The sequence below is a fragment of the Duganella qianjiadongensis genome, assembly GCF_009857915.1.
GTDB classification, from domain to species: Bacteria; Pseudomonadota; Gammaproteobacteria; order Burkholderiales; family Burkholderiaceae_D; genus Rugamonas; species Rugamonas qianjiadongensis.
Map to the genome: position 1 here is coordinate 225,549 of NZ_WWCM01000007.1, position 43,363 is coordinate 268,911.

The 43,363-nt window shown below is 48.8% G+C and carries 44 protein-coding genes and 1 tRNA gene (1 of these 45 running past the window's edge); 14 read left to right on the forward strand and 31 right to left on the reverse strand.

Annotation, left to right across the window (positions count from 1 at the left end; genetic code table 11):
• From GTP27_RS12415 to GTP27_RS12440, 6 genes are all read left to right on the forward strand, one after another.
• Window positions 1-212: the 3' portion of a bifunctional salicylyl-CoA 5-hydroxylase/oxidoreductase gene (locus GTP27_RS12415; RefSeq protein ID WP_161039487.1), read on the forward strand. 2,203 nt of this gene lie to the left of the window's left edge; only the last 212 of its 2,415 coding nucleotides appear in the window; its start codon lies off the left edge, out of view; the stop codon is at window positions 210-212.
• Window positions 213-234: 22 nt separating this feature from the next.
• A complete protein-coding gene (locus GTP27_RS12420) occupies window positions 235-753 on the forward strand; it encodes a MarR family winged helix-turn-helix transcriptional regulator (RefSeq protein WP_161039488.1) in 519 nt (172 codons plus the stop codon).
• A gap of 25 nt (window positions 754-778) precedes the next feature.
• Window positions 779-1,633, forward strand: coding sequence for an enoyl-CoA hydratase family protein (locus GTP27_RS12425; protein ID WP_161039489.1), 855 nt, complete (start codon window positions 779-781; stop codon window positions 1,631-1,633).
• Between the two features lie 12 nt (window positions 1,634-1,645).
• Window positions 1,646-2,821, forward strand: a complete 1,176-nt coding sequence (locus GTP27_RS12430; protein WP_161039490.1) for an acyl-CoA dehydrogenase family protein — start codon at window positions 1,646-1,648, stop codon at window positions 2,819-2,821.
• Complete coding sequence (locus GTP27_RS12435; RefSeq protein ID WP_161039491.1) at window positions 2,821-3,228, forward strand: RidA family protein; 408 nt, start codon at window positions 2,821-2,823, stop codon at window positions 3,226-3,228. Before GTP27_RS12430 ends, GTP27_RS12435 begins: the two co-directional genes overlap by 1 nt.
• A gap of 122 nt (window positions 3,229-3,350) precedes the next feature.
• The gene (locus GTP27_RS12440; protein ID WP_161039492.1) at window positions 3,351-4,238 is read left to right on the forward strand and encodes a class I SAM-dependent methyltransferase; all 888 of its coding nucleotides are present in this window, start codon (window positions 3,351-3,353) and stop codon (window positions 4,236-4,238) included.
• Between the two features lie 55 nt (window positions 4,239-4,293).
• Here the strand turns inward: GTP27_RS12440 and GTP27_RS12445 are convergent, their stop codons facing one another.
• Window positions 4,294-5,814 carry a glucosamine inositolphosphorylceramide transferase family protein gene (locus GTP27_RS12445; RefSeq protein WP_161039493.1) on the reverse strand — a complete coding sequence of 507 codons (1,521 nt, stop codon included), beginning with the start codon at window positions 5,812-5,814 and terminating at the stop codon, window positions 4,294-4,296.
• Between the two features lie 385 nt (window positions 5,815-6,199).
• Between GTP27_RS12445 and GTP27_RS12450 the strand changes: the two genes are divergently transcribed.
• Window positions 6,200-7,354 carry a site-specific integrase gene (locus GTP27_RS12450; protein WP_161039494.1) on the forward strand — a complete coding sequence of 385 codons (1,155 nt, stop codon included), beginning with the start codon at window positions 6,200-6,202 and terminating at the stop codon, window positions 7,352-7,354.
• A gap of 47 nt (window positions 7,355-7,401) precedes the next feature.
• Here GTP27_RS12450 and GTP27_RS12455 read toward each other — a convergent pair whose 3' ends face one another.
• The 11 genes from GTP27_RS12455 to GTP27_RS12505 all read right to left on the reverse strand — a co-directional run bounded on the left by GTP27_RS12455 (window position 7,402) and on the right by GTP27_RS12505 (window position 15,676).
• Complete coding sequence (locus tag GTP27_RS12455) at window positions 7,402-9,798, reverse strand: AAA family ATPase (protein ID WP_161039495.1); 2,397 nt, start codon at window positions 9,796-9,798, stop codon at window positions 7,402-7,404.
• Between the two features lie 351 nt (window positions 9,799-10,149).
• Complete coding sequence (locus GTP27_RS12460; RefSeq protein ID WP_161039496.1) at window positions 10,150-10,848, reverse strand: hypothetical protein; 699 nt, start codon at window positions 10,846-10,848, stop codon at window positions 10,150-10,152.
• Window positions 10,849-10,959: 111 nt separating this feature from the next.
• Complete coding sequence (locus tag GTP27_RS12465) at window positions 10,960-12,330, reverse strand: relaxase family protein (RefSeq protein WP_161039497.1); 1,371 nt, start codon at window positions 12,328-12,330, stop codon at window positions 10,960-10,962.
• Window positions 12,327-12,698, reverse strand: coding sequence for a hypothetical protein (locus tag GTP27_RS12470; protein ID WP_202416724.1), 372 nt, complete (start codon window positions 12,696-12,698; stop codon window positions 12,327-12,329). Before GTP27_RS12470 ends, GTP27_RS12465 begins: the two co-directional genes overlap by 4 nt.
• Window positions 12,695-13,132 carry a hypothetical protein gene (locus GTP27_RS12475; protein ID WP_202416726.1) on the reverse strand — a complete coding sequence of 146 codons (438 nt, stop codon included), beginning with the start codon at window positions 13,130-13,132 and terminating at the stop codon, window positions 12,695-12,697. Before GTP27_RS12475 ends, GTP27_RS12470 begins: the two co-directional genes overlap by 4 nt.
• Window positions 13,129-13,776 (reverse strand): hypothetical protein, encoded by a 648-nt coding sequence (locus tag GTP27_RS23615; RefSeq protein WP_202416728.1) that lies wholly within the window; start codon window positions 13,774-13,776, stop codon window positions 13,129-13,131. The genes GTP27_RS12475 and GTP27_RS23615 overlap by 4 nt, the downstream gene beginning before the upstream one ends.
• Window positions 13,773-14,222, reverse strand: coding sequence for a hypothetical protein (locus GTP27_RS23620; RefSeq protein ID WP_202416730.1), 450 nt, complete (start codon window positions 14,220-14,222; stop codon window positions 13,773-13,775). Before GTP27_RS23620 ends, GTP27_RS23615 begins: the two co-directional genes overlap by 4 nt.
• Window positions 14,219-14,545 (reverse strand): hypothetical protein, encoded by a 327-nt coding sequence (locus GTP27_RS12490; protein ID WP_202416732.1) that lies wholly within the window; start codon window positions 14,543-14,545, stop codon window positions 14,219-14,221. Before GTP27_RS12490 ends, GTP27_RS23620 begins: the two co-directional genes overlap by 4 nt.
• Window positions 14,546-14,589: 44 nt before the next feature.
• Window positions 14,590-14,964: a hypothetical protein gene (locus GTP27_RS12495; protein WP_161039498.1), complete on the reverse strand. Its 375-nt coding sequence runs from the start codon at window positions 14,962-14,964 to the stop codon at window positions 14,590-14,592.
• Window positions 14,961-15,263 (reverse strand): hypothetical protein, encoded by a 303-nt coding sequence (locus tag GTP27_RS12500; RefSeq protein ID WP_161039499.1) that lies wholly within the window; start codon window positions 15,261-15,263, stop codon window positions 14,961-14,963. Before GTP27_RS12500 ends, GTP27_RS12495 begins: the two co-directional genes overlap by 4 nt.
• Window positions 15,260-15,676: a plasmid mobilization protein gene (locus tag GTP27_RS12505; RefSeq protein ID WP_161039500.1), complete on the reverse strand. Its 417-nt coding sequence runs from the start codon at window positions 15,674-15,676 to the stop codon at window positions 15,260-15,262. Before GTP27_RS12505 ends, GTP27_RS12500 begins: the two co-directional genes overlap by 4 nt.
• 478 nt (window positions 15,677-16,154) lie before the next feature.
• On the opposite strand from GTP27_RS12505, the gene GTP27_RS12510 reads away from it, so the two are divergent.
• Both GTP27_RS12510 and GTP27_RS12515 read left to right on the forward strand, forming a co-directional pair.
• Window positions 16,155-16,469 (forward strand): hypothetical protein, encoded by a 315-nt coding sequence (locus GTP27_RS12510; RefSeq protein WP_161039501.1) that lies wholly within the window; start codon window positions 16,155-16,157, stop codon window positions 16,467-16,469.
• Window positions 16,469-16,660, forward strand: a complete 192-nt coding sequence (locus GTP27_RS12515) for a hypothetical protein (protein WP_161039502.1) — start codon at window positions 16,469-16,471, stop codon at window positions 16,658-16,660. The genes GTP27_RS12510 and GTP27_RS12515 overlap by 1 nt, the downstream gene beginning before the upstream one ends.
• 189 nt (window positions 16,661-16,849) lie before the next feature.
• On the opposite strand, the gene GTP27_RS12520 is transcribed toward GTP27_RS12515, so the two are convergent.
• Window positions 16,850-17,212: a helix-turn-helix domain-containing protein gene (locus tag GTP27_RS12520; protein WP_161039503.1), complete on the reverse strand. Its 363-nt coding sequence runs from the start codon at window positions 17,210-17,212 to the stop codon at window positions 16,850-16,852.
• 109 nt (window positions 17,213-17,321) lie between these two features.
• Here GTP27_RS12520 and GTP27_RS12525 point away from each other — a divergent pair, with 109 nt between their 5' ends.
• Window positions 17,322-17,564 (forward strand): hypothetical protein, encoded by a 243-nt coding sequence (locus tag GTP27_RS12525; protein WP_161039504.1) that lies wholly within the window; start codon window positions 17,322-17,324, stop codon window positions 17,562-17,564.
• Window positions 17,565-17,594: 30 nt separating this feature from the next.
• Here the strand turns inward: GTP27_RS12525 and GTP27_RS12530 are convergent, their stop codons facing one another.
• From GTP27_RS12530 to GTP27_RS12550, 5 genes are all read right to left on the reverse strand, one after another.
• Window positions 17,595-18,092, reverse strand: a complete 498-nt coding sequence (locus GTP27_RS12530; protein ID WP_161039505.1) for a Csu type fimbrial protein — start codon at window positions 18,090-18,092, stop codon at window positions 17,595-17,597.
• Window positions 18,093-18,162: 70 nt separating this feature from the next.
• Window positions 18,163-18,885 carry a hypothetical protein gene (locus GTP27_RS23625; RefSeq protein WP_202416734.1) on the reverse strand — a complete coding sequence of 241 codons (723 nt, stop codon included), beginning with the start codon at window positions 18,883-18,885 and terminating at the stop codon, window positions 18,163-18,165.
• A 255-nt stretch (window positions 18,886-19,140) separates the two neighbouring features.
• On the reverse strand, window positions 19,141-19,509 hold the full coding sequence (locus tag GTP27_RS12540; protein WP_229633762.1) for a hypothetical protein: 369 nt from the start codon (window positions 19,507-19,509) through the stop codon (window positions 19,141-19,143).
• Between the two features lie 12 nt (window positions 19,510-19,521).
• Entirely contained in the window at window positions 19,522-20,433 is a 912-nt protein-coding gene (locus tag GTP27_RS12545; protein WP_161039506.1) for a DNA-methyltransferase, read from the reverse strand.
• 256 nt (window positions 20,434-20,689) lie between these two features.
• Window positions 20,690-21,229 carry a hypothetical protein gene (locus GTP27_RS12550; RefSeq protein ID WP_161039507.1) on the reverse strand — a complete coding sequence of 180 codons (540 nt, stop codon included), beginning with the start codon at window positions 21,227-21,229 and terminating at the stop codon, window positions 20,690-20,692.
• A gap of 162 nt (window positions 21,230-21,391) precedes the next feature.
• Here GTP27_RS12550 and GTP27_RS12555 point away from each other — a divergent pair, with 162 nt between their 5' ends.
• Window positions 21,392-21,973 (forward strand): hypothetical protein, encoded by a 582-nt coding sequence (locus GTP27_RS12555; RefSeq protein ID WP_161039508.1) that lies wholly within the window; start codon window positions 21,392-21,394, stop codon window positions 21,971-21,973.
• Window positions 21,974-21,979: 6 nt separating this feature from the next.
• On the opposite strand, the gene GTP27_RS12560 is transcribed toward GTP27_RS12555, so the two are convergent.
• Window positions 21,980-22,336, reverse strand: a complete 357-nt coding sequence (locus GTP27_RS12560; RefSeq protein WP_161039509.1) for a helix-turn-helix domain-containing protein — start codon at window positions 22,334-22,336, stop codon at window positions 21,980-21,982.
• Window positions 22,337-22,585: 249 nt separating this feature from the next.
• On the opposite strand from GTP27_RS12560, the gene GTP27_RS12565 reads away from it, so the two are divergent.
• A complete protein-coding gene (locus tag GTP27_RS12565; RefSeq protein ID WP_161039510.1) occupies window positions 22,586-22,951 on the forward strand; it encodes a hypothetical protein in 366 nt (121 codons plus the stop codon).
• 241 nt (window positions 22,952-23,192) lie between these two features.
• On the opposite strand, the gene GTP27_RS12570 is transcribed toward GTP27_RS12565, so the two are convergent.
• The 6 genes from GTP27_RS12570 to GTP27_RS12595 all read right to left on the reverse strand — a co-directional run bounded on the left by GTP27_RS12570 (window position 23,193) and on the right by GTP27_RS12595 (window position 31,324).
• Window positions 23,193-24,173 (reverse strand): replication initiation protein, encoded by a 981-nt coding sequence (locus GTP27_RS12570; RefSeq protein WP_161039511.1) that lies wholly within the window; start codon window positions 24,171-24,173, stop codon window positions 23,193-23,195.
• A gap of 389 nt (window positions 24,174-24,562) precedes the next feature.
• The gene (locus GTP27_RS12575; protein WP_161039512.1) at window positions 24,563-25,732 is read right to left on the reverse strand and encodes a GIY-YIG nuclease family protein; all 1,170 of its coding nucleotides are present in this window, start codon (window positions 25,730-25,732) and stop codon (window positions 24,563-24,565) included.
• Between the two features lie 2 nt (window positions 25,733-25,734).
• Window positions 25,735-27,654 (reverse strand): DEAD/DEAH box helicase, encoded by a 1,920-nt coding sequence (locus tag GTP27_RS12580; RefSeq protein WP_161039513.1) that lies wholly within the window; start codon window positions 27,652-27,654, stop codon window positions 25,735-25,737.
• Window positions 27,647-30,310, reverse strand: coding sequence for a DNA methyltransferase (locus tag GTP27_RS12585; RefSeq protein ID WP_161039514.1), 2,664 nt, complete (start codon window positions 30,308-30,310; stop codon window positions 27,647-27,649). Before GTP27_RS12585 ends, GTP27_RS12580 begins: the two co-directional genes overlap by 8 nt.
• A gap of 74 nt (window positions 30,311-30,384) precedes the next feature.
• A complete protein-coding gene (locus GTP27_RS12590) occupies window positions 30,385-30,750 on the reverse strand; it encodes an H-NS histone family protein (RefSeq protein ID WP_161039515.1) in 366 nt (121 codons plus the stop codon).
• A gap of 94 nt (window positions 30,751-30,844) precedes the next feature.
• A complete protein-coding gene (locus GTP27_RS12595) occupies window positions 30,845-31,324 on the reverse strand; it encodes a hypothetical protein (protein WP_161039516.1) in 480 nt (159 codons plus the stop codon).
• A 60-nt stretch (window positions 31,325-31,384) separates the two neighbouring features.
• On the opposite strand from GTP27_RS12595, the gene GTP27_RS12600 reads away from it, so the two are divergent.
• A tRNA-Arg gene (locus GTP27_RS12600) sits at window positions 31,385-31,459 on the forward strand.
• 295 nt (window positions 31,460-31,754) lie between these two features.
• On the opposite strand, the gene GTP27_RS12605 is transcribed toward GTP27_RS12600, so the two are convergent.
• From GTP27_RS12605 to GTP27_RS12620, 4 genes are all read right to left on the reverse strand, one after another.
• Window positions 31,755-33,275 (reverse strand): glucosamine inositolphosphorylceramide transferase family protein, encoded by a 1,521-nt coding sequence (locus GTP27_RS12605; RefSeq protein ID WP_161039517.1) that lies wholly within the window; start codon window positions 33,273-33,275, stop codon window positions 31,755-31,757.
• 65 nt (window positions 33,276-33,340) lie between these two features.
• Complete coding sequence (locus tag GTP27_RS12610; RefSeq protein ID WP_161039518.1) at window positions 33,341-34,486, reverse strand: glycosyltransferase family 4 protein; 1,146 nt, start codon at window positions 34,484-34,486, stop codon at window positions 33,341-33,343.
• Window positions 34,483-35,691, reverse strand: coding sequence for a glycosyltransferase family 4 protein (locus GTP27_RS12615; RefSeq protein WP_161039519.1), 1,209 nt, complete (start codon window positions 35,689-35,691; stop codon window positions 34,483-34,485). The genes GTP27_RS12610 and GTP27_RS12615 overlap by 4 nt, the downstream gene beginning before the upstream one ends.
• A gap of 3 nt (window positions 35,692-35,694) precedes the next feature.
• On the reverse strand, window positions 35,695-37,143 hold the full coding sequence (locus tag GTP27_RS12620) for a lipopolysaccharide biosynthesis protein (RefSeq protein WP_161039520.1): 1,449 nt from the start codon (window positions 37,141-37,143) through the stop codon (window positions 35,695-35,697).
• A 418-nt stretch (window positions 37,144-37,561) separates the two neighbouring features.
• Here GTP27_RS12620 and GTP27_RS12625 point away from each other — a divergent pair, with 418 nt between their 5' ends.
• Entirely contained in the window at window positions 37,562-39,904 is a 2,343-nt protein-coding gene (locus GTP27_RS12625; RefSeq protein WP_161039521.1) for a heparinase II/III domain-containing protein, read from the forward strand.
• Between the two features lie 65 nt (window positions 39,905-39,969).
• Here GTP27_RS12625 and GTP27_RS12630 read toward each other — a convergent pair whose 3' ends face one another.
• Window positions 39,970-42,030, reverse strand: a complete 2,061-nt coding sequence (locus tag GTP27_RS12630; protein WP_161039522.1) for an acyltransferase family protein — start codon at window positions 42,028-42,030, stop codon at window positions 39,970-39,972.
• A 250-nt stretch (window positions 42,031-42,280) separates the two neighbouring features.
• On the reverse strand, window positions 42,281-43,177 hold the full coding sequence (locus GTP27_RS12635) for an acyltransferase family protein (RefSeq protein ID WP_161039523.1): 897 nt from the start codon (window positions 43,175-43,177) through the stop codon (window positions 42,281-42,283).
• Window positions 43,178-43,363: the final 186 nt, after the last annotated feature.

Consider the following 43,363-nt stretch of genomic DNA (forward strand, 5'->3'; position numbering starts at 1 on the left):
ACCTGTGTGCGGTGGGGCGCCCCCATCTGGCCAATCCTGCGTGGACGCTGACGGAAGCGGCAAAGATAGGCCATAGCGCGGTGCACTGGCCGCGCCAGTACCAACCGGGCAAGCAGCAGCTGGAGCGCAATCTGGAGCGCGAGCGGCAGCTGGCAGCCAGCAGCAGCGGCCTGTCGCCGCAGCAGCTAGCCGCCCGCCTGCTTGAGGGATGACTTGAATATGGAAGCAAAAGTGATGCAAATACCGTCTGAAAATACGCCGCAGGATGAAGAGTCGCCGGTGCTCGATCTGGCCAGCCGGCTGACGCAGGACCATCACCAGTCGCTCAAACTGTGGCTGCGCATGCTGTCGTGTACCACCAAGATCGAGAACGAAATCCGTAGCCGTTTGCGCGCGAACTTCGGCATTACGCTGCCGCGCTTCGACCTGATGGCCCAGCTGGAACGCTATCCGCAAGGCTTGCGCATGGGCGAACTCTCCAAGCGCATGATGGTCACGGGCGGGAATATCACCGGCATTACCGACCAGCTGGAGCAGGAGAAGCTGGTGGTGCGCGTGCCCGACCCGAAAGATGGCCGGGCCTACAGCGTGAAGCTGACGCCTGCCGGGCGCAAGGCCTTTGCCACCATGGCCGCAGTGCATGAAGACTGGGTAGCAGAGCTGCTGCAGGACATGTCGGCTGGAGACAAAGGACAATTGATCGAATTACTGTCGCAGATGAAGCAGCACCTGTATGCTGCCGGCGACCGATAATCCGCCCCGCGGAAGAAAGCTTAGTATGCGATATTTACCCGGCAAGGCGCAGCAGCTGCCCGGCAACCGTAGCCAGCTTGGCGGCTATCAGGCTAGCCATTTTCTGTTTGAAGTCAGCGGCCGTGTGGCGACGCTGACGCTGAACCGGCCCGAGCGCAAGAACCCGCTTACGTTCGAGTCCTACGCCGAACTGCGCGACCTGTTCCGCGCGCTGGCTTATGCCGAGGATATCAAGGCCATCGTCATTACGGGGGCGGGCGACAACTTCTGCTCCGGCGGCGATGTGCACGACATCATCGGGCCGCTGACGGAACTCGACATGCCGGGCCTGCTGGCATTTACCCGCATGACGGGTGATCTGGTCAAAGCCATGCGCGCCTGCCCGCAGCCTGTGATTGCGGCGGTGGACGGCGTGTGTGCCGGTGCCGGCGCCATTCTCTCGCTGGCGGCGGACCTGCGTTACGGTACAGCGCGTAGCAAGACGGCGTTTCTGTTCACCCGCGTGGGGCTGGCCGGCTGCGACATGGGCGCCTGTGCCTTGCTGCCGCGTGTGATCGGACAGGGCCGGGCGGCAGAACTGCTGTACACGGGCCGTTCGATGACGGGCACCGAGGCCGAGCGCTGGGGCTATTTCAATAGTCTGCACGAGCCGCAGGCATTGCTGGCTGCCGCGCAGGCGATGGCGCAGGGACTGGCGGACGGTCCCACTTTTGCCCATGGCATGACCAAGAAGATGCTGCAGCAGGAGTGGAATATGGGCGTGGACGAAGCGATCGAAGCGGAAGCACAGGCCCAGGCCATCTGCATGGCGACCAACGATTTTCACCGTGCCTACCACGCCTTTGTCGCCAAACAGCGGCCCGCGTTCGAAGGCGATTGATCCGGAATCTTTATGCGCGATAAAACCTATCTGGACTGGCCATTTTTCGATGCTCGCCATGCAGCGCTGGAGCAGGCGCTCGATAGCTGGGCACGCGAGCATATCAGCCAGCAGCATGACAAGGATGTGGATCAGGCTTGCCGCCAGCTGGTGCGCCAGTTGGGGGCTGCTGGCTGGCTGGCCCATGCCATTGCGGGCGGCGAGTATGGTGCGGCGGGCGAGGTTATTGATACGCGTGCCATCTGCCTGATCCGCGAGACGCTGGCGCGTCATAACGGGCTGGCCGATTTTGCCTTTGCCATGCAGGGGCTGGGTTCCGGTGCTATCTGTCTGTTTGGCAGTGCTGCCCAGCGCGCAGCCTATCTGCCGCGCGTGGCGCGTGGCGAGGCAATTGCGGCGTTTGCCTTGTCCGAACCGCAGGCGGGCTCCGATGTGGCAGCGATGCAGTGTGCAGCGCTGCGCGACGGCGATGACTATGTACTCGATGGCGAAAAGACGTGGATCTCGAATGGCGGCATCGCTGATTTCTATGTGGTGTTTGCCCGCACCGGCGAGCAGCCCGGCGCGCGCGGCATCAGCGCTTTCATAGTCGATGCCGCTGCGCCCGGACTGGAAATCGCCGAACGCATCGAGGTAATGGCGCCGCATCCGCTGGCGCGCTTGCGCTTCAAGGGCTGCCGGATACCGGCCAGCCAGCGTATCGGCGAGGGGGGGCAGGGCTTCAAGGTGGCGATGGCGACCCTCGACGTGTTTCGCACCTCGGTGGCCGCAGCAGCGCTGGGCTTTGCCCGCCGCGCGCTGGACGAAGCCATGCAGCGCGCAACGGGGCGGCAGATGTTCGGGCAGGTGCTGGCCGACTTTCAGCTAACCCAGTCCAAGCTGGCGCAAATGGCCACCGGCATCGATGCAGCGGCGCTGCTCACCTACCGCGCTGCATGGCAGCGTGATCAGGGGCGCACGGTAACCAAGGAAGCGGCAATGGCCAAACTGACGGCAACGGAAACGGCGCAGCAGGTGATCGACGCTGCGCTGCAGATGTTCGGTGGACTGGGCGTGGTGAGCGAGCAGCCGGTGGAGCGCTTGTATCGGGAGATTCGCGCGCTGCGCATTTATGAGGGTGCTACCGAGGTGCAGCAACTGATCATCGCGCGCGAACTGCTGCGCGAAGCAAAGAACAAGGATATGTGATGGAATTTCTTCAACCGCCGGGATGGGTGCGGCCGCGTGGCTATTCGAATGGCGTAGCGGCCAGCGGGCGCATGGTGTTCGTCAGCGGCACGATAGGCTGGGATGCGCAGGGGGTGTTTCATAGCGATGATTTTGCGGCGCAGGTGCGGCAGGCGTTGCTCAACGTGGTGGCGGTGCTGGCCGAGGCCGGCGCGCGCCCCGAGCATATCGTGCGCATGACGTGGTACGTGCTCGACAAGCACGAGTATGTGGCGGCGTACAAGGAAATCGGCGTGGCGTATCGGGACATCATCGGCAAGCATTTTCCGGCCATGACCGCGGTGCAGGTGGCGGGACTGGTGGAGGATAGGGCGCGGGTGGAGATTGAGGTGACGGCGGTGGTGCCGCAAGCCAATAAAGCTCTCTGATCAAACGGACGCGCGGGTTTTTAGTTCAGTAATACTATAGAAAGGAAGGTTCAACTAGGCGTCTATCGTAAGCTTTTCATTGCTGAAGCTCGCGCTGTTGTGCGGAGTCGGGGGGGGGGGATATGGAACTGTCAGGCTCGATACCAAAATTCCGTGAGTGCTCCGGGGACCGGAAATATCGTGATCTCAGGCAGGCCGATTTACAGACAGACGATAGCGCCAAACTGTTTCGCCACCTAGAAAATCTTGCGCAACGTTCTGGCCGGGAAATCACTAGCATGCGCGTGCTGGATTTCGGATGCGGGCGTGGCGAGTTTGTCGGTTATCTGCGCAGTAAGGGCATACACGCGTACGGTGTAGAGATCGATGAAAAATTTCTTGCTGCTGGGGCTGTGCTCGATAGCTTGTATCGTGATGAGCGGCCATTGCTGGCGCTAGTTGGCGTCGAAGGCAAGGTTGGTTTCCCGGATGGATATTTCGACCTGATCATTGCAAATCAGGTGTTCGAACATGTTGCGCAGCTGGATTTAGTTGCTGCTGAGCTATATCGATTGCTTGATAGTCGAGGATATCTGCTGACGCTATTTCCCGCGCGGTTTAAGGTGATCGAACCACATTACCATTTGACGATGGTTCATTGGCTGCCCAAAGGGCCGTTGCAGCAGGGTCTCATCCGCTTGCTGGTCAGCTTAGGTTTTGGCGTGGCACCACCGGAGGGCATGTCGCGGCAGATGATGGGCAAGGTTATCGCCGAATATGCGCAATCGGAAACGTTTTACCGTTCTAACAAACTGATAGCTGAAGTCTGTAACGCTAAGGGAATTGCACTGGATTTCAGATTAGTCCCGGAGCATATGCTAAAAATGAAGCTCGCGCGTTCGTCCGGTCTCCAGCATTTGGTTTATGTCTTCGTTGCCAGACTACTACCACTGGTCGCACTGCGGAATAGCTTTAAAACCTGTGCCGCAGTAGGCCGCAAGCACAGGTTGGAATATGAGTCTGGCGCATAGCCAGATACCACCAAGTTATACTAAGTCGTTCACGCAGGCCGTATGGCCTGCAGTGCTACTTGGCGAAATAGCGCGAATTGATCTGCAGACGGTCGATGACCTGCAAGCTGCCTAGCTGGTTGAAGGTATGCCAAGGTGTATCAGCGTCGTTATACGCAGCGCCCCAACCTTCAATAATTTCCTCCTGAAACTCGGATTCGCTCAGCTTGACGATTCTGGTGCAGACCGTTGCGCCACCATAGACTGTGGAGCAATCCTGTGTCACGCGATGCAAGTCGCCGTCACGCGAGATCCACATATTTCCTGCGGGCCGGGATGAACGTGCGTCGATTTTTACCGGATTTAAGCTGTGTGCTTTCCATGGGCCAGTAAGCTGGTCCGCCATGTAGATGTGAAGCGTATCGTCCATGCTCGCACCGCGGTCGCCATGGCTGGCAAACATCCATAGCTTACCCTGGTGGCGGATTAGCGTAGCGTCGGCAAGGCACTGGTCGCTGATCAGGGGGGGCAGTCTTTCCCAATGCAGTGGGTCATCGCCGCAACGGTAAAGGTAGAGCTGGCGGCTCATGGAGGCGTCCGGAATCATATAGGTCTGATCATTTTCCGTGTATAGGAACGGATAGGAGAGATGCCAGGGTTCGTCAAGTACCACTTGCGGTGGTGATTTGACCTTGCCATCTGCTGTCAGTTCCATAGCGCTGATATTTCCTTTGCCCGTAGAAAAGGGCAGCGCTTCGAAAACCAGCCACAGTCGATTTTTGATCGTGACCAGAAATGGATCGGCCCAGAAGTCGCTCGCTGGGGGGGCAATTATGTGGGAAAAGCGGGCTTGAGACGAGGCTGATTGATCGGGCGTAAAAATCTCTAAGCGCCATTGATCGCGCCAGAGCAGCTTTTTCATAATTGCTTTACATAAACGCAACAGCAGGTGCGTGGCCGCTCTGGCGTTTTGTGTTGGGCGTGCCTCAGGCAGACAACCGGTGGTTTGATGCGCTTGTCGGGCGAGGGCACCGCGTAATAGCGCAGGCAGCTTGGCGGCAACTAGTGTAATGCTCTTGCAGAGTGAGCGATGGTCCATGTCCAGCTCTGCATGGAAGAGCAGTTGTGCCTGCCCGCCGTCGGTGCACCAGACTTTGGCGGCAAGGGTAGCGCCCGGAACGGCAAGCCGTGTGCGGGCTGCCATGTCCAGATGTTGTAGCACTTCGGCTTCGTATTCGACGTAGAGAACAGTCTGCTTGCGTAGTATCGCTTGTTCCTGGGCTATGGCTGCGTTGTGGGCCAGCAGGGTAGTTTTAAGCTCCGCCTGATCGGCTGGAATTGCTGTTAGCACGGCTGTGGCGAGCGCGGCTCTGTCTTTGCGGCCATAAAGTGCCCGATCAAGCGTGCTGAACAGTATGTTTGTCCACCCAGTGAACTTAGAGGATGCTGCACTTGCCGGTGCGAAAGCTGGAGTCTGAATCAGGGTCCATTCCACGCCCAGTGCATTGGCCGCCACAATGAGTCCCTGTGACCATTGCTCAGGCGTAGGGAACCCGATGAGTTGCAGCAGCTTTGGGGTCCCAGTATTCACATCCATCAAGGCTTCTCCAATCGATTCAATAGGTGGGTAGGGGCTTACCTATGTGGCAATAGCGCACGGGAGAATAACATCTAACCCGAAACGTAGTAAATATGAAAATATTGGCGTGCTCGGCAGTGCGGAGTTGGGGAGAAAGGAATGGTCGTCAACTCGGGATATCGGGTTGCGTGGCAGCCAGTGGAAATGCTGTTGATATCACCGTGAGCGCCATTGGTCCCCCCGACTGGAATCGAACCAGTATCCCACGCTTAGGAGGGAACACCAACAAGTTGAAAAACTTATTGTACAGCATGTACTTACAGTGACTCAGTACGCTATCCTAATCAAAATGTTCCAAATTTGTTCCAAGTTCCAGCTTGGAGACTAGAAAGGAGTGGTGAGGATGGCAGGTAAGTTGATCACTGAACGGGTGGGTGTCAATGGCGATGTCTCGTTCTTGGTGCGAGTGCGCGAAGCTGGTGTTGCTGTCAGCAAGACCTTCAAGGCCAAGAAGGAGGCTGAGAAGTTCATTCGTGAGGTCAAGAGCAAGATTGATAAAGGTGAGTCAGTCGACATCACCAAGATCAAGAAGCTGACATTGGCGGCTATCTTTACTGAATACCTCAAGCACAACACCGTTGCTGATGGCAAACGGTATGACCTTGAACGACTGAAGACTGAGATTGGCAAGGCTCCCCTTGGAACTTTCAAAGCTGGTACTTTTGCGCTCTACCTGAAGGCCAAGTTGGAACAGAAAGTTCCAGATCAGGCCAAGAAGAAAAAAGCCCATCCTCTTTATGCGGGTCATAAAGTGTTGGATGAAAAAACGGGCGAATTGGTCAAGAAGACTTATAGCGAAAGCACTATTCGCAAGCTCTACTATGCGATCAAGACTTCCTTGATGTGGCATGCCAAACACCACAATTACACGTTTGACCGTAAGCCCTTTGATGACAATTCACCTCCAAAGGCATGGATTCCTCGTGATCGCATTCTTGAAGCTGGTGAGCTTGATAGTTTGCTTGAAGCAACAGACAAGATGTATGTGAAGCGAGAAGAATGGAGGTGCCTTATTTTGTGGCAATACTATTCTTGTATGCGTGCGGGTGAGAGTCTGCTTATTAAGTGGGATGAAATTCACTTGGATGAAAAAAATCCAAGCCATTCATACATTTTTGTTCCGAAGGAAAACACCAAGATAGCAGATAAAAAGAATGCTGAAGATCGGAAAGTTCCACTAAGACCAGAGTTCTATCACTTCATTAAAGATCGACTCATGAAGTTGAAGAAGGATGGTCAGTCCTTGGTGTTTGGTGATTATTGGCAAAACAGTTCTGTTCTTGCTGCTCGGTTCAAAGTGATCTGCAAGAATGCCAAAGTGGTGAATTTCAAAATTCACGACTTGAGGCATTGTGCTGTTAGTTGGTACTTCGTGAACACAAATTTGACTGACATTGAGATCAGCAAAATTTCAGGTCACATTGAGTTGAGCACATTGAAGCGATATGCAACATTGAGGCACAGTGACATTGGCGCAAAGCTCTGGGCCAATGTATGAATTGGAATAAGAATAGATGAAAAAGGGGCTTTAAGCCCCTGCTGTTTTCAATGGGTTCGTTCAGGTTCACCAATGCTCTTTAGGAGAGAGTTGTATTGGGCAGAATCTGTTGCATAGATTTTGTCTAATACATAGTTCGCCACCTTGGAAATTTCTGGGATCTCTACGGGTTTGAATCCACGGTCTGGGATCGACTCAAGGTGTGAGAACTCGTTATTGAGCCGATTCACAAGAGCGATTGCAGTCGGGTCCTCTTCACCAAAGAATTTCTTGATCCGTTCAAATGCATCATTCTTGTCGTCATGGTACGGGAACTTGAAGAACAAAAATGCTTCAAGGAACTTGCGAAGGTTGTTTCCGAAGCCATAGAACGGTTCATGAGATTCGTTTGCTCCACCTTGATTGCGACATTTGTAAATTTGGTGGAAGAGGTAGTTGAATTCGGTGATGTAGTCACGTAGATACGAAGGCATCAAAGAAATTTGACTTGACCCTCCATTTCTTTCCACGATGAAATGTTGACTTCCACCATGATTTTTTTCATTGGGAAGTGAGATCTTCTTTAAATACTTTAAGAAGTCCAGATTGTGGGTGGATATAAAAAGCTGCTTGTACCGATAGCTGTTTGATCCGTCTGTATTCTTGATGGGCTTTGCAATCAAACTCTCAATCAAGCTGAACATGAAGAAGATGTGATTCCCGTCCAGGCTGGAAATCGGGTCATCTATGTAGATAATCAAATCTTTGCCTTTGCTGTCTGGTTCTTCCAGCTTGGCTATGAAGTAGCAGAAGGCAATTAGACTGCATTCACCTTCGCTCAAGTTGTAGGCCGATTTCCCATCTCTAGTGACTTCAAACTTGACAGCAGTCTTTTCAGCATTGTCTTTGGCTTCAAGCTTGATTCCATCGTGACCAAAGAAATGATTGAGCAAGTCGTTCACTCGTTTCGCACCTTTGCGCTCATCCTTCTGTTGGCCCTGTAGACGGGTCACTTCGGCTTCCTGCTTGAGAATTTCAGCTTCTGCCTCGGTGTACGCTGTGTTGGCATTGTCAGAATCAGTTTTGAGGCCAGCGATACGGACCAACTCAGAGTCGTAGGTGATGTCACCGATAAAAGAGGCCACATCGGTAAGTCGCAGAGACTCGCGTGCAGCGGTTTTGTCCTTCTCCAACGAGCTTGTACGGCCATTGCTTTTGGCGATCAGAGCATTGATGTCGTCAGCACACCGTTGAATTGCTGTCGAATCGTGCCTGAAGACTGGCATGGCAACCGGCTGGAAAAGAGTGTTCTTTCTCCGATCCAATGCTGCCTTCAGTGCTTCGAGATCCTGTTTGTAGACCTTCAAGCAATCAGCAAGTGATTTCTTGCTGGTTTCAAAGGAGACCTTCTCTTCCGCATAGAACTTGTCGCCGTTCAAAGTCAAGAAGCCAGAAGTCGCTTGGATTTCGGTGGTGATAGAGGTCAAGCAAGAATCGATGGACGACTCCAGATCGGTGGACTCCTTGCTGAAATGGGAGTCCAAAACCTGCCAGATGTCATGAGGAAGGTCCTGACGGCAGAAGGCGCACGTGTCTCGCTTGTCCTTGTGTAGCGGTATGCCTTGCTTCACCCATGCCTGAAGGGCAGTCTCATTCAACAGCTCTTGAATCGCCTGTGTTGGCTTGATTGACCTTGAAAGCAGCTCTTCAGCCACCTTGTTTATTGATTCAATCTTGAGGTTGATCGATACGGTGTCGGTAATGTCGGGAAGGGCCTCTTGCTTCAAGAGGTTCACCTTGACAGCTTGCTCTTCGGTTGTCAGCGGCGTGAAGCTTGCCTTCTTCACTGAACCAATGTCTTTTTTAATGCTGTCAATGTTGTAGACAGCAGGGCCGTAGGTACGGTTTTGTTTTATCTTGTCATTGGCATGGGAACGAAGCTTGTCTTCTAGTGAGGTGGAGGCAGTTTTATGATTGCCTTTTGTCCGATCCCGTTCTTTCTTTTTGGCTTCAAGTTCATACCGAAGACCTGCCTTCGATTCGACGTTGCCTAACTTGACCTGGATCGCTGCAAGGGCATCTTCAATCTCTTTGTTCTTCTCACCGACGATGGCAAATGTCTTGATCTCGCCATTGGTTTGATTGACCAGAAAGCTCAGGTTCTCGTTCACGAAATCCCGGTTGTAGACCCGAACATCGTAACCATGACCGGCAAGGCCAGACTGTGTCACATCACCTTTGTCACCGTGGACAGTGAAGGTGGAGCCTACGTAGTTGAGCGGTATGCGCCCTGTTTCGAGAGCCCGAAAGATCCGCGAAAGAGTGGTCTTACCAGAGTAGTTGCGTCCGTAGAGGACGTTGAGTCGCTTGAAGTTCTGGACAGTGTTGCCCGCATCCTTAAGGCTCTTCTTCCAAGCGAGGTCCGTAAAGCTACCAAAGCTGCCAATGTCAACTTGACTGAACATGATCTCTCCCTTAGCGTTGGCTATTGGTTGCCGATTTGCAAATGAAACGAATTATTTAGTTAGTCTACCCTGAGCTTTGAAAAACAGCATCAGGGATGAGGTTCTATTTAGTCAAATTCATATGAATTTGACCAAAAAGGAAGAAGGCACCCAACTGGATGTCTCTTTTGTGTTGTTGCTGAAATCTGTATTTTTCACGCTCTAGCCTTTGAATGAATTTCTTGGATATGAAATTCAATTCTTCGACGACGTCAAGGTCCATGACCATGCCAATGTCACCTAATGCGCCATAGTTCTCATTTTGTCTTCAATTTCTTTAAGCGATCTAATTTGTTTCCCTTGATTATTGTTTTATATTTTTAAAGGCTTGCTATCAGCATGAGCTGTCTTTTGCATCAATTTTGTTTTAAGCCTCTGATTTGTTGATAGCTTCATGAGTTCGTGGTCAAGCTGCTTTTCATTCAGAATATTTATGATGTAAAGATCAATATACTGAAGAGCCTGTTCAACGTTCTTCATCATGAATCCGGGTGCTTGGCTGAAGTAGTCGTAATTGGTGATATCGCCAATCCAATGCTTCACTGAAATTTTCCCTAACAACTGATTTCTGATGGCTACCTCTTTGGGAGTCATGTCGGGAGTGATTGGGTTGGTGGCGATGAATCCTTCACGAACGAAATCTTTCAATGGCTGTTCTTGTGCAAAGTAGATGTTTGCCAAGTAGGCATAGTTATGACCGAAGTAAGGTTTGGTGAGATAGTTGGATTTGACGTACTCTTTCATGATGTGGAAGCTGAGGTCGTCAACATTGCTTTTCAGGTATGCGGACAGTTCTTTCTTGAAGTATTTATAGGCTGTGTTGTCGGCAAGCTTCCAATACCAGTAGCCATCTTTTGTTTTCTTTTGAATAAAAAGATTATCTGAGGCAATATTTTTAAGGAAGATTGAAATCAGACGACTTGGTGAAATCTCGGTGATCTGCTGGATGATGACTAGTTTACCGATATTCGCTTTTATCAGCCTGTAGGTGTTGTTTTTCTTCTTTATCAAATTAATTCTCCCGTTTCTGTACATCTAGCAGAAGAATTTTTATTGTCAATTTAAATTCATATGAATTTAACTGTAAAAATAAATGGCAATAAAAAAGCACCCAGCGGTGCTTTATGTGATTGTTGGCTTCAATGGATCTTTAGCTTGAATCTTCTTCTTCTCAACCTCAAGATTCAATGCAGTTAGTTTTTGCTCTAATGCCATAAGCTGGCTCTTGATCTGGGAAGCTCTTCTGCCTTTAGCACTGACCAGCATGAGCATGAGGCTGTGGTACTGCATGGACAGACTACCAATCTGTGCTTCCAGTCCTTCAACAGCCGCACCCATGACATTGGACAACTGCCCTTCACGATCCTGCTCATCTTGGCGGCGGGCCACTTGGTGTGGGAGGTTGGCAGTCGGTAGCTTGGCGGCTGGATTGGCCTGCTCCTTCAACTGGGTAAGCTGATCCTTGAGTGTGCTGCGAATCTCTTTGGTAGGCACAGACTTGACCTTGTGATCTTGTTCATCCTGGCAGCGTGCTAAACGGTGTGGAAGGTTGGCAGTCGGTAGCTTGCTGGCTCTGTGGCTGCGTTTCGCGCCAGGTTTTGGGGTAAGGTAGCGATGCTGATTGAAAGCAGTTCTAGCCTCGATGCCAGCAATGAGCTTGTCCTTCTGTACCTTGGCTTCTGCTGGCGTGAGGAACTTCGGGATCTTGGACTGGTGGTGCTCGGCTACGAGTGCCGCATAGTCGCTGTCCTTGGAAAACAAAGCCCCCTTCAAGCGGGTGTTCCTACTCGCACCAGGTAGGCGAACGGTGATGAACTCACTGCCCACAGCCTGCACATCCAGACCGTGGCGCTTCATGTAGCCAATCAACTGATTGCGATTGCCGATGGTGCCGTTGACGATCTCGCTATGAAGCACCTGAGCAAAGTCATTCTTCGCCTTCTTGTCCTTCTTCCCATTGGGTGACTTGGCTTCAAACGGCTTGAGTGCAATCTTGAGTGGATCGGGCACCACCTGCGCAAAGCCGAAGTTGTCATTGATCACGGCAGAAAACGCATTGAAGAATTGGATGTTCTTCTCACCGGGCGGATGAATATTTAGCTGAGGTTGGGACCCGCTGGACAACTCTGTATTGGCAACTAGAAAATGCAGTTCGACATTATTTTTATCACGATGAAGAACCCAGAAGTCAGCGAAATTCTCATCCACCTTCAGACCTGGTAGGAATGTTGCGCGGAATGTTTCAATCAGAGTGGTGATCTGCTCTGGTGTGACGGATTGGGATTCAAGACCATCACGAAAGGCAATGACACCAGAGGTGTATTTGTGTTGCCTTTTGGTGGCATTGGCGATCTCTGTAAAGATGGTAGGGTCGCCAAAGAGAATTTCAGGAAGGACTGATCGCTTCTTGCCTTCATGATCGGTATCACTGAGTAAGTATCTAACGGCTGATTCAGAACCTCCTTTGCCAGTTGGAAAGATGGTGACATTCATATCTTTGACCTCTTTTGTATATTTTTTGGTTTTAAGGTGGTTTGAAGGTTGTCATTTAGATTTTTCTTGTCTCGCCAATGTTGATGTTGCTCTTTTGTGCACTCGCTACCAAATAAAAACCAATACTTCCCTCCATCAGAAGATTCAATGGCAGGTCCATCTTCACGATGAATTTCACCGTTCGAATACCAGGTTTTTGTACCCTTGTTATATTCAACGGCTGGACCGTCTTCTCGGTGCAGTCGACCCCTTAGATACCATTCCTTTGTTCCATTTGCCCATTCAATAGCTGGACCATCTTCACGATGCAAAATATTGTCTTGGTACCATTTCGTAGACCCATTCTCTATCATCGGTCTTGCCTTCATATCTTGCCTCTTTTTGTCATTGGCTTGGGCGGTAAGATTGATTGAAGTTTTGCATTGAGAGTTTTTTTCATGAGCCACTGATTGAACTCTTCTTCGGTCTGCTGAATTCCATGTAAGAACCAAAGTTTTCTACCGTCGACATAATCGAAGGCAGGTCCATCTTCTCTATGTGAAAGTCCGTTTAAATACCATTGCTTGCTTCCATTTGCCCATTCAATGGCCGGACCATCTTCACGATGTAATCTGTTATATGAATACCAGGAGCTGTTTCCATCACATAGGCAAGCTGGCCCGTCCTGCCTGTGAAATTTTCCAGCTAGGAACCATTGCCTGTTTCCATTTTTCCATTCGATTGCAGGGCCATCTTCACGATGAAGATTGTCATTTAGATACCAGCAAAGTCTGCCGTGCTCTTTGAATTTTCCATTCTTCATATTTTTAACCTCTTCGCTGTAGGTTTTTTCTCAAGTACGACTTGAAGTTTTTCATTGAGTTCTTTTTTTATGAGCCACTGATTAAATTCTTTTTCGGCAATTTCAATGCCTTGCAAGAACCAAGCTCTGTAGCCATTTGAATGCTCAACTGCTGGCCCATCCGCACGGTGCATTTGGTTATTTAAGAACCACACATATCCACCATCGGAGTAGCTAATGGCGGGGCCATCTTCTCTATGCTTTAAACCATTTAAGTACCATTGTTTGGTTCCGTCGCTAGACACAATGGCTGGTCCATCTTCGCGGTGAATGATTCCGTTGATATACCAACGGCAGCTTCCATCTGAAGTTTGAACCGCTGGACCTCCTTCACGGTGATACTTTCCGTTTTGTCGCCACTCAGTTGACCCGTCAGGCTCTTCTACAGCGGGACCATCTTCGCGGTGGTACTCACCGTTAATGCACCAGACTTTCTTGCCATCAAATCTTTCAATGGCAGGACCGTCAGTTCTATGGTGTTTTCCATTGACAAACCACTCTTTGGTTCCTGCGGGAGATTCAACAACATAGGCGTCGTCGTAATTTTCCCTATCGTTTAAGTGACAATGGATTTTTGCGATCTCAATAGATTTGTCATTCTTCATATTTTTCCTCTTTTTGTTATTGGTTTATTAGGGAGCATCACATGAAGTTTTTCATTGAGATTCTTCTTCATGAGCCATTGGTTAAATTCTTGTTCGGTGTATTGAATGTTATGCAAGAACCAAAAATTTTTACCGTCTTTAGACTCAATTGCAGGACCATCATCCCTATGCAAAAGTCCGTTCACATACCAAAATTTTCTACCATCTGCTTTTTCAACAGCAGGCCCATCTTCTCTGTGTAGTTCTCCGTTGAAACACCATTCCTTAGCGCCATCGGCTCGTTCAACAGCAGGACCATCTTCTCTATGTGAAAGTCCATTTAAATACCAGTGCTTGTTCCCATTTTTCCATTCAATAGCAGGGCCATCTTCACGATGAAGACTGTCATTTAGGTACCAACAGACTCTGCTGTTCTCTTCATATTTCCCATTCTTCACTTCGCTCATATCTTTCCTCTTTTATTTTTTGTTTTATGTAAAAGAGTGGCCTGAAGTTTTTTATTGAGATTTTTCTTCATAAGCCACTGATTGAATTCTTCCTCCGAGTAAGAAATTCCATTCAATGACCATTGTTTATATCCAATACGCGACTCAAGAGCTGGACCATCTTCACGATGTAGAACCCCATTTAAATACCAGTATTTGGTGCCATTAGGAAGCTCAATGGCAGGTCCGTCTTCACGATGCCTCTTTCCCTGTTGATACCATTCCTTTCTACCATTGGCATATTCAACAGCAGGGCCATCTTCTCTGTGGAGTTGTTCATTCACATACCATTCCTTGCTTACATCTAGCCACTCCTTAATTACCATAATCACATCTTTCCTATTTTTGAAAATTGTTTTGATGCAAAAATGGATTGCTGGTTATTATTGCGGTCTATCTTCTCAAGGTACTTATCGAATTCCCTTTTTTTGATTTCAGCTCCATTCAAGTACCAATAGCGATGGCCGTCAGCCCAAACAATGGCGGGACCGTCTTCGCGGTGTAGCTTGTTATTGAGATACCAGAATTTTGTTCCGTCTGAACGTTCAACAGCAGGACCATCTGTTCTATGTTTTAAGCCGTTCAAATACCACTCGTAACTGCCATCGCTCCAAATAATGGCAGGACCATCTTCACAATGTAGCTTCTCATTTCTTACGATAAATAAATCGCCACTCTCACTTACATTTATTCCATCTTTCATATCTTTCCTCGTTGTGAATATCCTTTCTCACCAAATTTGGATTCGAGCTTTTCTTTAAGTGCTTTCTTCGCTAAGAAGTGGCCGTACTCTTCTTCCGAATATTGGCGTCCATGAACCCAGTATTCATGTGGTTTGCCTTCAAGAAGAACAGAAGGCCCATCTTCTCTATGAAGGACTCCGTTGCGGTAATACTTGGTATAGACAACAACCGAGGTAATGCCTGTTTCGTAGTTGGTGGTTATATGGTTGAGCTGGGCTATGCCAGAAAAATCAGGTGGTAGTTCATTTGTTGTGCTCATTTCTTACCCCTGAATAACTCTGCGATCGTGCTCACTCCTTCCTGAATCTTGGTGAGTTCCTGGAACATGCCCTTGGTGGTGTCGTTCCACATCTTCATGCGATTAAGTGAGCGAGCAATCTGATTGATATTGCTACCAATCTTTCCAAGGGAAGCCAAAAGCTGAACACGCAATTTGTGTTCTGCCTTCGTTTCTTGATCTGCTTGATAGTTAGATGGAAGCAGAACTGAGCGGGCATAGATTGCTGATGAAGATGCACCCGCTTCTATGGCTCGTTGTTGGAGAGCTACCCATTCTTCAGGTGTGAACCTGATTTCAAATCGCTTGTTGCGAATATTTTTGTTGGCTTCTACACCTGGTTGGCCTGCTCTCTTTTTGAAGGTGCAGCGTTTTTCTTTTTTTACTGGTTCCATTGGGAGCCTCCTTTTTTCTTGTTTTTATCGAGCCTCGCGCAGCAGCGGGTGTGGGTGAAACCCACAATATTCAAACCGAGAACAACCCTGAAAGGGTGTACGTAGGATTGATTGACCTTGCTTAAACTTCTTTTCCCTGTCTTTTTGGATTTGTGAGAGATAAAAGTAACGGTGCTCTATTTAATCCTAGCGTTTTCAAAATCGAAGTCAACGATCATCAGCAGCATGAGCAGATGTTTTATGACTGAAAAATTCCATTGATAAAAAACGGTATGTGTCATCACCAATTAAATCAATGGAAGATGACGTCGCTATGAGACATGAGGCAAATTCATCATGTATGTGTTCATGCGACATGAGGCTGATGCAGCATATATGTAGCTATGCGACATGAATCCATTGTGAGATCGAGTACTAGCTGTTGACTTCAAATGAAAATACGTTTCAATAAGTCATGAATGAACGGAGGATATTTATCATGACAAAAAGAAGCGAAAGGAATTCAAGAAGCACTGTGCGAATAGGTCCACGTATGTCCAGAGGGCTGTATCAGTTAGCGAAATACGTGTATGGCATTAAGGGCGTGAACTTTGAAGATCAGCTTGAAGAGTTAGTAGAAAAGGACCTTGACTACCAGATGAAACAGAAGTGGTTCTTTCATGCCACCTCTGGAAAGGAGGGGCAGTACTTTGAAAAGTTGAAGAAGACTGTTGGTGATGCAGGGGCATTTCACCCATCCAGCGATGGCAGTGACTTTGATTCCAATAACCCCAATCAGCGTGGGAGTGAGTGATGGAATTTCATTACGACAGAATCACTTTGACGACTCAATCTGACTTGCAGGTTTCGGTGGCAGACTTGAGAGATGTGATTCAAGCTTTCGTCATTCCCGATGAAGGCCAAAGGCTACTAGAGCTTCAAGTAGTGCTGGAATGCATCGCGCGAAAGAATGGACTTGCAGCAGGTGCTTTGGGTGTTGAGTGATCTACCTGTATCGCACACGCCTTGTGGCGGCCCCGGCCTCACTACATAGAAGAACGTCGTAGCGTTCTCACTCACGTGATTCGGACATGAAAAAGCACCCAGCTTGGGTGCTTTGCCTTTTCATCGACCTGCTTTATTTCCGAGACTGATCCAGGCTTGGAAATGAAGTAGGAGCCCTCGGCAGGAGGGTTATTTGATTGGTTGCTTCTTCTGTTTCTTGTGGGCAACGGCACAGACACTCTCAACGATCTTGACGATTTCGTCCCTATCGCTGCTGCCTAGATCTTCCATCAACTTTGCAATATGCTGGGCCTGAGCATTAAGGCTGGTGCTGGTTTCTGTCACCAGTTCTGCTACGGAGCACCCAAAGACCTTGGCAAGCGTACTTAGCAACTCAAGACTGGGTGAACTATCTCCACGTTCATACCTTGCATAGCCTTCTGTGCTGAGATTGACTTTCTCGGCAACTTCCCGTTGAACCAAGTCAGCATCATTGCGCTTCTTGGCGATCTGCTTGCCAACAATTTTTCTCAGTTGAACTTGGCGGCTCATGTTTGGCTTTGTCTAGTTAAATTCATATGATTTTGACTGACGCAAGTGCATAGATCAACAATCAAAGTGCACGCTAGACTGAGGCTGTCTCAATCCCAGTGGAGTGATCATGAAGCCCGATTTGAAGTGTGTCGTGGATAACACTATCAAAAAGTGGATGAAGAACGGGCTGCTTCATCGTGAAGATGGACCAGCGGTGATTCGTGGAAGTGGTGAAAGCCGAATTGAAGAATTTTGGTTTGAAGGATGTTTAGTGTCTTCTGCTATGTTGGAGCTTCATAAAACTCTAACGTCTGAGATAGATGAAATTGTGAGAAATCGAAGGATTGTCATATTAAAAACACTCTTTTGAGTGCTTTCAATATTTGGAAATACTTTGTACTCAATAGGATAGAGTGACTGTCAAGCTGTCCGTGTATGTGTCTGGTATTAAGTATTGATTTAGAGATAAAGAACCATAAACTGGTATCAATTGTGCGGCGCCATTTCCAGTGAAACCGAGTATAAGAGGTCCTTTTTCATCCATCCATCTTGTTGAATACCCGGAATCAGAATAGACCTGGTAAGAGAGTTTGTCTGTATTAGATGAATTGGCGCCTGTCATTGCTCTTGCTTTTGTGCTTGTTCCGCCAACACCTGCACTGACCATGACATTGTAGGGAAGGCCGTTTGAGCACTTGGCTGTAATGGATGAGTTTGCGGTCACAGTACCGCTTGCAGCGGGGGTTACAGTTCCAAATGACACGCTGTTTGCAGAAACCATACATGAAGAGCTTATGGTGGCAGATGATTGTAGGTTGGTTGTTATAGATCCAGATAAAGCCGAAGTGGATATACAAGATGCAATCATAGCGATTGCGGTAATTTTATATTTATTCATATTGTTTCCATTTTATTATTGTTGCAATTTAATCGTAGTCGTTTCAATTGAAAAGTCAATCTTGCATCGTTTAAGTAATTTTGTTCTTTGACTCTGCGTTGTCGCTTGAAGATATGTGTTTTTTATACATAGTCTTATTAATTGATTTTATTTTTCTCTCTAGCTTTCTCTTTTGTTTCCAGTCATTGAATTCGTCTTCGGTGAAAGAAATATCATTTAAAAACCATTCCTTACCGCCTTCTGCGGTTTCAACAGCGGGACCATCTTCACGGTGCAGCCTTCCATTCTTGTAGTGATATATGTCGCCATCTTCGTCGTATTTGCCATTTTTATTCTGCTTGGCGGCAATTGTTTTTTCGAAGTTGTATAAATCTATGAACTTTCCACCTAAGCAGTATTGCTTGCATCCGATAGATGTAATGATTGCTGGACCGTTTTCTCGGTGTCTCTCACCGTTGATATACCATTCTTTGTTTCCATTGGAGGATTCAATAGCAGGGCCATTCTCACGATGACGCTTTCCATTTAGCCACCATTCTTTAGTGCCATTCGTATCCTCAATAGCAGGGCCATCTTCTCTGTGATACTCGCCATATATCCACCACTCTTGTCTCCATTGATTGTCAATGGCTGGTCCATCTTCTCGATGTCTTAATCCATTTAAGAACCATTCTTTACTGCCATTTAAATCTTCTACTGCCGGCCCATCTTCTCGGTGAAGCTTCCCATCTTTGTAGTATTTTGTTTTTTCTAGCGTTTCATATTTTCCATTTTTTCTTTCTGAATTAAACATATTTTCTCCAATGCATTCAATATCTTATTAAATTGAAATAAGATGTCAAACATTGGATGCTAAAAAGTACCCGGTTGGGTACTCTGGTAGATTTAGAAGCCTGCGTTAGATTTTTATTCTTTTCTGTGTAGGTTTTGTACTAAAGTGGTTTGAAATTTCACTGGTTTTCTATTAATAGTATGAAATTAAACCAAAATGGCAAGATGCTTATTGCTTAGGTTGAAATGAAAAAGCACCCCGTTGGGTGCTTTTGTTTCATGCGAAAAGTGCTTCAAGTTTTCGCCGCTGTTTTCTATCCATGCAAGACATAAGCATTGGATAATTTCCTTCCACTGTCTTTCCGATTTCGTCATTCAATGCAGCAAACTCTTCAGTGGTCATGAATTCAATTACTGCTTTTGATGTGTTGGGCATGCCCTTGAGTTGCATAGCTGCTTGAACCATAAAGTAGCTGTTGTAGGTGATGAGAAGCTCTTTGATCTGATTCTCTCGAATGGTAAGAAGCTTCCTGAAGGCGCCAATCATCATCTTGCCTTCCTTGGTCTTAGCGAAGCTGAAAATCCGATCATTCATGCCGTTGATGCAGTATTGGAGACAGGTCATGTTTTGGGTGTTGTTAGCCATGTCTGTTCCTCCTTATGCTCGTTTGGATTGTTCAAAAAGTGCAAACACAATCTTCTCCACCTCGGTCAGAACCCTGGCACTTTTGCGACTGCTGGAGGTGTCTTCCTGGTCGGAATCCATGATTCGATCCAACTCGCGCACGATGGCTGCTTCGTCGTCTGGGCTGTGGAAGGCGAACTCAAGCTGTTCAGCCTCGATCCTGGCCTTGGCCATCTCATAGAAACGGCTGTCCTTCTCAAAGCCAATGGCATTCCTTGCATGCTGCTTCGCCACTACTAAGGTGGTGGCGGAGCCAGCAAAGGCATCCAAGACCACATCACCAGGCCTGGTGTGGTTGCGAATCAATGGCTCAATCATCCAGCGGTATTTTTCGGTAGGGTGCTGGGTGGTCTTCCTGCCAATGGGACCTTCGTAGAACTGCACCATGTCAGATTGAGCACCGAAATTGAAGGTGTATTGCTTCCCCTTGGTGAACCAGACTGCTTCTTCAATCGTGCTGCGGTAGTTGTTCTTGCGAATACTAGGAACAGGGTTCTTCTTCTTGAAGTAGATCTTGTTCTTGAAATTCAAGTCAAAGTCTTCTTCAAGGTAGTGGGCAATAAGGCCGGTGTATTTGCGATCCAAGAAGAGAATCAAGGAACCGTTGTCCTTCATCACTCGAACGAATTCAGCAATGAAGGGCTTCAACCATTGGTAGTAGTCGGAAATAGAGGCCCAGCTATCTTGGAATTCATCGCCCCAAGCCTGTTGGGTGCTGACGATCTGGCCCTTGGTCTTGGTGAGCTTGGCACTGTCTGCAATCCCATAAGGAGGATCGGTAAGTACCAAATCAACGAAGTTGCTAGGAACTGTGGCAAGACCAGCTTGACCATCAAGTTTAGAGAAAGAATTAATGCCAAAATATTTTTGTTTTGTATGGTCCATGATGGACTCCTTTCAAGTGTGTTTTATTTAAATCATGTTTAATCCCTCCTTTTCAGTTGAATCATTTCGCCTGATAGGTGTTAAGTGGGTAGTCAATACATTTCGTCGCTGTATTTGATTGAATTCATTTCGGTCATCAATCAACAAAACGAATTTTGCGCCTAACGAGAAGAAAGATCTATGAATGGGTTCTTGGTGGGACCAAGGAAAACGTAGGGTCGTAAAAAAGCACCCGAAGGTGCTTTATGTTGTGAGGCTAGTATTTTGGTGAGCTTGCCTTGGTGTTTTTCTCAACCCACTTCTTGTGCTGCCACTCTGAAAATGAGATGGAATGGTTTTTCAGCTTCTCTTTTTCCTCTCTTTTGGTTTTGAAATATTCGTTATCGCAGCTCTCTTCTTCTTTGTTGAATGGGAATTTGAGATAGCAACCTGTCGTTGTCTCTATCAAGACAGTTCTTTTTTTCTTCATCTCTTCCTCTGGAAGTTTGGCTATCACATCAAAGATACGTGTCTGGATTTGGTCTTTCATTTCGTGAGAAAGCAAAGCAACACCTGGGCTGTGGTACTCGTCATAAACTGCCACCTCTGGATTCATGCTCGCTAATCCATAGATCAATTTATCTAGCGCACACGCAAAACCAGCATTGCTCATTATTATTGAGCTTTGTGTGAATTCATATATTACTTGCGCAAGTAATTCTTCGTCATGTAGGCGATTTGTTAGTTTTCCAACGGCTAAGTCTGCTGATTGTTCGGCTTGTAGAAATTCTATTTTCAAGGCGTTTGATGTATTCATAATTTACTCCTGTTGCTAATATTTTAATTAATTCGTTGAATAAATCAATGATGGTTATTTATGGGTCATGAATGTCTTTTTTTCATCAGATCCGATAACCGAGTTGTATTGTTTTTGTTTTTGATCGTGCTAGATTGAAAATAAGATATAGGAGGTGCGTGTATGAAAAATGGACGTTACCAAGAAGAAGGGATAGAGCTTTGGTACTTCAACGATCAACTACATCGTGAAGACGGTCCAGCTTGCACTGAACCTGATGGTTCAATGTCCTGGTATCTAAAAGGAAAGCTTCACCGTTTAGACGGCCCAGCGATTATCTGGGGTGACGGAAGCAAAGAATGGTGGGTTGATGGCAATAGACACCGTATAGGTGCTCCTGCCGTAGTCAACTATGACGGTAGCTGCCGTTGGTATCTAAACGGCGGATTGCACCGTGTTGGTGGGCCAGCCATTGAAGCCGCTAGTGGTGCCAGAGCTTGGTATCAGGACGGTCAGCTACACCGTGAAGACGGCCCTGCTGTTGAGGGTGCTGATGGCACACTAGAGTGGCATCGTCATGGAACACGTGTCCCTGATGAATACGAAAAGCCCAAACCTTTCAACGCCAAAAAGGTTGCGGATGTTAGAAGTGCTTACGATAAGCCGATCAAAGTTGTTGAAAATAGAATATTGGCAATCAGGAAGAAATTTCTTGAAGAAGGTGACAACTCAACAGGGATCAAGCCACTCAAACCGAAGTGGTAGTCATTTTTAGAGCCTATCCTTTAAACGGGTGGCAATCTTCTGCACGATCTCAACAATCATTGCTCTGTCGGCTTCTGGAAGTGTTTGCAAAATCTGTGCGATCAGCTCTGCCTGGTCGCCGGTTCTTGTGCTGCTGGCTATCAGTAGCTCATCGATTCCGCACTCGTAGACTTCCGCCAGTTCAGCCAAGCGTTGGACGGTGGGCATGGTGATAGCTCGTTCCATGCGGCTTACAGCCTCGGTTCCGATTTGAAGGGCTTCCCCAACCTGACTTTGGGTGAGTCCCTTCGCCTCTCGGCGTAGAGCCAATGTTCGTCCGATGCTCTTGAATAGTTCTGTGTGTTGTTTGCTCTCGGTAGGCATGTTCTCTCCACGATTTCTTGACGACCCAAATAGTCGCCTGTCAACCCAAAAAGATGAACATGCGTTAGAGTTGTGTATCAACCCGAAAGGTTGGGTTGATGAAGGTGTATAGCTGGAACACCGATTCGTGGAGTCAGCCTTACACCCAACAACCTTTGAACATGAAAGGCAAAAATGGGAAAGCAGTGTCCAAAATGTGGCAGTGACCACACACAGGCGGTCCGAGTAGTCGTTCAGTCAGGAACAACTATGAGCAGTGGTGTTGTCACCGGGGTTGGCCTGGGAACTGGAGGGATCGGGGTTGGTCTTGGTACCACATCTGGCATTAGCAAGACCAGCTTGGCCGCTAAATTCAGCGAACCAGACAAGCCAACCATTGCACCAACTGTCGTACTTGGTCTTGCTGCCTTGGGAACCTCACCGTGGCTGCAAGCACATGGGCCAGATGTTGGCTTTAGGTATGCATGCATGGGTGTCTGGGTTATCTTCCTCTTTATCTTGCGCAAGGACTGGAAAGATTGGAAGGCATACAGGGAATACCACAAGATTTGGGAGCCGCTTTACAGCAAAGGATTTCATTGCAATAAATGCGGTTTTGCCTTTGTTCCAAAATAAAGGAAATTCACAGATTGATTAAAAGGCACCTTCGGGTGCTTTTTTGTTTTCGCCAATTTTTACCTCTATTGAGGTTCTTCCTGCGGAATCAAATATTTGGAATAATTCCCTATCGGGAAACTAAATTTTCTTGATGAATCCTTCGGAATTTCTGTTGCCCATCACCCCGATGGATGGGGGTAACTATCTGATATACACCGTAATGGCACAAGAAAACTAGTTATGTAGATATTTAATCCTTCTAGACAAGAAGTCTTATCCAGTTCCAAGTTGCCTCTCTGTGTTTGCGAAAAGTGCTTCCTGCCAAGCCACATTTTTCTAAATTTCCAGGTGTCACCTCAAGCCCTCTTTTTTTACAAGCATGGATTGCGACTTTGATCTTGTCGTCCACAGCTTCAGTGCGATTAATGTTTGTATAGGCAGCACCAAGAGACTGTCTTTCATTTAGTGGCATATCAACGGGAAGTTCAAGAACACCCCTGTTCTTCTGTGTGCCAATACTGTTCTTGTGCTTCCAAGTCCATTTGCCTACTGATTTGGCCGTGGATAGAATTTCTTTCGCAGGAAGAACACCGCTTAGGTGATCTGTGAAGTGTTCGTTGATGGAGAGTGCCTTGGAGTCCACCGCAGCTTGGAATACCACAAGGGAATTATGATTTCTGACTTCTGCATAGGCCCAGTGTCTGAGGGTGTCAAACAAGGTGGTGTTCCGGCCAATCCCTGAGTCGTACAAGGCCAGCTTGCGTTTGTTTGCCCTGAGATCAAGCCCATACTCTTGAAAGTCATCAAGGTCGTAGTTGACCTGGTGGCAGATTCTGCGCCAACTGGGATGAGTTGGGTTCTTGACCAAGTGGCCGGTGAATCCAAGATCCGCACCCAGTAGGTTGGTCAGGGCAATATCTGTTGCCTCATAGAACTTCTGGGGGGCTCTGTGAGCTTCCTCTGTGTAGTAGACCGGAGTCCTCAGTTCATAGAGATAGTGGCAATGGGTGTTCTCTGGGTTGATGACAATGATTGAGGGCGGGGGTAGTCCTCGCTCATCCCATAGAAAGGCAGATCCTGGGGTGTCAATGTCCAAGGCAATGAACTTCTTGTAGAGCTGGTTCAGTTCTATATAGCGATAAGCAAGGGCCTTATCTCTTTTTCTGAATCTTGTGCCTTCATCCTTGAATTCAGCACTTCTCACTTTTTCTGGTAATGCCTTTATAAAACTTGTAAACATAAAATATTCCTTGATTTCTTGCGAAATTCAGGAATTATGTTTTGGATAATATTGACAATTGAGATTAAATACGTTTTAATATTCTCATCAGGTCAAAGCTCCCCAGCTTCTTCATATTCCTGAATTTCTAAAATGCTCAAGTTTCCGCTTGGGCATTTTTCATTTCGTCTTCATGTTTTACGAAATTTATTATTGAAAGTCAAATGAGGTTGACATTCAATATTAATCTGCAACAATTTCAATGTCTTTCAGAATTGTTGAAATTTTTCTCACAGAAGATAGTTGTCCTTGGTGTTTGTAGATGAAGCATCCTTCGGGGTGCTTTCTTCTTTATGGACTGTGAAATAAAAAAAGCACCTGAAGGTGCTTTTGTGTAGGTGTCTTGTGGTCTATCGCTCTTCTATGTTTTGAGTATCTGGGTCATATCGGTAGTTCACGATTTCTCCATTGATTAACATATTGGCTGCTGCTTCAATGATGTGCAGTGGGGCGATGAACCACTCGCGTGGTGAAAATCGCTTTCCCTGCTGATCATAGACATCCACATTCAGACATGCCTTGCCAAAGAAGGTGTGCAGCAGCAATTCAAACTTCTGTGGGTTGAGGTTATAGCATTCAAATACTTCCACCACTTTGACCTTGGCCATCAGGTAGGTGGGTTCCTCGGCTGCATTCTTGATACGTTCAGGTACTGGCACTGTGGAATAACCAATCTTGAACAGGTTCTTGGTGTTGGCAATTTCAGGCACGGTGCTCAGAGACTGAAGCACATAGATGTAGCCTGACTTCTCGTCGCCTGCCTGTATCTGCTCCAAGGCTTCAAGAGCCTTCTCATGCGGGTCTAGGATGCGCCGTCCCGTTTCGTCCTTGTATAGTTCCGTGGCAAGGGAGCGAAGCAGCATGTTGGACTCGGTGCCGTTTTCAAAGATGCAGCGAAGCCGGGCGTTAACCTTGCCGTTCTTCACTTCCTTTTCACCGACTTCAGCCACGTAGGCAGTGATGCCGTGGAGGATGAAGAAGTGACCTGGCTGGATTTGCTGCTCACCAGTGAATTGCCGTGCCTCACGAACGCCAGAGGTCAATTCAGCATGACACTGCTTGAACAGGTGCTCAAACTGGTCAAAATCCTTGCAACGTTTGCGCTGGGCGATTTTCTCAGGCATGTCCATTGGCGATTTTGGAACATGCTTGAGTTCAAAGATGCTGGCTACCTCATCATCCAACAGACCCAAAGAGTCATCATTGAAGATGTCGGCTACAGAGGTGATGGGTTTGGCTGGTTCTACGAAGGTAAGGAGGTGGAATTCATCCACCTCCTGCAAGGCTTCACATTTTTCCTTGCTGGCCCTTAGTCCCTTGAGCCTATTGAACAGTTGGAACTCAAGGATGTTGGATGGGTTGGATTCTGGTTCCTTGCCGTTCTGTCTGTAGAAGTCGTTGATCTGATTGAAGGATGCAAGCAGGCGGTCATCTACCGAAATGGCGGAACGTTTGGGTTTGACATTTAACAAACCCAAATCATCATCTTGCAGAATTTTTAGTAGGTCATCCTTCTCCACGATCAGACCCCTTGCTGACGCCGCTGTGCTTTCAGATAGACCACTGCATCAGCCATACGCCTTTCCAGCGGATCAAGCGAAGCAATATTTGGTTCTCTACCGTGAGCCTTCACGAAGTCTTTGATCTTGGGCCAAAGCAAGATGGCTTCCTCGTCGCTCATCTGCACACGAGTAGCTTCAATGGTGTCCTGAATCACCTTGAAGATTTTCGTGGTCAGCGACTTGGACAGAATTTCAAATGCCTTCTGGAAGGGGTTGACCCGATCAATCAGGTCAATGTGAAGATCGTCAATGTTGATGAACTTGTCGGCCATGCGAACAAAACGCTTGTCGCCTTCCTGCTTGATCTCGCCATTCTTGATGACTGAATCCACCACAACATGCTGACGGACTTCTTCAACTTCTGCATCACTGAGTTCGGGATACTTGATCTTGATGATTTTAGGAATCATCACCTTGTTGATGACTTCGGGATCAACATTACCAGGCAGTGCCTTGATGAGCTTATCGTCAGAAAGAATAGCTGCCTTCAAATCGTTCAAGTCAGATTCAATGATGTCTTTGACTCGCTTGGAAGAAGGTTCTTTCAATCCACGAACTTTGATCTCCGTGTCAGTGCTCTTGTCGTCGTCGTTAACCTTCGTCTTGAACTTGAAGTTAGGGGCAAGGACCTGTTCCATGAGCAACGAACAAGTGATGGCCTTGAGCATGTTGTTTACTGATAGCTTGACGAGATCGTCAGTGGCATCAGGCTGGGCTATGAGGTTCGTGAATTGTGCGTGGCTCTTGTTGTCGCTGTCACGAGTGCAGCGGCCAATGATCTGAATGATTTCAGTCAGAGATCCACGGTAGCCCACTGTCAAGGCATGCTCACAGAATTTCCAGTCAAAGCCTTCCTTCGCCATGCCCAAGGCGATGATCAGGTCCATGTCTTCTGGCTTTTGGATATGGCGCAAATATTCAACGATACGTTCACGTGCTTTAGGCTCGTCATGAACGAGATCGGCAACCTTCAAATCCTTGCCATCACCATGCCGTTTGACGTGAATGACACAGGTCTCAGGGTCACGGTGGGTGACGGTGCCAATGATGTCAAGAATGCGATCTACCTCGTCATACTTGTCTTTGGTGGACTCGCCTGACTGCACATTGGGTATGTGAAGAATGGTCTTCTGATCCGTGTTCAGAATCTCCTCAATGGCACTGGTGTACTTGCCTTGATAGAAGTGGTAGCCGATCCCCAGAGACTTAAGGAAGGTGTAGCCGTTTAGCTGCTCGTAATAGTTGTATGTGACCTTGGTGAACTGGGCTTCGTCTTCAGGCAGCAGGACCGGCACACTGTCACCACGGAAGTAGGAACCAGTCATTGCCACGATGTGCACGTCGGACTTGGCCATCACGGTGCGCAGCAACTCACCAAGGCGGTTTTCACCATCAGCAGAGACATGGTGGAATTCGTCAATGGCAAGAAGCACATTGTCAAAATCCGATTCCTCTACAGCTTCAAAGGCGAAGCGAAGGGTGGCATGAGTGCAGATCAGAATCTTGTCTGTGCCCTTTAGGAAGTCCACAAAAGCTTTGACTTTGCCCTGATCACCACCGGGGGTGCAAAGGTTGTTTTTGGGCTCAACAGTCCAGTCAGAGAAGAAGCCAAACTTGCTCAGTTCAACACTATCAAACGATCCACCAATGGAACGTTCAGGCACGGCAATGATGGCTTTGGACAACCCTTGATTGATAAGCTTGTCCAGTGCAATAAACATGAGGGCACGAGACTTCCCAGAAGCAGGCGGTGCTTTCAGCAGAAGGTATTGAGCATTGCGAGCTTCAAAGGCTCGCTCCTGCATCTCGCGCATGCCATATTTGTTGGTGCTGGTGCTCTGACCAGTCTGGGCATAGGTGACATCAACAATATTAGGCATTCTTAGTCCCTGTCATTTTTTCGTAGAGCTTAAAAAGGTAATCAAGGCGATCTTCGTCGTTCAGAAACTCTTTAGCTCTATAGCAACGTTCGACCACTGCATCTAACCGTGCATGTGCATCCATCAAGTCTGGTGGCATTAAGTCTGGATCATATAAATCAGACAGATTCAATTCAGGATACTGCTCTCTTGCTCCAAGAATTTCCAAAACAAGATTTGAGATTGCTTCCTTGCTTTGTTCTGTCAGAGGCGGTACTGGGAAATTGTTATATCCAAGTGTTGAAGAATATCTTGGATCTTCCTTTATTTTTCCACAAGATGCCTTAATCCAAACGTTATGCATTAACGAAGAGATCAATCCAAAAACATAAACCTCGCTTGTGTAGATGACTTGTGTCGCATTTGATGCGACAAAGGATTTATCTAAAAATCCAAATGGAATGTACTGGCGACGATCTGATCCATGAATCGGAACAAGAATTGAATTGGTTGCCACATAACGTGGTTCACCAAAACGATGAGAGGAATTTGCAATCGTTCTCGTTGCTGATTTGGTACTGTTCAGCCTAAATTCTTTAACTAGATTAATGCGATTCCTGATTTCTGGAATTGCCTTTGCCTCGTCTAGCTCTTGATCGTTGATCCAAATGCACCAACGTTCTTTATTGTTAGTATGCTCCGATGCGCCAATGTATCTTTTTATAAATTTCTTTGCCTCTGGACGAAGCTTCTCTAGGGCATCTTTCTCTTCTGGTTCTAGTATGAGATTTCCGCCATCAGTAGGCTTGCTTCCATAAGTCATTTGTGGAAGCTTGGACAAAGGTTTCTGCCGTTTTGAGAGAATGATGTTTCGCTTTGTGGCTACCAAATATGGATTAATATTTTCTACTTTTTGAGTCAATCCATCTTTGAATATGAACTTATCGTGATTAGAAATGCTTCGCAATCCGATAATGACACAGTACACCGCTGCATTCTTTTTGGCGTTGTTTTCCCATTTGAATGACTGATGAACAAAGCCAATTTCTACATTTTGATGGAAAATATGAGGCCAAAGCAATTCCACTTGCTCACCTTGGCAGATGGAATTGGTTGAAACAAATGCCGCAGTGGTATTGTTTCCATGAATGTACCTCGCTGCTTTGTAGAACCAGCTTGCAATTAGGTCAATGGCTTTGTAGCCGTCAATGCCATCAAAAACATGGGCGATATCATTCTTCTGCTCATCTGATTGCAGACTTGAACCAAGATAAGGAGGGTTGCCTAAGACAAAAATTTGAGTACCGTCAGAGTGCGGACAGATCTTTTCCCAACTCTCTTGAAGCGCATTTCCGTGAAAAATGTTACCGCTGTTCTTCAATGGAAGTGGTGGGTTTGTGTGGCCGAATGTCGCCTTGAACTTTACGTTCATCTGATGCTCTGCAAGCCATAACGAAAGAATAGCTATTTCGTGCGCAAAATCGTCTAACTCAATCCCATAAAATTGAGATAGCTTTATTCTTGAAAGAGGAATCAATCCATCTTTAGATAGTTCTTGCAGCCGCTTAAAAATTCCCATCTCAAGCTGTCGAAGCTCTTTGTAGGCAATGATCAGGAAGTTGCCAGATCCGCAAGCGGGGTCAAAAATCTTCAGATGTTCAAGGCGAAGAAGCAACTGTTCCAGTTTCGTCTTGCTGTCAGAGTGCTTCTCAAACTCTTCCTTCAATTCGTTAAGGAAGAGAGGTTCAATCACTTTCATGATGTTGGGCACATTTGTATAGTGCATGCCCATGTTGCCCCGTTGGCTAGGGTCAACCACAGCCTGAATCATCGACCCGAAAATATCAGGATTAATTTCTGACCAATTCAAATCTGCACCACACTCAATGAGCATGGCACGTGACTTCTTGTTGAATTTTGGCACTGGCAACTTGTCAGCAAACAAGCCGCCATTCACATATGGAAAATTTAGGTAGTCAGGAACACCTTCACGGCTCTCCTGATTCATCATGTCAAAGATACGACTCAGATAGTCGTCGAGGTCACTGCCGTCTTCGGATGTACTGCTTCCAATACGGTTGGTGAACAGCTTGGCCTCAAAAATTCCCGTATCTTCAGCGAAGTAGCAGAACAAAATTCTGGAGAGAAACACGTTCTGCCAGTGAATTTCTTCTTTAGTGATGGCGGGGTTGTTATCCCGCAAGAGATCAAACAGCTTCGCCATTTTTTCGGCTGCTTTGACATCTGCGGGGTTTTCACCTTGGGCTTGAGTTTTTTCCAGTCCTGCCCACGGAAGGAAGAAGTCAAATTTTTTATTCAGTTCGGCTACTGGAATGTCTAAGGTATCTTGTGTCTTGGTGTCAATCGCCAGAAGGTGAGTGACATTGATAGCAATAATGAAACGTGGCTGGTGCTTGGCAACCACATCTGCATGCTTCATTTCATCAATGACTGATAGCAGTTGGTCACTCTTGGTTTCTTTGAAGTAGACCTGCTTCTTCCAAAGAACTTCATTAGAATTCTTTGAGAGGTTGTAGCTTCCCTTGCCAATCATCTTCAATCGTGTGACTGAAGCCTTGGGCTTCCCGTAGCAATCCAACAAGTTGAATAAAAATTCAGCTTGATCAGTCGTGCCAACAAGGGCTTTGACCTTTTCTTCTACTTGAGAAATATTCATCGATGTCTTTGTTGGCTGATTGTGACTGTCAACTGAAAAAGCACCCAAAGGGTGCTTCTTGTTGGTGCGTGTTTTTATTTAACCCGGTATTTTTCAATATCTTCACCGGCTGCTTGAGCTTCCATGACCCACTTTGGTTTTCGGCCACGTGCAGCACCCGACCAAGTCAAGTCACCTTTTTTATACATGACAACTGCTTCTTTGGAGCTAGAAGAAGCCTTCTTGGGTGCCTTCTTCGTTGCTGCGCCAAACCCCAGTTGATCAGCGGTAAGGCTATACTTTTCAATCTTGGCCTTCATGTCTGTCAGGACTGAATCAATCTCAGTCTTACGAACGGCTTCAGCCTGTTCAGTAAGCTTCTTGATCTGAGCTTGAAGTTCGTCGTAGCTGGGGGTTGCTGTTGCCATCGATTTTGTCCTCTTGGAAGTTGGTTCATTCATTTTGACATCCTTTTATCGGTTTGATCCGATAGAAGAAGTGTGATTTCAAAAATCCCCAACGTCCAGGGTTAAAAGCACTCTTCTTGAAGTGATCCTACTTTTTTACAACGTCTACTTTTGAGCCTTTGGCTGGAAATTTCTGTTCAAAACGATCCATCATTTCTTTCTTGTTGGCATAGTCTTTCAAGTTCTCTGCCAAGGAAAGCATGGCTGTAGCACGTTCTTCTAAGGACTGAGCAAAGGCCCTGAGCATGAAGATGTGGGACAAGTCATGAACTGATGCTGTTGACTTGACTGGCTTCTTCTTGATTGGTTGAAGTGATACGGGTGCTTCTTCTAGAACCTCTTTGCTTGGTGTCGTTTCACCATTCAACAAGAAGTTCGCCACATCATAGATAGAGTAGTAGACCAGCCTGCCTATGTTCTTGAAGGGAATGGGGAACCTGCCTTCCTTCCTGAGCTTTGATTGTTGCTTGGTCGGAATGCCGATTTCTTCAGACAGTTGCTCAGGAGACATCAACAACTTGCCTTTGGTCTTTTCTCGTAAATAATCAATGAGTTGCTGATCTACCATCTGTATATCGCTTCTTGTCTAAAGACTCCTACCAATGCTATAGTGTGAGGCTGATCGTGTGTCCCTGTAGTTCAATGGATAGAACAGGTTCCTCCTAAGAATCAGATCCAGGTTCGATTCCTGGTGGGGACACCACCGACTCACACCACATACAAAAACAGGTAGCCATGTGCTACCTGTTGTCGTTTCTGGGCTACTTCTTCCCTTCGATTCTGTGCCAAATTTGTTCCAAGACTGGCTTGGATCAAGGTGGATTTCGAGGGATTAGCAGGGCCTTGTTCTCATAAAAATCAACAACTTAGCTTTCATTCTCCACCCTCCTGAATCGCTTAGGAGGCATGTGCACTATCCATTGTGCTACGGGGAGGACGCGGGCATTATTATAGCGGACACGCAGGCCAAGCGCGGAAGTCAGGAGTAAAGTTTCCCCTTATCCGCGGCCCGGTCTGCGTACCATTACGTCAAGGACGCGCAAGCCGTCGGCAGCGCCCACAGTATGGATGCGTAGCCACGGACTGCCTTGATGAGGCCGCAATTGGCCTTCCGATTTTTCCTCATATTCATCCGGGCTTAACTTGGTGATGCGGCGCCATTCAATGTGGTGACCGTATGCCTCCGCGCTATTTTGGGCTGGGCGTAGTAAACCGCGCTCATCAGCGATAATCGGACCTGCCGGGCGTGCACAACGGATATCGGAGACCACAGGATTGCAGGCATGGGGTTGCCATGGCCCCCGTAAATGCTCAGCATGGTAGATGTGCAATTCTTCACCTCTTTCCGCGCCTTCTTCAACCACGCTGACCCACATCCACCAGTGCCCTTCGGGCGAACGCCAGATGGTGGTATCCACTGCATTGACGTCTTTTAACAGCACGGTATCAAGAGCCCATTCGCCGGGGAACTCCAGACAGCGGTGTAATTCGACCTGACGGGTTGCTGAGGTTTCTGGCACCATGAGCAACTGTTCCTGGTCCTGCAACATGAACGGGTAGCTCAGATGGTGTGGCGTCGCCATCACAGGCAGCGGGCTGCCATAGCTGCCGTCAGGTTTTACTTCGATAGCGAGCAGGCGGCCACAGGGGGCTGCAAATGGCAGTTCCTCGAACATAATCCAGTGTCGGTTTTGCCAGTACAGCGGCATAGGGTCGGCCCAGAACACCTCGCGTGGCGGTTCGATAAAGTGAAACTGATCTAGTGCATCCCAGCTTAGGTGAGGATCAAAGGTGAATGCCAGTTGCCATTGATCGAGAAATTTGCGGCGGTCGAGCCGGTTACGCAAGATGCGTAGCGCTACGCCTGTTAGTAAGGCCAGTCCGCTTGGGCGTATGCCAGACGGTTTAGTCCACGCCACTGCAGCGTCAGCCAGTGCCGGTGCCCGTAATGAACGCTGGGCCTGTTGTGCTGCCAGACAGCGTACCATGAAAGCTCGTGCTTTGTTGAGTGAACGCTGCCGCGTTGCGGAAAGTGAATTAGTGACAGCTGCACTCATGGATCGATAAAGCAGCGCTGGCGGGGTGCTGGCAAAATCATACAGACAGGTTGTGCAGAGATGCGGAGCATGCAGCATGGATTGCGCGCCAGCCAGCGGGTGCATAGCCATCTCGTTGCCCAGAGTGAGGCCCCAGACTGCCATGTGTGCAGGCACAGGCGAACTAAAGTTGGGAGGCAAAGGCAGTAGCCAGACTACCAGCCCTATGCCGTCGCTGTGCCACTGCGCAACGGCCGCTTCCGGCACCATGGTGAGTACGTTCGAGCTGGACCAGCTGGCTTGTACCGGCGCCGGTGCAGCAACAGGGGCTTGCAAACGATCGACGGAGCTGCCGCGCGCCATCAGGCGTTGGTCGAATGAGTGGTAGATGCGTGTACCAAGGCTGCTGCGCGGCGTCGCGCTAGCAATCTGGGTCCAGCCAGACCAGACGGTATTTTCGATGGATAGGAGGTCTTGCAGCATGCTGCAGGCCCATTCGGGCAAGTTCGCGCCGACACTAACAACCTGTATCTGGATTCGGGGTGAACTCATTTTGCGCTTACCAGTTTGGACAGTAATTCTAGATAGCATTGTGCCGCTGCTTCCGGCGCGTGATGGGTTGCAAAATAGCGCTCTGCACGCGCGGCGAAGTCCGCGTGCAATGGCGCTTCGCTCATCAGGCGCTGCACCTGTTCGCGCAAGTCTTGATCATCAGCCGCAAGCGCATAGGGCGGCAGACCGTCCTGGCGCGATCCCGTATCGAACAATGCCACTGTGGGGACTTTTCGCGCCCAGGCTTGCAGGAAAGTGTTAGGGAAGCCTTCATGATCAGAGGTGTTGACGAACAAGGCGGCTCTGTCGAAATACACGTCGGCATCAGCAAAAGGCAGGAAACCCATAAATTCCAGATTTGGAATAATTGCAGCTTCGCTGGCAATTTGCTGATAGTAGGCCAGCACTTCCGGCGAATCGCCCATGGCGCCACCTATCATGCGGAATTTCAGATGGGGCAGAGTGCGCGCCAATGCAAGAAAACGGTCCGGTCGTTTGACTTTGCGGATCATGCCTACCCATAAGATTTCGTCTGGCGTTGCGCTAGCCTGCTCCGGCGCCATATCTGCAGGACGTGCATAGCAACTGGGAATGAGCACTGCGTCGCGTTGATAATTGGTGCGCAACAATTCCTGCTGGCGCGGGTTCTGAACTACGACCGCATCCGCTTGACGTAGACCGCGCCGGAAGAGCCATTGATCACGCCGGTTATGGATGTTGGGCGGACCTGGTTCGAAGTCGAGATTCGATGCGCCCGCGTAGATTGCTGCCTTGCCATTCAGTCTGCACCAGCTCGTCATGAGGCCGGCATCGTTGCCTGAGCTGCGCTGATAGTAAATATCGGCGTTGGCGCGGCGCATGGCACTAAACAGACCGGTTGCACGTGGATGGAAAAAGCGCAGGCCACGTATGCCGTCGTCCGGGGCATAGGTGCGTAGCACGCGGATGCCATCTATCCATTCTTCCTCTGTCTGACCGTAGTCCATGCAGATAAATGTCACTTTGATTCCGGCTTTGACCAGCGCGCGCGCGATCATTACCTGCTGAACCTGTGCCCCTCCTAGCTCACGCGAATCGCGGCGGCCGGCCAGAACGGGATAAGCGGTTAATGCCAGCATGCACAAGTGAATTGGCTGGTTCATGCGGTGAGTCCTGTATTTTTCGGAATGTAAAGCTCGTACACAGCCTCCAGTGCATCAACCGCGCATTCGATACTCGCGTGTTGGCTAACCCAGTCTTTCTGGATCTGTGCGAGTTCCCTGTCTTCTGCTGCGCGCAGTATCGCTGCAGCCATCATTTGGCCATTGCGCTCGGCGACAACTTGCCAAGCCAAGGGCAAGATAAGTTGAATGTCGGAGTAGGTGGTGCTAACCACCGGCACACCGGCAGTCATTGCTTCCAAGACGACATTAGGGAAACCTTCTCGGCTAGAGGTAGAGAAGAACACATCCGATTGTGCCATCAGTTCGATAACCTGTTTGCTGTTCCCTAGTCGGTGAACGTTCTGTTGTTGGGGTAGGGTGGCAAACGCCGCTTCGACCTGTTCGGCATAGCTATCTACTTCTGCTGCACCTCCTGAGGCGTAGGACATGAACTGATAAATCGGGGCGCCGACAAAGACGACATGCCAGGGCGTGTCTTTCTGTTGCATCAGTACGCGGGTGGTTTCGATTGCCAGCAGGAGATCTTTTTCCGGTTTGACAGTGCCTACGAAGCAGGCCACTTTGGCCTGTTCAGGAATGCCCAATGTCGCTCGCATGCCGGTCGCGGCCGCAGCACGGCGCTGAACTTCGCGGACATCAATTCCGTTCCATGTGACGTGTATATGATTTTTCAGACCGGGATACATTTGTCTGGCCAGGGCTGCTCCTGCCCAAGAATTAGCGACTACCGCGTCGCTAAGCCAGCGCGTCGCCAGATGTGCTGCTATTTGTGCGCGGCGCAAGGTATAGTCGCTACTGCGCTCGGCGCTGAGTACGGGAATGCCATTTCCCAGACCAGCAAGGCGGGCATACAAGTTGCCGTCAAATAGGTAGCCATGCAGCAAGTCCGGTTTCCATTCATGCACGGCGCGACGCAGGCGCCCCAACAGCGGTAGATCAAATCTGCTATTGCGGCTATCTTCCCACAAGGTGACACCGGCAGCGCGAACTTCATCTACACGATCCTTTTCCTTGGAAAGCAGATAGATCGCAACGTCGTGACCACGTGCCGTCAAGCCTTTCGCTGTGACGATGATTTGCGTTTCAGCTCCGCCAAATCCCAGCGACGGACAAATAATCATGATGCGTTTTCGGGTGCCAGCTGGTTTTATTGGCCGCGGCAAAATAGTCGGGGTGGCAGTCATGGCTTAGTGTGAAGAAATGGCGGAGGTGTTCAGTAAAGTGTGGGGTAACCATCCCTGCTTGCGCGCAATTAAATAATAGGGCAGGGGCAGTATTGCTCCCAGTGCCAGCATGGCGGGCAATGGAGGTAAAACCGAAGGTCGCAATTCGTACGCCAGACGTCCCAGTCCAGCTAAGCCCCAGGTCACTGCCATCATGGTCAATAGCGTGGCCCAGGCTTGCAGGCTACGAACAGGTATATTCAAGGATTTACTCAGTTGCCGGATCAGTAGGCTGCGCTCGATAAAGGCGACGAGCACGCCACCAGCCGCAGCACCCGCCAGTCCAAAAGCATAGGCAGTAATGACGCTAATAGCGAGCGACAGCAATAAGAGTGGAGTGCTTATACGTGCCGAATAGTGCATCTGGCCAGCGAGCAGAATTATACTGTTGAGTTCGACGATCTGAAGCAGCCAGCTCACCATTAGCACCCGCATGACTGGCGTTGCGCCCACGTATTGCGCGGTATAGACAGTTGTGTAGATAGGCTCGCCAAAACACCAGATAAAGGCAAGTAGTGGTAAAGCAAAGAATGCGACAACGAGATTGGCGCGGTTGTTGGTGTCGATGATTGCGTCCCAGTCGCCGGCGGCGTGCTGTTTACTCATGGTCGGCATCAGGGTGCTAGACACTGCACGTCGCATTAAGAGGACGAGCGAGCCAAAAACGGCACCCAGCGAAAAGATGGCAAACTGGACAGTTCCGAATATTGCAGCTGCAATCCATTGATCCGCCTGTCGGCGTATGGATACCATGAGCGACGAAAGTCCGATAGGCCAAGCGAGTTTGATTTGCGCCATCCAGTAGCCTCGGTCCGGAATGATGCGGCCGAAGCCGTGTTGTCGCCGCGCATAGATCAAGATCATGCCTAGACGCATTAATGCTGAGAGTGATAACGCGTAGAATACCGAATCGAGTTGTTCATAGTGAATCGCCGCGGCACTGGCAAGGATGCAGCGCAGTAGCGCCAGCACAATGATTGCGCGTGCTTGCCAATCGCCGCGCTCGTCCGCTACTGGCAGATAGTCTAGCAATCCGCCACTGACCCAGATTCCGGTAAAAACCCCGGCTAGCAGCGCCATGTCGCGAAACTCGGGTGTAGGGCCGAAGCAGGCAATGCTAGCGATAACAAAGGTGGTTGATAGGGTACCTATCAAAAGCATGTACCAGACACCCACCGCAGCGTGGGCCTGACGTTCCTCGCCCTGCGTGCGTGGAAGGAAGTAGGCCAGGGTGTTGGGCATGCCCATCGGTGCCATAGAGGCCAGTCCTGCCGCGATTAACCAGACGAGTCGGTAATCGCCGAAGGCAGCTTGCGTCAGATGACGTACAAGCAGCATAGGCAGAACAACTTGCAGGCCAACTTCTATGACCTGAGACAAACCCAACCATAGGGAACGGCGTCCAACCCCCATTAGCAGCACCTTGGTATGTTAGTAATAGAGGCGAGTTTTGTTAAGAGGTAATGACGCGCTGGCATTGGGAATGTTGAATTCTTTGGCTAGGATGAACAAGGAGGTTCAGGAAAGCAAAGTATTGTACATCATGCATGCGTTGTTAGCGGATGTTTAAGGTGTTGAAGTTTTTCATACAGGATACATTAATGTGTTTTCGATAATTGATGTATGAGAGTGATAGGGGTATCCTACCGACCAATATCTACATCATAGGAAATGATTTCTTTACGGAAATAAGGATTTCCGCTATCGTGGTCAATGAAGTGTTGCTGTCATTCCTGCCAGGCGTTTCTGGGAAAGCTTGATACAACTTCAGTCCGGGTAGCAGTGTCTATGTAGCGGCCATCACCCGAAAATTTGCAACAAGGAGTGAATCATGTTGAAACGTACGCTGGGCGGGCTAGCCGCCCCTATGCTGGCAGGGCTGGCTGTGCAGATTTCTACCGCCTATGCCGGGCCTATTAATAGTCCGCTGGCCTGTATGCCGGCCAGTGCCAATGAATGGCCCCAGACCTCGCCATATAATCGTGCATTGCAGCCAATGGATTGCGCTGTAATTGATCACGATCCCCCTGTCTTGGCGTGGTCGAATGTTAAAGGTGCGACCGGTTACGAGATTCAATTAAGCAAAGCCACGGATGCGACGTTTGGTTCGTCCACTGTTATTTCGACTATTCCCACCACGACGCCTTGGTATTACCCCCCTTCCAAGCTGGGTGCGGGCAATTTTATTTGGAAAGTACGCACCAAAGGTGCTACTGCTTGGGGCCCGGCACGGCGCTTTCAGATTGCCAGTTCCGCGCGCGACTTTACGGTACCGCCTGTAGCGACCGCCTTGAAAACCGCTTCATCTCTGGCTCACCCGCGTGCTCAGCCTACGGGCGCTGAGCGGGCTAGCTGGCTAGCGGATTTGACCACTGGCGCACGCGCTACCAACTTGTCTGAATTGCGTCGGCGCGTAGATGGAAAAGTTGGCGAAGCGATGCCTGTCGACCCTTCGTCCGCAGTCCAGGTTTCCGGTTATTCGACGGCTACCATTGCTAACGCCAACCTTGCGTTTATGAATCAGATGACAAAATTGTCTGAAGCGGCGCGCGAGGCGGCATTTATGGCGATGATGGAGCGCAAGTCTACGGTAATTGCCGACGCCAAGCGGCGCATACTCTTCTTGGCCGGATTGGATCCCAATGGCGCGACCAGTTTCGCGCAGGAGCCGCTGGGTGCGACGCGGGTTGTGTGGACTATCGCTTATGGCTATGACTGGCTCTATAACGATTTCACGGCCTCTGAGCGCGCATCTATACAGGCGTCGATCAAGGGCCGCATGGTACTACTCATGGCATCGCTGACCGATACGACGGAAGGTGTCGCAGCTAAGCCTTTGAACTCGATTGCAGTGGACACCTTGCAAAATGCTCTGACGGTGGCATCGCTTACTGTGGGTGATATTCCCGAAGCTACGACATGGTTCAATGCGACTTATCCTTTGTTCCCGCAGTGGCTGAGTCCTTTCGGTGGAGATGATGGCGGATTTGCCAGTGGAACCAACTATCTGATTTGGCAGCTCGAGTCCCAGGAGAACTGGGATGCGTTGCGCTGGACGACTGGTGTCGACGTAATGGCGAAATCTTGGACCCATAACTTAGGCCGTGCTCTGGTGTACTTCTACCCTCCGGGTAGTCCGTTTGGGATGTTTGGCGATGGTGCTGGCGAAGATAACAGTGAGCCGAATGGCCGTTTGTTCCGTCCGTACGCGGCGCGTGCCGGTGATCCCTTGTACAGCTGGTACAACGGGCAATCGATCGCGGGCGATTATTCCCGTCTGCAGGCGATATTGGCGCCGCCATTGGTGAAGCAAGCCGCGTTGCCGGCCAACACGCCGAATGCAATCTGGCTTCCTTCGGTAGGCTGGGCTGCAATGCATAGCAGTCTTGCTGACCGCGCGCGTACTTCTGTCTATTTTAAGAGCAGTGGATACGGTTCCTATAACCACTCCCATGCGGATCAAAACACCTTTGCAATAAATAGCCAAGGTGCCGCTTTGCTAGTTGAAACCGGGCTATATGACTACTACGGTTCCTATAATTTCATCAACTGGTCGAAGACGACTGCCGCTCATAACGGGATTACTTATGAAGGTGGTAAAGGTCAGGGGCAGGATACCAACGGCAAAGGCGATGTCAACGCGACCGGTGTGGTGAGCAGTTTCCGCAGTGATGGTGTGGTCGACGTCGTCAGCGGTGATGCCAGCAAGGCTTATAGTGCCAGCGTCGTACCGAACAGTCCGGTTACCAAGGCATTGCGCACGCTGGTATATATCCGCCCTTCGACCGTACTGGTATTCGACACTCTGGCGGCGACAACCCCCGTGAGCTGGGAGTGGAACGTCCATGGACAGGTTGCGCCATCGAGCTACGATAACAGCCATTTCACCATACGTAATGGCACTGCAACTGCTTGTGGGCAAATTAATAATACCGGTGCAATGACGCTGACCTCGATTGCTGCGCCTACCAATGCGGCAGCAGCGGGGCAGTGGCACGGGCGTTATGCGCTAAATAGTAAAGTTGCCAATACCAGCTATGCAGCAGTGATTAGTACGGATTGTACGAAGTCCTTGCCGTCGGCAGTGCAGAACACAGATGGTAGTTGGACCGTCAAAGGTTCCGGATGGACAGTGACCTATGCAAATGGGCTTGCAACCTACACCAAGAACTAAGTCGTCCTAAATAAAAAAAACCTGCAAGGTAAAACTTGCAGGTTTTTTTTGCGCTTGTCGATGTCTCAAGGCGTGGCTTTGCGCAGTGCGGGCGCAAGGTAGGCTGCCCCGTATATGCTGAATTTGGGGCGCATATGCACACTGTCGGTATAGATCGGATCGCCATTAGCGTCGACTACCGGACATAGCTGATTTCTGCAGAGCGTGTCCGTTGGTTCGATGATGTTGACTTTGCTTTCCCGGGCAATTGTTAATAATTTTTGTCGAGCCACATTATTTCTCTGCTCAAAAACGCTTAGATTGAAAGGCGGTATCGACTTGCGGACATGCATTTCGCCGAAGCGTGATCCTTCAATCATGGATCGTGGATCAAATGCCGAACTCGCCGGTGGTGGCATCAGGAAGTAGACCCGTTTGCCGAGTGCTATAAGTTTTACCAATGAACTACGAATTTGGTCGTACGCTAGTTGTTGCGCGGTCGGTTGAGGGAAACTGTAGCCATCAATGGTCATTTCATCATAAGTCGAATTGAAGTAGCCGTACCACGACGCCCCGATCACGACCGTGTCAATTTCTGTAGATTCTGCAAGGGCGAGCCCGTTATCTATGGTCTTCGTGCAGTGCAGGAATTTTAATTGAGGCAGGCGCACCACTTTTTGAATCGGCGGGCATCCGCCTGCCGTGGCAAAAATAATCTTGGCCCGGCTTTCCGGTTCGGCCTGAAGGAATGTGGTGGCGTACAAGCCATATTGTTCGACTACCGAATCGCCGAGGAATATCGTCGTTCCTTTTCCTGATCCACTGAGCTGCTGGAAGTGTGAACCCTGAAAATTCAATGGACTCATCTGGCTTGTGGGGAACTGGGAATCGTTCAGAGCTTTCAAATAATGGTCAACTGCAGTGTCTTTCTGGCGCGGCGAAATATAGCCAAGGTAAGATGCGCCGCTTATCAAGGTCAGGATCATCATTGCAGAAATTAATATACCGGCAACCTTTCCTCTGGCATTAATGCGCTGGATTGGGCGTTCGATCAGCAGGAAGGTCGCAATAGCCAGGATGAGTGAGGACACGATCATGACTAATTTGAGCGTGGCAGTCGGGCGCTCGCCGCCAATAATGTAGGCATACGAAAGCAGTGGCCAATGCCAGAGGTAGAGCGGATAGCTAATTAAGCCTAGCCAGACCATTAGTTTGGAACTTAAGGCGATGCGTCCTATCCACGTATTGCTTCCTGCTTGTAGCACGAGCGCGGTGCCGATGACTGGGGCTACCGCCCACCAACCGGGAAAGGGAGTCTGCTCCGTAATGCTCATTGCGGTTATCGCGATCAGAGTCAATCCGAGCAGGGTGCAGAATTCTGCAAGCGGCTTGCTGAATTTTTGCAAGTATTGTTTGGGACTACAGGCACATAGTCCCCCAATGGCTAATTCCCAGAAGCGGCTTAAGGGAGAAAAGTAGGCAGCGGTGGGTGTGTGTGATGTAGCGTAAATGCAATAAATGAATGAGGCCAGCAACGTTAATGCGATAACTTTTTGAAGGGAGAGTCGCCACTTTGTAAGTGCCCATAGCAAAATTGGCCAAACGATATAAAACTGTTCCTCCACCCCAAGCGACCAGAGATGCAGAAGGGGCTTGGTCGTACTTTCCGCGTCGAAATAGCCGGTCTCACTCCAGAATGTCAGATTTGCGATAAACGCCGCGCCAGAAGCACTATGTTTGCCTAGTGCGACAAATTCTGTCCGCAGCATGACATACCAGCCAAAGCAAAGCGTCGCAACCAAGACGATCAGGAGGGCTGGAAAAATGCGCCGGACTCGGCGCGAGTAGAAGTTAAGAATGCTGTACGTGCCATGCTGCAGATCGCTGACAAGTATGGACGTGATCAAAAAGCCTGAAATTACAAAAAAAATATCGACGCCTATAAAGCCGCCACGTATCCAGTGTGGCCAAGCGTGAAAGAGAACAACCAGAAATACCGCTATTGTCCGCATGCCATCTATATCTGGGCGATATGGAATGTGACGCTTTGGGCTTTGAGCGGCATCGCGATGTGCACGCTCCGGAATAATTGGAGGGGATGATGGGAGCACGATGATTGAAAAGTTGGCAATAGCGGAAGTTGCCATGTTATCAGTACTTCTCAAGGCTGGTAAAGCATTTCGAATCGTATTGGCCTAGGGTAATGTGTGTTGCGAACCAAATAAGCTGCAGCTGTTTTGTCCCGGTAATCTGGTCGGCTAGGATTTAGCTTGAAGGGGCGAAGTAGTAGGAATTGTGGCGAGCGTTACAGAGTATCCCGCACATCAATACTCTGCAACGCTGGGTTGAAAAATCATAATGCGGCACAAGCCGCATCAAAACTAAGCTCAGTTGGTACTAAGCGTTTCCACGCAATTGTTGGAGCTTACTTTGAAACCACCGATCTGCGGTGAACAAGATAGTTTTGTGCGTCAAAACCTTCTTCTCGACCAGGTGCCAGGATCCCACCGCAAACAACAATGCGAGCGGAACGGATAGAACTAAGTTTCCCCACCAGGTATGGGCAAATGGGAATAGATAGACCATCGATTGCTGGATGGGATATCCATATAAAAATAGTCCGTACGAGTAGTCACCCGTTTCCAATAGGTGTGATTTTGGAGGATTACGCAATCCTAGGAAGACCGTTAAGTATGTGACAGGAATTGTCATTAAATAGCCAGCTTGTGGTGAGTTCAAGCATAGCAGTGAAATGATAAGTGCTAATAAAGCAACCAGAAGGTTGAGTCGTATGATGTCCCGGAATTGATAGAATGCAACTCCAACGCAAAAGCTGAGTAATAAAATCCGATCATTGTATGCGCCATCGCCTCGCGAAAGAATTTGCCATTCGCTGTAGGCGAACAATGCTATGAAAGCTGCCAGCATCCATTTACGGTTACGGTGTACGCCAAGCACGCCGAGCACGGTAAGAGTAATGTAGCATTCCAACTCGACCGGAATTGTCCAGAGTTGTCCATTTACCTTATGGGATGGATTGGTTTCAAAGACGCCGGGTAAGTTGAAATGAATAATACCCAGTATATTCTGGAAATACTGATGTAATACAGGGCTGCTGAAGTAATCCCCTAATGACAATGTTGTCAAGATTGGGCCGAGCAGCAGAGCGCAGACTAGGGTATCGGTTGCTAATGCAGGAAAGATACGGAATACGCGGAGTCCAAGAAAGACCCCGATGCTTTTGGATCGCTCAAGGCTGCCCGCAACGAGAAAGCCGCTCAAAGCGAAGAACATAGGAAGTATCAGGTACCAGGCTCGTCCAGCTCCATGATGAGTTACGCTCTCTTGGAAGCGAGCCTGTCAGAATTTTTGTGTGAATCCGGGGTCATGAAATAATACCGAAAGGGATTTTCCATGACCGACGTAATGACCACTAAGAAGCCAAAAACCAAGAAGCAGTACCCGTTTCCCGTTGAACTG

Coding starts and splice junctions, on each gene's coding strand:
- GTP27_RS12420 (WP_161039488.1), top strand. CDS start 235: ATGCAAATACCGTCTGAAAATACGCCGCAGGATGAAGAGTCGCCGGTG.
- GTP27_RS12425 (WP_161039489.1), top strand. CDS start 779: ATGCGATATTTACCCGGCAAGGCGCAGCAGCTGCCCGGCAACCGTAGC.
- GTP27_RS12430 (WP_161039490.1), top strand. CDS start 1,646: ATGCGCGATAAAACCTATCTGGACTGGCCATTTTTCGATGCTCGCCAT.
- GTP27_RS12435 (WP_161039491.1), top strand. CDS start 2,821: ATGGAATTTCTTCAACCGCCGGGATGGGTGCGGCCGCGTGGCTATTCG.
- GTP27_RS12440 (WP_161039492.1), top strand. CDS start 3,351: ATGGAACTGTCAGGCTCGATACCAAAATTCCGTGAGTGCTCCGGGGAC.
- GTP27_RS12445 (WP_161039493.1), bottom strand. CDS start 5,814: ATGGATGTGAATACTGGGACCCCAAAGCTGCTGCAACTCATCGGGTTC.
- GTP27_RS12450 (WP_161039494.1), top strand. CDS start 6,200: ATGGCAGGTAAGTTGATCACTGAACGGGTGGGTGTCAATGGCGATGTC.
- GTP27_RS12455 (WP_161039495.1), bottom strand. CDS start 9,798: ATGTTCAGTCAAGTTGACATTGGCAGCTTTGGTAGCTTTACGGACCTC.
- GTP27_RS12465 (WP_161039497.1), bottom strand. CDS start 12,330: ATGAATGTCACCATCTTTCCAACTGGCAAAGGAGGTTCTGAATCAGCC.
- GTP27_RS12470 (WP_202416724.1), bottom strand. CDS start 12,698: ATGAAGGCAAGACCGATGATAGAGAATGGGTCTACGAAATGGTACCAA.
- GTP27_RS12475 (WP_202416726.1), bottom strand. CDS start 13,132: ATGAAGAATGGAAAATTCAAAGAGCACGGCAGACTTTGCTGGTATCTA.
- GTP27_RS23615 (WP_202416728.1), bottom strand. CDS start 13,776: ATGAAGAATGACAAATCTATTGAGATCGCAAAAATCCATTGTCACTTA.
- GTP27_RS23620 (WP_202416730.1), bottom strand. CDS start 14,222: ATGAGCGAAGTGAAGAATGGGAAATATGAAGAGAACAGCAGAGTCTGT.
- GTP27_RS12495 (WP_161039498.1), bottom strand. CDS start 14,964: ATGAAAGATGGAATAAATGTAAGTGAGAGTGGCGATTTATTTATCGTA.
- GTP27_RS12500 (WP_161039499.1), bottom strand. CDS start 15,263: ATGAGCACAACAAATGAACTACCACCTGATTTTTCTGGCATAGCCCAG.
- GTP27_RS12505 (WP_161039500.1), bottom strand. CDS start 15,676: ATGGAACCAGTAAAAAAAGAAAAACGCTGCACCTTCAAAAAGAGAGCA.
- GTP27_RS12510 (WP_161039501.1), top strand. CDS start 16,155: ATGACAAAAAGAAGCGAAAGGAATTCAAGAAGCACTGTGCGAATAGGT.
- GTP27_RS12515 (WP_161039502.1), top strand. CDS start 16,469: ATGGAATTTCATTACGACAGAATCACTTTGACGACTCAATCTGACTTG.
- GTP27_RS12520 (WP_161039503.1), bottom strand. CDS start 17,212: ATGAGCCGCCAAGTTCAACTGAGAAAAATTGTTGGCAAGCAGATCGCC.
- GTP27_RS12525 (WP_161039504.1), top strand. CDS start 17,322: ATGAAGCCCGATTTGAAGTGTGTCGTGGATAACACTATCAAAAAGTGG.
- GTP27_RS12530 (WP_161039505.1), bottom strand. CDS start 18,092: ATGAATAAATATAAAATTACCGCAATCGCTATGATTGCATCTTGTATA.
- GTP27_RS23625 (WP_202416734.1), bottom strand. CDS start 18,885: ATGTTTAATTCAGAAAGAAAAAATGGAAAATATGAAACGCTAGAAAAA.
- GTP27_RS12540 (WP_229633762.1), bottom strand. CDS start 19,509: ATGGCTAACAACACCCAAAACATGACCTGTCTCCAATACTGCATCAAC.
- GTP27_RS12545 (WP_161039506.1), bottom strand. CDS start 20,433: ATGGACCATACAAAACAAAAATATTTTGGCATTAATTCTTTCTCTAAA.
- GTP27_RS12550 (WP_161039507.1), bottom strand. CDS start 21,229: ATGAATACATCAAACGCCTTGAAAATAGAATTTCTACAAGCCGAACAA.
- GTP27_RS12555 (WP_161039508.1), top strand. CDS start 21,392: ATGAAAAATGGACGTTACCAAGAAGAAGGGATAGAGCTTTGGTACTTC.
- GTP27_RS12560 (WP_161039509.1), bottom strand. CDS start 22,336: ATGCCTACCGAGAGCAAACAACACACAGAACTATTCAAGAGCATCGGA.
- GTP27_RS12565 (WP_161039510.1), top strand. CDS start 22,586: ATGAGCAGTGGTGTTGTCACCGGGGTTGGCCTGGGAACTGGAGGGATC.
- GTP27_RS12570 (WP_161039511.1), bottom strand. CDS start 24,173: ATGTTTACAAGTTTTATAAAGGCATTACCAGAAAAAGTGAGAAGTGCT.
- GTP27_RS12580 (WP_161039513.1), bottom strand. CDS start 27,654: ATGCCTAATATTGTTGATGTCACCTATGCCCAGACTGGTCAGAGCACC.
- GTP27_RS12585 (WP_161039514.1), bottom strand. CDS start 30,310: ATGAATATTTCTCAAGTAGAAGAAAAGGTCAAAGCCCTTGTTGGCACG.
- GTP27_RS12590 (WP_161039515.1), bottom strand. CDS start 30,750: ATGAATGAACCAACTTCCAAGAGGACAAAATCGATGGCAACAGCAACC.
- GTP27_RS12595 (WP_161039516.1), bottom strand. CDS start 31,324: ATGGTAGATCAGCAACTCATTGATTATTTACGAGAAAAGACCAAAGGC.
- GTP27_RS12605 (WP_161039517.1), bottom strand. CDS start 33,275: ATGCTGCAAGACCTCCTATCCATCGAAAATACCGTCTGGTCTGGCTGG.
- GTP27_RS12610 (WP_161039518.1), bottom strand. CDS start 34,486: ATGAACCAGCCAATTCACTTGTGCATGCTGGCATTAACCGCTTATCCC.
- GTP27_RS12615 (WP_161039519.1), bottom strand. CDS start 35,691: ATGACTGCCACCCCGACTATTTTGCCGCGGCCAATAAAACCAGCTGGC.
- GTP27_RS12620 (WP_161039520.1), bottom strand. CDS start 37,143: ATGGGGGTTGGACGCCGTTCCCTATGGTTGGGTTTGTCTCAGGTCATA.
- GTP27_RS12625 (WP_161039521.1), top strand. CDS start 37,562: ATGTTGAAACGTACGCTGGGCGGGCTAGCCGCCCCTATGCTGGCAGGG.
- GTP27_RS12630 (WP_161039522.1), bottom strand. CDS start 42,030: ATGGCAACTTCCGCTATTGCCAACTTTTCAATCATCGTGCTCCCATCA.
- GTP27_RS12635 (WP_161039523.1), bottom strand. CDS start 43,177: ATGTTCTTCGCTTTGAGCGGCTTTCTCGTTGCGGGCAGCCTTGAGCGA.